Below are 42,490 nucleotides of genomic sequence, written 5' to 3'. Positions count from 1 at the left end.
TGACGGGCCCGGCGGCTCCGGCGGGCGCAGCCGCTCCGGCGGACCCGGCGCGCCCTACTCCGTCCTGAGACCGTCCGCCCGCATCAGCCGCCACAGCACCGGCAGGCTCAGCGCCGTCACCAGCGCGATCAGCGCCGCGCCGACCCCGGTGACCGGCAGGAAGACCCACCAGTCCTCGACCCGCTTGCCGATCATCCGCAGCAGGACCACGCCGAGCGCCAGCCCGCCGGTCACCGCCAGGGCCAGGCCCAGGACGATCGGCACGGCCGTCTGCCACAGCACCGACCAGACGAGCGTGGAGCGGCGGGTGCCGAAGGCGACCAGCGAGGACAGCAGCCGCCTGCGCTCGCGCAGTTGCTCCAGGGTGCCGACCAGGAGCGAGACCGCGACGAGCAGCATGGTGAGGGTGGCGCCGATCAGGATGCCGGTGCGGACGCTGGAGAACTGGGCGTCCCGCTCGAGGTCCTGCAGGGTCCGCACCCGGGTCAGCGGGTCGAGGGCGGCGACCGTGTTCCGCACGTGCTCGGCGGCGTCCGGCACCGCCGGGTCGACGCTGATCATGGCCTCGGCCTCCGGGGCGTCGAGCCGGGCGGCGTCGATCGCCCCCGGGGTGGCCACGACGCCGAACCGGATCCGCCCCATCGGGTCGAGGCGCGCCTCGACCGTGCGCGCCGACTCGGGGATGCGCCAGGTCGGCGGCGGCCCGCCCCTGTGGGTCTGCGGGTCGCGCAGGGCGACCGTCGCGCCGGGCCGTGCGGTCCGCGTGACCCAGGCGTCGTCCGGCGCGGACTCCTGGCCGTGCGGGAGGAGGACGAAGACGTCGCCGTCCGTGCACGAGGGCAGCCGGGCGAACTCCTTCAGGGAGGGGCAGTCGCCGACGAAGACCGAGGTGACGGGGGCGTAGTCCTCGCCCTTCCGCAGCGGTCCCGGTCGCCACACGTTCGACTCGATGGTGCCGGTGACCGACGTGACGCCCTTCGTCCTCGACAGCGCCTCGACGGCCCGGCGGGCGTCGTCGGCGCTCCCGGAGCCGGCCCTGGTCTCCAGCTGGGCGCGGGCGGTGTCCATGTTCGTGGGCCGCATGAAGTCGCCCTGCATCGCCTGGAACAGCATCTGCAGGGCGATCGCGCCGGCCGCGGCGACGACGATGCCGCTGACGGTGCGGGCGGCGGTGCCGCTGCTCAGCTGGAGCCTGCGGGTGGCGAGCTGCCAGGCGACCGGGCCGCCGCGCAGCCGCTTCACCAGGGCCTCCACCAGCCAGGGCAGCAGAGTGGTGAGCCCGACCAGGGCGAGCGTGGCGCCGACGGCGACGCCCGCCGTGTCGATCTCGGTGCCGGTGGCCTCGACGCCGCTGACGGACGGGACGAGCACGGCGGCGCCGGCGGCCACGAGGAGCAGCCGCCAGAGCAGCCGGCGCGGCTTCGGGGCGGCGGTGCGGACCACGCCGAGCGGTTCGACGGTCACGCCGCGCAGCGCGACGAGGCTGACCAGGACGGCCGAGACGGGCACGGCCACGACGATCACGGCGGCGAGCCAGGGCACCGGGGACACGTCGGACGGGAACGCGTTGACGTCCCAGATCCGCACCGTGCCGGAAAGCCGCCGGGCCACCGCGAAGAACCCGACGCCGACGGCGAGCCCGCCCAGCGCGCCGGCCAGCGACTCGCCGGCAGCGATCCGCCGCGTCATGGCCGCGTCCGCGCCGACGAGCCGCAGCGCGGCCAGCCGCCGGTCACGCTGCTCGCCGCCGAAGCGCACCGCGGTCGCGACGAACACCAGGACGGGCAGCAGCAGGACGACGCAGGCGATGACGACGAGCAGCAGGAGGAACGCGTTCATCGGCTCCGCGGGCACCGACCAGCCGTAACGCTCGCCGCGTCCGTCGTGGTCGTCCGTGGTGAGGAGGTCGGTGCCGGCGACGTAGCGCAGTTCGGCCGGGCCGATCAGCCCCGCCTCGCCGAGCGTGCCGGTGGCCTCGTACGGGAGGCGTTCGCGCAGGAGCGCGCCCTCGGGGGAGTCCAGCAGCTCGCGGAGGGCGGGGGAGACCAGCATCGTGCCGGGCGCGGGCACCCGCGCGGCTCCCGGCGGGACCGCGGGGCGGTCGCCCTCGGGCCGCAGCAGGAGTCCGGTGACCGTGTCGCCGCGGTAGAGGGTGGACCGGTCGGCGTAGAGAAAGGTCCCGGGACCGGGCCGCTCCACCTGCTCGCTCGCGTCGACGGAGCGGGCCGATTCGCGCACCTCGCGCTGGAACAGCATGTTCGGCAGGGAGGCGGCGACGAGCAGCAGGGCCACGCCGAGGCCGATGCCGGTCGCGGTCAGGGCCGTGCGGAGCCGGCCGCCGCGGCCGCCGGTGACGGCGAAGCGGGCACCGAGGGCCAGGTCGCGGGTCCAGGTCCGCAGGCTCATGCCGCCCACTCCGCGTCCCGGACGGAGCCGTCGCGGACCACGATCTCGCGGTCGGAGTAGGCGGCGACCCGGGCTTCGTGGGTGACCAGGACGACGGCGGCGCCGGTGTCGCGCGAGGCGTCGGTCAGCAGCGCCATGACGCGCTCGCCGTTGAGGGAGTCGAGGGCGCCGGTCGGCTCGTCGGCGAAGATCACCCGCGGTGCGGTGACGAGCGCGCGGGCGACGGCGACCCGCTGGCCCTGGCCGCCGGATATCTCGCCGGGGCGCTTCGCGGCCACGTCCTCGACCTCCAGGCGCTCCAGCCACGCGCGGGCCCGGCGCTCGGCCTCCTTGCGGCGCTCGCCGTCGAGCCGCAGCGGCAGGGCGACGTTCTCCACACAGGTCAGTTCGGGCACCAGCTGCCCGAACTGGAAGACGAAGCCGAAGTCGGAGCGGCGCAGGGCGCTGCGCTGCCCGTCGGTCATGGCGGTGAGCTCGCGCCCGTCGTAGTGGACGGTGCCGGCGTCGGGGCGGACGATGCCGGCCAGGCAGTGCAGCAGGGTGGACTTGCCGGACCCGGAGGGGCCCATCACGGCGACGACCTCGCCGGCCCGCAGGCCGAAGTCGGCGCCGGCGAGGGCGGGCGTCGGCCCGTACGCCTTGACGAGGCCGCTCGCCCTGAGCAGGGGTGCGGTGGTCATCGGCGGATCTCCTCGGCGAGCCGGTCCAGGCGGGCGGCGGTGAGCTCCAGCCAGCGCAGGTCGGCCTCCAGGTGGAACAGGGCGTGGTCGCAGATCAGCTGGTCGGCGAGGTCGCCGTCCTTCTTGCGCCGGGTGAGTTCGCGCATCAGCCGCAGGTGCTCCGAGCGCTGGGTGTCCAGGATCCCGTCCGCGCCCCGGCCGGTGAGCAGGGCCAGGACGACCTTGGTGTAGAGCGTGGACTGGAGGTAGGGCTCGGGTTTCTCGGGGGTGGCGAGCCAGTGTTCGACGTCGGTGACGCCGGCCTCGGTGATGGCGTAGCGCTTGCGCTCGGGACCGCCGCCGGCCTCGATGCCGTCGACCTCGACGAGGCCGTTCTTCAGGAGCCGGGACATGGTCGAGTAGACCTGCCCGTAGTGCAGGGGCCGATCGTGGCCGAAGCGCTCGTCGAAGGCCCGCTTGAGGTCGTAGCCGTGACGCGGGCCGGACTCCAGGAGTCCGAGGAGGGTGTGACCGATGGACATGCCGGACACTGTACACGTGGTGTATACGCACGATGTATAGCCCGTCCGGGAACCGCCCGCGCGAGTGAACGGGCAGGTGGCACCCCTCGAACGAAGGGCTGTGACCGGCGGCACACAACCATCCACGGCTCCTGAGCGTCGGTTCCGTCGGGAGTGGGTGCTGATTCTCACGCCCTGAAATGCCGGATCGATCGCCCTTTGTCACATGGGGCGGTGTTAGCTTTCCAAGCTGATTCGACGACGAGCGGAGCGAACGCGGACATGGGCCGGAACGGCAAGGGCCAGGCGAAGAAGGGCGGGCGGATACGCCGCCTGTTCACCTGGAGAAAGCTCCTGGGTACGTTCTTCGTGGGCTGCCTGCTCGTCATGGGCGCCTTCTACGTGCTCTACCTGATGGTCCCGGTGCCCACCGCCAACGCGGACGCCACCCTCCAGAGCAACGTCTACAAGTACGCGAACGGCAAGGTCCTCGCCCGCACCGGCAAGATCAACCGCGAGATCGTGGGCCTGGACAAGGTGCCGCTCGAGGTCCAGCACGCCTTCGTCGCCGCCGAGAACAAGACCTTCTACAAGGACAACGGCGTCGACATCAAGGGCACCGCCCGCGCCGCGTGGAACACCCTCACCGGCAAGGGCAAGCAGGGCGGTTCGACGATCACCCAGCAGTACGTCAAGAACTACTACCTGAGCCAGGACCAGACCGCGACGCGCAAGCTCAAGGAAATGGTCATCGCGCTCAAGGTCGACCGGAACATGACCAAGCCGGAGATCCTCGCCGGCTACATGAACACCAGCTACTACGGCCGCAACGCCTACGGCATCCAGGCCGCCGCCCAGGCCTACTACGGCGTCGACGCGACCAGGCTGACCGTCGACCAGGGCGCCTACCTCGCCTCCGTCCTCCAGGCCCCCAGCCAGTACGACTGGACCTCCGCCGGACCCGAGGGCCGCAAACTGGTCGAGGAGCGCTGGAGCTACGTCCTCGACAACATGGTCGAGGAAGGCTGGCTCGACGCCGGCAAGCGCGCCGGGATGAAGTTCCCCGCCCCGCAGAAGCCCAAGGCCCCCAAGGGCCTGAGCGGTCAGAGCGGTTACATCGTCGAGGCCGCCAACCAGGAGCTCATGCGCCAGGGCGTCAGCGAGGAGGACCTCAAGGCCGGCGGCTGGACGATCACCCTCAACATCGACGAGAAGAAGCAGAAGGCCCTGGTCAAGGCCGTCGACAAGCAGCTCGAGGACAAGATCGACCGCAAGGGCGACAAGAAGCAGGCCACCGTCCAGGCCGGCGCCACCTCCGTCGACCCGAAGACCGGCGCGGTCGTCGCCATGTACGGCGGCGTCGGCGCCACCGAGCACTGGACCAACAACGCCACCCGGCGCGACTACCAGCCCGCCTCGACCTTCAAGCCGCTCGTGCTCGCCTCCGCGATCGACAACCACGCGGTCACCCAGGACGGGCGGAAGATCGGCCTCGGCACCGTCTACGACGGCACCAGCCGGCGCCCGGTCGTCGGCAGCCCCATCGCCTTCGCCCCGGAGAACGAGGACGACCGCAGCTACGGCCCCGTCACCGTCCAGAGGGCCACCAACAGCTCCATCAACTCGGTCTACGCCCAGATGATCGTGGACGTCGGCTTCGCCAAGGCCAAGCAGACCGGCCTGGCCCTCGGACTCAAGGACGGCCCGGACTTCGGCGAGGGGCCGTCGATGTCCCTCGGCGTCATGACCGCCTCCACCATGGACATGGCCGGCGCCTACGCGACCCTCGACAACCACGGCGTCAAGGTCACCCCGACCCTGGTGAAGTCCGCCGAGCACAAGGACCGCAAGGCCGAGCCCGTGAAGTCGATCGGCGAGCGCGTCATCAGCCGCGAGGCCGCCGACACCACCACCAAGGCCATGCAGGGCGTCGTCCGCTCCGGCTCCGGCTTCCGCGCCGCCGGCGACTACCAGGCGGCCGGCAAGACCGGCACCTCCGAGAACAACCGCTCGGCCTGGTTCGTCGGCTACACGCCCGAGATCGTCACCGCCGTCGGCCTCTTCGGCGAGGACGCCAACGGCAACCAGGTCACCCTGACCAACACCATCAACCCGGGCCGCGCCAACGGCGGCCGCACGCCGGCACAGATCTGGGGCGCGTACACCACCGCCGCGCTCGGCGGCGGCTCCGACGCCACCTTCGACCTGGAGACCGACGGCACCTCGGGCGACACCGGCGCCCCGACGCCCACCGCGACCACCGGCTCGCCCTCGCCGACCGCGTCGTCCTCGGCGAGCGAGGGAAGCACCACCCCGACCCAGCCGACGACCCCGACCGGCACCACGCCGCCGCAGCCGCCCACGTCCACCGCGACGGCCCCGCCGCCGCCGACGACACCGCCGACGAAGCCGACCGAACCGACGATCGTGCCGACGCCGGACGGCGGCACCGGGATCGTGGACGGCGGCAGAGGCGGCCAGTGACGGCGGGCCGGTGACGGCGGGCCGGCTGACACCGGACCGGGTGACACCGGACCGGGTGACACCGGGCTCCTGACGTACGGCGACGGCCGGACCCCGAGCGGTGGGGTCCGGCCGTTGCCGTATGGAGGTACGGAGCGTGCGGCACGTACAGGGAACGCCGTACGGGTACGGGCTCGGCGTGCGGCCGGCTCGGCGGGTGGCGGGTACAGCGGCCGGCCGGCCCGGCGCGCGGCCGGCTCAGCGCGTCGCCAGCTCGAACCACACCACCTTGCCGCCCGACAGCCGCGTCGCGCCCCAGCGCCGGGCCAGCCGGTTCACCAGGAACAGCCCGCGCCCGCCCTCGTCGGTCTCCCGTGCCCGCCGCTGCCGGGGCAGCTGCGGGGAGTCGTCGCCCACCTCGCAGCGCAGCACGTCCGTCTTGAGCAGCCGCAGCGTCACCGGACGTTCCGCGTACCGCACCGCGTTGGTGACGACCTCGCTGATCAGCAGCTCCACCGAGTCCGTCAGGTCCTCCAGGTCCCAGCGCGCCAGCGCCCGCCGGGCGAGTCGGCGGGCCCGGCCCGGGGCCGCGTCCTCCGGCTCCAGGAACCAGTACGCCACGTCGCTCGGCGCGATCCCGTCGAAGCGGGCCGCGAGCAGCGCGATGTCGTCGTCCCGGTCGCCCGGACCGAGCATGTCGAGCACGTCGTCACACAGCGCCTCCAGCGGAGGCGAGTGGTCCGGGCCGGTCAACTGGGCCGTCGCCGCGAGCCGTTCGCGCAGCTGCTCGATGCCCGTCCAGACGTCCCGCAGCCGGGACTCCACCAGGCCGTCCGTGTACAGGAGCAGGGTGGCACCGGCCGGCGCGTCCAGCTCCACCGCCTCGAAGTCCACGCCGCCCACCCCGATCGGCGCGCCCGGCGGCACCCGGAGCACCTCGGCCCGGCCGCCCAGGTGCAGCAGTATCGGCGGCGGGTGGCCCGCGTTGGCGATGGTGATCCGGTGCGAGACCGGGTCGTACACCGCGTACATGCAGGTGGCCATGCGGTTCTCGCCGAGCCGCTGGGCCTGCTCGTCCAGGTGGTGCAGCACCTCCTGCGGCGGCAGGTCGAGCCCGGCCAGGGTCTGCGCGGTGGTGCGCAGCTGGCCCATGATCGCCGCCGAGGTCATGGAGTGGCCCATGACGTCGCCGACGACCAGGGCGACCCTGCTGCCCGGCAGCGGGATCGCGTCGTACCAGTCGCCGCCGACCCGGGCCGTCTCCGCCGCGGGCAGGTAGCGCGAGGCGAGCCGTACGCCGGTCGGCTGCGGCAGCGAGTCCGGCAGCATCGTGCGCTGCAGCTCGTCCGCGATGTACGCCTCGCGCCCGTACAGCACGGCCTTGTCGATGCCGAGCGCCGTGTGGGTGGCCAGCTGGGCCGCCACGAGCAGGTCGTTCGGCTCGAAGCCGGCCCGCTCGGGGCGGCGCAGGAACACCGCCGCTCCGATCACCCGGCGCCGCCCCCGCAGCGGCGCCAGTATCGCCCGCTGCCCGCCGGGCACCGGGTGGTCGGGGCCGAGCAGCTCGGGGAGCGCGGCGCGGGCGGCGGGCGAGTCGCCCGGCACCGGCCGCACCCCGCGCAGCACCTCGGCCAGCGCGCCGCCGGAGCGGACCTCGCACAGCTCGGCCGCGGGCGTAGGGTCGGGGTCCGGCACGAGGACCAGGTCCTCGCCCTCCACGTCCGCTAACCGCAGCCGGTCGGTGCGGCGCAGCCGCAGCACGAACGGCTCGGCCGGGCGCTCGTCGCCCACCGGCAGCGGGTCGCGCAGATAGACCAGGATCGCGTCGGAGAAGGTGGGGACGGTCGCCCGGCACAGGCCGAGGACGATCTCGTCGAGGTCGAGGCCCCGCGCGATCCGCCGGGTCGCGGCGCCCACGAACCGCAGCCGCTCGCCCTCGCGGCGCGCCGACGCCCCGTCAGGTGACGTCATGCCGCCGCCACCTGGCGCCGGTGCGGGCACGGCGACGGCGGCCGCGGGCGCCGTCGCCGCCTCCTGACGGGGGCGGGTGCGTTCCTGCGGCCGGTCGGCCATCGCCTTGCGGCCTTCGTGGGAGGTGGGATGCTCCGTCACGCCTGGGATTCCGTCCGTCCGGGCCGGTGGTGCGTTGCACGCGCTCTTCTCGCCGATGCCGCGCCTTCGGCGGGCCTAAACCACCGGCACGAGGTCGATGGGGAGGAGGGGGACGGGGTGCCCGCGCGCAGGTCCGGCACTGCTCTTCCCCCTCATGAAGCAATCTGGATGACGTGTGGTCAGTTCCTGCGCCGTGCCGGGTGTATGACGTGCCGTCGGATCGTCCGGGTGCGGTCGGGTCCGGTCGACCGACGTGCGGAGGACGATCCTACGTTTGCACCCGGGGGGCGCATCAAGAGTCTCATGGAGCCGTGTGCGCCGGAGTGCGATCCCAGTCGGCGGGCAGCTCGGGCACCGGCCACGCCGGGTCCGGGCGCCAGTCCTCCCAGCCGTCCGAGAACGGCGGGCCCCAGGCCCGGATCAGCTCGACGGCGGCACCGCCGGCCTCCTGGACCCGGGCGGCGAGTGCCGCGTCCATCAGACCGGCCCGCTGGGCCTGCGCGAACTCGTCCTCGTCCCGCCACAGCCAGCTGCGGTCGGGATAGACGGAGATGTCGAGGAAGTGGTCCTCGGAGTCGATCCCGCCGGACCAGCGGGTACGGGGCTCCTCCAGGTTCACGTACCAGCTGCGGAAGCGCCAGCCGCGCTCCCAGAACAGCCACACCGACCACGGGTCGGCGGGCCTGGCGAGCTTCAGCACGCCGGTGCCGTGCCACTGGGCGCGGACGGTGGTGCGCGGCGCCGTGTAGCGGGTCGCCAGGGGCTCCTCGTGGACGGGCGTGCCGTCGGCCAGGACCGGTTTCACGCATTCGGTGCCGGGTGCCATCCAGACCGCGAGCAGCTCAGGGGTGTCCTGGACCACGGTCACCGGGCGGCAGATGTGCACGTCGCCGGTGCCGTTGTCCCGATAGCGCCAGAGGATGTGGTCCCCTGGCGCCCAGTGCTGGGGGCGGCCGGATCCTGTCATGCGCAGATCTTAGGGGCGGGCCCCCGGCACCGCTGCGGCGAAGGTCACGGATGAGTCAGGGGCGCCCGGGTCAGGGCCGTGTCATGCGCAGGACGTCGAGGGCCTCGTCGAGCTGTTCGGCCGTGAGGTCGCCGCGCTCCACGTAGCCGGACTCCAGGACGACCTCGCGGATGGTCTTGCGCTCGGCCAGCGACTTCTTGGCCACCTTGGCGGCCTCCTCGTAGCCGATGTACTTGTTCAGCGGCGTGACGACGGAGGGCGAGGACTCCGCGTACTCGCGGGCCCGCTCGGCGTTGGCGGTGATTCCGTCGACGGTGCGGTCGGCGAGCAGCCGGGCCGCGCCGGCCAGAAGGCGGACGGATTCCAGCAGGTTCTTGGCCATGACCGGCAGCATGACGTTGAGCTCGAAGTTCCCGGCCGCGCCGGCGACCGCGACCGTGGTGTCGTTTCCGGTCACCTGGGCGGCGACCATGAGGACGGCCTCGGGGATCACCGGGTTGACCTTGCCCGGCATGATCGACGAGCCGGGCTGGAGGTCGGGAAGGTTGATCTCGGCGAGGCCGGTCCGCGGGCCGCTGGCCATCCAGCGCAGATCGTTGGCGATCTTCGTGAGCGATACGGCGATGGTCCTGAGCTGCCCGGACGTCTCGACGAGCCCGTCCCGGGCGCCCTGCGCCTCGAAGTGGTCGCGGGCCTCGGTGAACGGCAGGCCGGTGGCGCGGGCGACCTCGGCGATGACGGCGGCGGAGAAGCCGGGCGGCGTGTTGATGCCGGTGCCCACGGCCGTGCCGCCGAGGGGCAGTTCGGCGAGTCGGGGCAGCGCGGAGCGCAGTCGCTCGATCCCGTACCTGACCTGGGCCGCGTAGCCGCCGAACTCCTGGCCGAGGGTGACCGGGGTGGCGTCCATGAGGTGGGTGCGGCCGGACTTCACGACGCTCGCGAATTCGGCTGATTTCCGCTCCAGGGAGGCGGCCAGGTGATCGAGGGCCGGGATCAGGCCATGGGTGACGGCGGCGGTGGCCGCGATGTGGATGGAGGACGGGAAGACGTCGTTGGACGACTGCGAGGCGTTGACGTGGTCATTGGGGTGGACGTCCCGGCCCAGGCGCTCGCCGGCCAGGGTCGCGAGCACCTCGTTGGTGTTCATGTTCGAGGAGGTGCCGGAGCCGGTCTGGAAGACGTCGACCGGGAAGTGCTCGTCCCAGCGCCCCTCGGCGACCTCCTCGGCCGCCTCCTGGACCGCCCGCGCGATGTCCCCGTCCAGCACGCCGAGCTCGGCGTTCACCTTGGCGGCCGCGGCCTTGATCCGGGCGAGCGCCGCGATGTGGGCGCGCTCCAGGCGCTGGCCGCTGACGGGGAAGTTCTCCACGGCGCGCTGGGTCTGCGCACGCCACTTGGCACGGGCGGGGACCCGGACCTCGCCCATGGAGTCGTGCTCGACGCGGTAGCCGTCTTCGTTGCTCATGGTTCGTCAACTCCTAGCTGTGTCGTGCGCGGGGCGTGCCCCCGGACTCTCCGAACGCCCCGAAAAAGATGAGCACTTGTCTTGTTCGACGTATTCCCAAGTCGCTTACCGGCCAGTAAAAACCGTGGGTAACCCCACTTCCAGGAGGCGCAATGACGCGCACCAGGCACAGACTCCGCTGGCCGGTGGCGGCCCTCGCCGCCGCGGCGGCCGCCCTCGGCAGCATGACGGCCGCCACCCCCGCCGCGGCGGCCGACACGAGCACCACGGCCGGAATCACCTCCGTACCGCTCCCGCCCGCGCTGGAGGCGATCCGGGCCGCGGAGGCCACGAAGATCTACGGCAGCCCCGAGGAACGCCCGCTCGACCAGCGCAAAACCGGGCTGATCTCCCTCGGCGACAGCGAGATCTCCGGCGAGGGCGTCGGGAACTACGACCCGGCGACCAACACCTCGTCCAACCAGTGCCACCGCTCGCCCGACACCGCGATCCACCGCACCGGAATCCCCGCGGACCTCACCTTCAACGTGGCCTGCTCCGGCGCCTACTCCGGCAACATCCGCATCGGCGGCACCAAGCAGTACGCCGACGAGCTCGTCCAGAGCGACAGCCTGGCCGTCAAGGCCCGCAACACCCGCATCAAGATGATCGTCCTGGTCGCCGGCGCCAACGACGACCTCCAGTTCGGCCCCGTCATGACCGACTGCGTCACCCGCTGGATCCTCAGCCAGGGCGCCTGCGAGCCGAAGTACGCCCCGGGCTGGCAGGCGCGCGTCGACGGACTGCGCCCGAAGGTCGAGGCCACCATCGGCGACCTGCGCACGGTCATGCGCGACGCCGGCTACGCGGACGACGCGTACAAGCTCGTGGTCATGGGCTACCCCAGCCCCATCGGCCCCGACTTCTCCGACAACCCCGACTTCCCCGGAAAGCTCCCCGGCGGCTGCGCCGGCTACGACTCCGACGCGAAGTGGGGCCGCAACCACGCCGTCCCGGCCTTCGAGAAGGGCATGCGCGCCGCCGCCCGCAACACCGGGGCCGTCTACCTGGACAACTCGCGGCTCTTCCACGGCCACGAGGTCTGCATGGAGGACGCCTGGGCCCGCGGCCTCTACCTCGACCTCGGCGACCACTTCCCGTGGGACGAGAACACCGCCCGGCAGTCCTTCCACCCCAACTACCGCGGCCACGGCGCCTTCGCGTCCTGCCTCACCCAGCTCTACGGCTCCGGCCTGCGCGAGGCGAGCTGCGCGGACGTGAACTCCACCGGCCGCCCGACGCTGTTCCCGCTCGCCTGGGACGACGCGTACCGGCCGCTGAGGAACGCGGCCACCGGCAACTGCCTGGACCTGAACGCCTCGGCCTCCGCCAACGGCACCGCCGTCCTCGGCTGGGACTGCCACGGCGGCCGCAACCAGGGCTGGTGGTACGACTCCGCCCGCGGCACCCTGCATACCGAACTCACCCAGGACCGCTGCCTGGACGTCCCGGGAGCCGCCTACGAGCCCGGCAAGGCGCTCATCGTGTGGAACTGCAGCGGCGCGACCAACCAGAAGTTCGTCCGCGACGGCGCCACCGTCCGCCCGGCCGCGGCCACCGGACTCTGCCTGACCCAGGGCGCGGCCAGGCAGGCGATCCGGCTCCGCGCCTGCGACGGCTCGGCGAACCAGCGGTTCGCGTAGGGCCACGGGCCGTACGGCCGCGCAGCCCCGGCCGCACGAACGCCGCGGCCCCTCGTCCGGTGCGGGACGGGGGGCCACGGCTCGGGGCGGGGCGGGGTGGGGCGGGGTGGGGCCAGGCTTCCGGACCGCGGCCTCCGGCGGGGGCCACGGCTCCGGACCGGCCTGCCGGCGTCAGGACACCGCCGTGACGCCCGTCGCGACGCCCGTCACGACGCCTTCAGGGACGACTTCGCCAGCCGGTACGCCGGGAGCATCGCCCGGTGCTCCTCCGAGTCGAGCCCGCCGAGCTGGACGACGACCACGCCCTTCGGCGTCTCGACGGCGAAGGCGCGCTTGTCGCTCGTCTCCTCCATGACCTCGCTGTAGACGGCGTACGTCACCTCGACCGCGGGCAGCGCGCCCGCCTTCGTCTCCGTGTAGACCGCCTTGCGCGAGCCCTCCTCCGCCTTCACGAAGGACTCGAGCGTGCCCCGCACGGGGCCCTTGGGGGCCGTCCACACGCGCAGGAAGCCGATGCTGCCGGCCGGCTTGGCGTCCACCTCGCAGACCGCCGTGGCCGGTCCCTGACGGTAGAGCCCTTCCAGGAGGTCGGCGACCTCCGGGTCCGCGGGCGCGTCGATCGCCTTCGGCTTCCAGTCCTTGGCGAGCGAGAAGGTGACCGGCAGGGTGCATGCCGTCCCGGCTCCGCCCAGCGCACCGGCGGGCGCCGCGGCGGCCCCGTCCTCCGCGGGGGCGGCACCCGGCGCGCCGGACGCGGATGCGGTCGCGGTCGCGGAACCGCTCGCGCCGGCGGCGGGGGCCGCCGGGTCGGCCGTCTTCGCGCCGGTCCCGCAGCCGGTCAGCAGCAGCCCGGCGGCCGCCAGCAGGGTGGCGGGGACCGCCGTACGTATCGGTGCTCTCTCTGGCATGCGCCCATCATCCACGACGGGGTGCGGCCCCCCTCGGGCGGCCGGACAATGGGGGGCGGGCTCGGGGAACGCCATCCCACGGGAGGCAGGACATGATCCGCAGCTTCAGGAGGGCCGGCGCGCTCGGCGCTGCCGCGATCGCGGCCGTGACCTTCGCGTCCGCCGCCCCGGCGTCCGCCGCGGCGAGCAGCAACGGACTCGAGTTCACGCTCTACGCGAAGGAGGTCCCCGTCCAGGGCGCCGACGAGAGCGGTCCGGCACCCGAGGTCGGGGACTCCTTCGCCTTCGCCGACGACCTGTACAAGGCCAAGGGCGGCGACCAGGTCGGCCGCGACGGCGTGATCTGCACGGTCGTCCGCACGGGTGCCCCGGGCGACCTCGTGTGCGTCGGCACCTTCGCGCTCACCGGCGGTCCCGGCGGCCAGCTCACCGGCCAGACCCTGGTCTCGTTCGACCCCTCGGACGAGGCGCCCGCCGCGTTCGACATCGCCGTCACCGGCGGGACCGGCGACTTCAAGGACGCGCGCGGCTGGATCCGCTCGACACCCGACGGCGACTACTCACGGCTGGACTTCCACCTGAGCCGCTGACGGCGTTCCGGACTACGACAGCTTGCCGCCGTAGTCCGGCAGCTTGAAGGCGCGCTCGGCGTGGCCGCCGGACAGGTCGGTGGTGTTGTTGCCGATGTTCGCGATGATCGTGTAGCCCTTGGCCTCGATCTCCGCGCGCTTCGCCGTCTTGTACGCGCCCACGTCGGAGAACAGGTCGGGCAGCGAGCGCACGTACAGACCGTTCACGGGGTAGCCGGCCTGCTTCAGGTTCCAGTCCGTCAGGGAGTAGATGATCCCCGGGCGGGCGGTGACGAAGAAGACGGCCACGCCGCGGTCGTGGGCGTCGCGCACGAGCTCGCGGATCTCGGGGATCGCCGGGGTCGGCAGCTCCCAGAAGGGGTGGAAGTCGGTCTCCAGGGAGCTGTTGTCGATGTCGAGGACGATCGCCTGCTTCTCCCCGCCGGCGTCTTCGGCGCGCTCCTCGATGTACGGCCGGGCCTCGGCGACCACGGCCGCCACGTCCTTGCGCCAGGTCCGGTAGTCGATGTCGTGGAGGGCGGCCGAGGAGGTGTGGTGGCCGTCCGGGTCGGACGCGGACGCGGCGGGCGCGGGACCGACGACGAGGAGGGCCGTCAGACCGAGGACGGCGGTGGTCCCGGCGGCGGCGCGCCTGATGAGGGGGGTGGAGGGCATGGGGGGCTCCCGAGTGGTCGACCGACGTTGGTTGACATGCTCGCGTCTCATACTGACGAGTAGGTGGCCGATCGGCTACCGGTCGGTAGCGACTTTCTGGCGAAACTCGACGCCCGCCTGACACATCCTCAACTCCCGCCGCCACGACACCTCCTCGACTCCGCCGCCGCGACCCCTCTTCCAACCCCGCCGCCAGGAGGCTTTCTCCAGCCCCGCCGCCACGACACCCGCGAACGACGAACGCCCCCCGGTCCGGAGACCAGGGGGCGTTCGGGTGCCAGCCGTCAGCCGTCAGCCGTCAACCGTCAGGCGTCCGGCGTCAGGGCCGCAGCCGTCAGGGTCAGGCGAGACCGGGGCCGCGCACCGGGATGTGCGTGAACGTCGGCTCCGGGGCCGGGTTCTGGAAGAAGTCGTTGCCCTTGTCGTCCACGACGATGAACGCCGGGAAGTCCTCGACCTCGATCTTCCAGACCGCCTCCATGCCGAGCTCCTCGTACTCGACGACCTCGACCTTCTTGATGCAGTCCTGCGCCAGGCGGGCCGCCGGGCCGCCGATCGAGCCCAGGTAGAAGCCGCCGTGCGAGCCGCACGCGTTCGTCACCTGCGGGGATCGGTTGCCCTTGGCCAGCATGACCTTCGAGCCGCCCGCCGCCTGGAACTGCTCCACGTACGAGTCCATCCGGCCGGCCGTCGTCGGGCCGAAGGAGCCGGAGGCGTACCCCTCGGGGGTCTTCGCCGGGCCCGCGTAGTAGACCGGGTGGTCCTTCAGGTACTGCGGCATCTCCTCGCCCGCGTCCAGGCGCTCCTTGATCTTGGCGTGCGCGATGTCGCGCGCCACGACCAGCGGGCCGGTGAGCGAGAGCCGGGTCTTGACCGGGTACTTGGTCAGCTCGGCCAGGATCTCGTCCATCGGCTGGTTGAGGTCGATCTTCACGACGTCGCCCGACTCGTCGAGGTGCTCGTCGGTCGTCTCCGGGAGGAAGCGCGCCGGGTCGGTCTCCAGCTGCTCCAGGAAGACGCCCTCGGCGGTGATCTTCGCGACGGCCTGGCGGTCGGCCGAGCAGGACACGGCGATGGCGACGGGCAGCGAGGCGCCGTGGCGGGGCAGGCGCACCACGCGCACGTCGTGGCAGAAGTACTTGCCGCCGAACTGCGCGCCGATGCCGATCTTCTGCGTCAGCTCGAAGACCTTCTCCTCCAGCTCCTTGTCCCGGAAGCCGTGGCCGGTCGCGGCGTCGCCCTCGGTGGGCAGCTCGTCCAGGTAGTGCGCGGAGGCGTACTTGGCGGTCTTCAGGGCGAACTCGGCGCTGGTGCCGCCGACGACGATCGCCAGGTGGTACGGCGGGCAGGCCGCCGTGCCGAGCGAACGGATCTTCTCCTCCAGGAACTTCATCATGGAGGCCTCGTTCAGGACCGCCTTCGTCTCCTGGTAGAGGAAGGACTTGTTGGCGGAGCCGCCGCCCTTGGCCATGAAGAGGAACTTGTACGCGCCGCCGTCGGTCGCGTACAGCTCGATCTGCGCGGGCAGGTTCGAGCCGGTGTTCTTCTCCTCCCACATGGTCACCGGGGCCATCTGCGAGTAGCGCAGGTTCAGCTTGGTGTAGGCGTCGTAGATGCCCTTGCTCAGGGCCTCCTCGTCGCGGCCCTGCGTGAGCACGTTCTGGCCGCGCTTGCCCATGACGATCGCGGTGCCGGTGTCCTGGCACATGGGCAGGACGCCGGCGGCGGCGATGTTCGCGTTCTTGAGGAGGTCGAGCGCGACGAACTTGTCGTTGCTCGACGCCTCCGGGTCGTCGATGATCTTCCGCAGCTGCGCCAGGTGGGCCGGGCGCAGGTAGTGCTGGATGTCGTGGATCGCCTCGGCGGCCAGCTTGCGCAGCGCCTCCGGCTCGACCTTGAGGAACGTACGGCCGTCGGCCTCGAAGGTGGAGACGCCTTCGGAGGTCACCAGGCGGTAGGGCGTGGTGTCCTCTCCCAGGGGGAGCAGATCGGAGTACGCAAACTCTGGCATGACGGCGGCCATTCCTCACTCGGCAGACAGCGGCGCCGCCTCCGTTGGCGGCGCGCACTCCAGCGTAAGACGCGGGGACGGCGGCGATCCTGTGAGGTAAGGCTCACTAGCCGCCGGGGACCCTGCCGGAATGGCGCATGGCGCATGGCGCATGGCGCATGGCGCGTGGCGCATAGCGCGTGGTGTGTGGTGTGTGGTGCGGTGGCGGGGGTCCGAGGGGCCGGGGCGCGTTTCCCGTCCCCGGATGACGTGCACGTCGTCCACGGACACGAGCGCTTCCCCTGGTCGCGATCTATCGCGTTTCGCTAGGCTGAGGCTCGTGGACCTCGAAAAGCAGCCCCAGCAGCCGCCCGCCTCCGCGCCACGGCCGCCCGGCGTGGCCGACCCCGAGGGTTCGCTGCGCGCCTCGGACGCGGACCGGGACCGCATCGCGGACATCCTCGGGGACGCGCTGGCGGAGGGTCGGATCGACCCCGAGGAGCACGCGGAGCGGATCGACGCCGTGTACCGGGCGAAGACCATGGGCGAGCTGGAGCCGATCGTGCGGGACCTGCCCGCCGCCCGGCCCTCCCGGGCGCCGGCGGCCGCGCCGGTGTACGGGCCGGGGGAGGTCGAGGGCGCCGCGGACACCATGGTCGCGGTCCTGTCCGCCTCCACCCGGAAGGGACGCTGGCGGGTGGGGGAGCGGACCAACGCCATCTCGGTGCTGGGCAGCATCGAGATCGACCTGACCGAGGCGATCTTCGCCCAGCGGCTCACCGTCATCAACGTGACCTCGATCCTCGGCAACGTCGAGATCCGCGTTCCGGAGAACGTGACCCTGCGGGGCAACGGCACCGGGATCTTCGGCAACTTCGAGGTCGTCACACTGGAGGGCGCCGACCCGGAGGCCCCGGTCGTGGTGGTCAACGGCTACGCGCTGTTCGGCAACGTGGAGGCCCGGCCCAAGCGGGGCAAGTGGGTCACCAACCTGCAGAAGCAGGTTCAGGACAAGTTGCGGAAGCATCTCGGCCACTGACGGCCGTGTTCCACTTCTGCCGGTGACCGGAATTCGTCGCCCGCTGTCCGTCCTGCGGAACGGCACGGCACGCAGTGCATAGGCGCGCGCACAGCGGGTAGGGCTGGTGCATCGTCGCTCGCACGCCCACGGAAGCCGTCGTCAGGAGTAGACCGTGCTGCACTCGCCGCATCAGCCCCTCCGGGTCGCCGCCGCCGTGCCGCCCCAGCGCACCACCCCCGCTCGGGAGGACGAGGCCGGTCCCTGGCACACGGAGGCGGTGTGCAGGAGGGACGAAGCCGGGCTGTTCTTCGCCCCCTCCAAGGAACCCACCGCGGCCCGGCTCTCCCGCGAGGAGGCCGCGAAGCGGGTGTGTGCCCGCTGCCCCGTGATGGTCGAGTGCCGCGAGCACGCCCTGCTCCAGCCCGAGCCGTACGGGGTGTGGGGCGGGCTCACCGCCGCCGAGCGCCGCGTGGTGCTCGCCCGGCGCCGCCGCCGCGAGGTCGAACTGCGCAAGGCCGCCGCGGCCGAGCGGACCGAGCGGATCGCCTAGACACCCCCACGGCGCGGCGGCCCTCGTCGTCCGCCGCCGGCACCAGTGCCGTACGTACGGGAAGGGGCGCCCCACCGCACATGGGGGCGCCCCTTCCCGTACCGCGTCGGGCCCGGCTCGGTATCGCCGCCGGGGCCGGTTCCGTACCGCCGTCGGAAGTCCGGTCCCGTACCGCCGTCGGGTCCGGTTCCGTACCGCAGTCGGAAGTCCAGTTCCGTACCGCCGTCGGGTCCGGTTCCGTACCGCCGTCCGGCCCGGCGGGTGTTACTTCGCCCTGGCCTTGCCTTGCTTCGCCCTACTTCGCCCGGTCGAAGTCGATCTTGCTGTAGGCGCGCAGCTTCGCGAGCCGGTGCGTCGAGTCGATCTGGCGGATCGTGCCGGACTTCGAGCGCATCACCAGCGACTGGGTGGTCGCGGTCTCCGAGCGGTAGCGCACGCCGCGCAGCAGCTCGCCGTCGGTGATGCCGGTGGCGACGAAGAAGACGTTGTCGCCGGCGACCAGGTCGTTGGTGGACAGCACCCGGTCCAGGTCGTGGCCCGCGTCCAGGGCCTTCTGGCGTTCGGCGTCGTCCTTGGGCCACAGCTTGCCCTGGATCACACCGCCCAGGCACTTTATGGCGCAGGCCGAGATGATGCCCTCGGGCGTGCCGCCGATGCCCATGAGCAGGTCGACGCCGGTGCCCTCGCGGGCGGCCATGATGGAGCCGGCCACGTCGCCGTCGGAGATGAACTTGATCCGGGCGCCGGTCTCGCGGATCTCCTTGACGATGCCCTCGTGGCGCGGGCGGTCCAGGATGACGACGGTGACGTCCTCGGCGTTCATGCCCTTGGCCTTGGCGACCCGGCGGATGTTGACCGAGACGGGCGCGTTGATGTCGACGAAGTCGGCGGCCTCGGGGCCGGTGACCAGCTTGTCCATGTAGAAGACCGCGGACGGGTCGAACATGGAGCCGCGGTCGGCGGCGGCGAGGACGGCGATGGCGTTCGGCATTCCCTTGGCGTTCAGGGTGGTGCCGTCGATCGGGTCGACCGCGATGTCGACCTCGGCGCCGGTGCCGTCGCCCACGCGCTCCCCGTTGAAGAGCATCGGGGCCTCGTCCTTCTCGCCCTCGCCGATGACGACCACGCCGTTCATCGAGACGGTGGAGATCAGGGTCCGCATCGCGTTGACCGCGGCGCCGTCCGCGCCGATCTTGTCGCCGCGGCCGACCCAGCGGCCGGCGGCCATGGCGGCGGCCTCGGTCACCCGGACGAGTTCCAGGGCGAGGTTACGGTCGGGGGCCTCGGGGGAGACCTCGAGCTCGGGCGGCAAGTGGTGCTCGGTCATCGGAGCGCACCTTTCTGTACGGCGACGGCCGGAAGAAAAAGAGGGTGCTGCGACTCTATCGTCAGGTCGACAAATTGAGCAGAGGGCCCCACGTATGAGCACGAACCGTGGATGCGACCATATGGGGCGTGGCAGGTATGCGAGGCAGGCAGACGGTACGCGGGATGTTCCAGTCCCTCGGGGTGATCATGGTCGCCGCGGGCGTGATGTATCTCTTCATCCCGCACGACGAGAAGGCCGACCCGGTCCAGGTGAAGGACTACCGGGTCGAGCTCCTGACGGCACAGCGGGCCGCGCCGTACCCGGTGCTGGCCCCCGAGGGTCTGGGTGACGACTGGAGGGCCACGGTCGTCTCGTACCGGCGCGAGGAGCACGACGCCTGGAAGCTGGGCTTCCTCGACCCGGACACCCAGTACGTGTCCGTCCAGCAGTCCACCGAGGACCCGAAGAAGTACGTGCCCAAGGTCACGCTGGAGGCGAAGAACACGGGCAGGACGGAAACCGTGGCCGGCCGGGTCTGGCAGCGCTGGGAGGGCCGGAAGTACGACGCCCTGGTGCGCACAGAGGGCGGCGCGACGACCGTCGTGACGGGCACGGCCTCGTTCGACCGGCTCGCCCAGATGGCGGGCGCGCTGCAGTCGAAGAAGGTCTGACGGCAAAGGGAAGGGCCCCCGGTGCGATGCGCGCCGGGGGCCCTTCCGCATGCCCGTCAGACGGTGGTGATGACCTCGTCGAAGGCCAGGCGCGGGGAGCGCGGGAACCAGGCGTCCTCGCCCGGCTTGCCGATGTTCACGACCATCAGCGGGGTGTGGTCGTCGTCCAGGAACTCCTTCTGGACGCCGGCGAAGTCGAGGCCGGTCATCGGGCCGGCGGCCAGGCCGGCGGCGCGGACGCCGACGATGAAGTACGCGGCCTGGAGGGCGGCGTTCAGCACCGCGGACCGCTCGCGGACCGGGCGCTCGGCGAAGAACATGTCCTTGGCCTGCGGGAAGTGCGGGAGCAGGGCCGGCAGCTCCTCGTGGAACTCGTTGTCCGCGGCGAGGATCGCGACCAGCGGGGCGGCCTTGGTCTTGGCCTGGTTGCCCTCGGCCATGTGCTTGACCAGGCGCTCGCGGGCCTCGGGGGAGCGGACCAGGGTGATGCGCAGCGGGTTCTGGTTGAAAGCGGTGGGGCCGAACTTGACCAGCTCGTAGATCGCGCGCACCTGCTCGTCCGTCACCGGCTCGTCGGTGAACGTGTTGGCGGTACGGGCCTCGCGGAAGAGGAGGTCCTGGGCGGCGGGGTCAAGGGCGAGAGACATGCTGCGTACCTTCCGGACTGCAAGGGGTTCGCTCGCGGGGTTCGAGCGATGTCCCGACAGTACGCAGGCAGTAGGTGAAATTTCAACTACTCTAACCGGATAGTGATCCGCTTCACACGGGCTCGGCCTGACCTGCGACGTCACTCCCCGCCCGCGCCCTCCACCGCCTCGTCGGCGGCCCGCTCGGTCGCCAGGGAGGCGTCCAGCCGCGCCCGGGCCCCCTCGAGCCAACGCCGGCACACCTTGGCCAATTCCTCGCCGCGCTCCCACAGCGCCAGCGACTCCTCCAGGGTCGTCCCGCCCGCCTCGAGCCGCCGCACGACCTCGATCAGCTCGTCCCGCGCCTGCTCGTAGCCGAGCGCGGTCTCCGCGTTCCCGCCTGCCATGTACTCCACCTTTCCGATCAGGCCGGGTCGGCCGTGCGCCGCACCCGGAACTCGCCCGCGGCCACCCGGGCCCGCAGCTCCTCGTCCACAGCGACCTCCACCGGGTCCCGCACCACCGAGCCGTCCGCCCGCTGGAGCACCGCGTAACCCCGCTCCATCGTCGCCGCCGGGGACAGCGCCCGGACCCGGGCCCGGGTGTGCGAGAGCTCCGAGTCGGCCCGGTCGAGCAGATGCCCCAGGGTCCGCCGGCTGCGCGCCAGCAGCGCCGCCAGCTCCTCCTCGCGCACCTCCACCATCCGCTGCGGATGCTCCATCACCGGCCGCCCCAGCGCGTGCGCCAGCCCGCGCTCCTCGCGCTCCAGCAGACCCCGTACGCACCGCAGCGCCCGGTCCCGCAGCCCCCGCACCCGCTCCAGCTCCTCGCCCACGTCAGGGACCACCTTCTTGGCGGCGTCCGTCGGAGTGGAGGCCCGCAGGTCCGCGACCAGGTCGAGCAGCGGCGAGTCCGGCTCGTGCCCGATCGCCGACACCACGGGCGTACGGCAGTCCGCGACCGCCCGCACCAGCTGCTCGTCCGAGAACGGCAGCAGGTCCTCGACGCTGCCGCCGCCCCGCGCGACGACGATCACGTCCACGTCCTCGTGCGCGTCCAGCTCCTTCACGGCCTGGATCACCTGCGGCACGGCCCGCACGCCCTGCACCGCCACGTTCCGCACCTCGAACCGCACGGCCGGCCAGCGCCGCCGCGCGTTCTCCAGCACGTCCCGCTCGGCCGCCGAGGCCCGCCCGCAGACCAGCCCGATCAGCTGCGGCAGGAAGGGCAGCGGCTTCTTACGGTCCAGCGCGAACAGCCCCTCGGCGCCCAGCGCCCGCTTCAACTGCTCCAGCCGGGCGAGCAGCTCCCCGATCCCGACCGGCCGGATCTCCGCCGCCCGCAACGACAGCTGCCCGCGCGGCGCGTACCACTCCGGCTTCGCGTGCACGACCACCCGCGCACCCTCCGACACGACGTCGGCGACGGCGTCGAAGACCTGGCGGTAGCACGTGACGTTGATCGAGATGTCGTACGAGGGGTCCCGCAGCGTCAGGAACACCACCCCGGCGCCAGGCCGCCGCGACAGCTGCGTGATCTGCCCCTCGACCCACACCGCCCCCAGCCGGTCGATCCAGCCCCCGATCAGCCGCGACACCTCGCCGACGGGCAGCGGCGCTTCCACCGACGTGTTCAGACCCATGCGCCGAGCGTAACGGCCCCGTACGACAGCGGACCCCCGACGGCGGCGAAGCCCGTCACCGGCCTGCCCACCTCACCCGCGCGGCCGGGAAAGCCGACGACGGCGCCTCGGCCCCCGCACCACCCACGGGGTTCACGGCCCCCGGGGGCGAAGCCCCCGGAAATGATCAGCGCACCGACCGAACCCCCTGCATCGCCAGCACCACCAACCCCACCCCCAACCACACCACCGCCACCACCTGCGCCGACACCGCCGCCTCCACGATCACCGCCACCAGGATCGCCGCCCCCACCACCGGCACCACCACATGCGCCAGCCACCGCGGCGGACCCGCCATCCGGCGTACCGCGAACCAGCTCACCACGCTCGCGTGCAGCAGCACGAACGCCGTCAGGGCGCCGATGTCGACGACCGAGACGAGATGGTCGAGGCCGTCGTCCCGCCGGGCCGCCCACACCGCAGCGATCATCGTGACCGTCGCCGACACCAACAGCGCGACCCGCGGCACACCGGAGTCGGTGCGGGCCAGCGCGTGCGGCAGCCGCCGTTCGCGGCCCATGGCGAACAGCAGCCGTGCGCCGGCGGCCTGCCCGGCGAGCGCGGCGAACGCCGCGCCGATCGCCTTCGACACCGCCACCAGGTCGTGCAGCCAGCCGCCGACGGACGCGTCCACGGCGTCGTAGAACGCCGAGCCCTGGGTGGAGGGCTCGGCCGCGAGCTGCGCCGACGAGACGGGTTCGAGCAGTGCCACCAGCCAGGTCTGTGCGACGAACAGCACGCCGGCGAGCGCCAGGCAGAGGAGCACGGCCCGCGCGACCTTCTCCGAGCCGCCGGTCACCTCCTCGGCGAACGAGGCGATGGCGTCGAAGCCGAGGTACGACAGGACGGCCACCGACACCGCCCCGACGACGGCCGCCGCGGAGAACCCGGCGTCGCCGGTCAGCGGCGACCACCAGTCGCGGGAGGCCCCGTTCCGTACGAGCACGACGACGGCCGACACGACGAAGACGAGCAGGACCACGACCTCCATCGCGAGCACCGCGAAGCCGACGCGGGCGGCGGCCCGTACGCCCCAGAGGTTCAGCAGGGTCGTGACGACGACCGCGATGCCGGTCCACACCCAGCGGTGCACCTCGGGCACCAGGGCCTCCATGGCGATGCCGGCGAAGAGGTACGCGACGGACGGGATGAGGAGGTAGTCGAGCATGGCCATCCACCCGGCGACGAAGCCCGGACCCTCGCCGAGCGCCGTACGGGCGTACGTGAAGACCGAGCCGGCCCGCGGGGCGACCCGCACCATCTGCGCGTAGCTGAAGGCGGTGAAGCCCATGGCGACGGTGGCCACCACGTACACGAGTGCGACGGCCCCGTGCGACTTGGCGTCGAGGGTGCCGAAGACGCCGACGGGGGCCATCGGGGCGATGAAGAGCAGCCCGTAGACCACGAGGTCCCGGAACCCCAGGGTCCGCCGCAGACCTTCATGATCGGCCCCGCCGGACGCCCCGGGAGCCCCGGACGCCCCGGATCCTCCGGGCCCGCCAAGTCCTTTGGGCCCGCCGGGTCCCCCGGGCACCCCGGGCCCTCCTGACCCTCCAGGCTCCCCGGTCCCTCCGACCGCCCCGGTCTCCCCGGGCACTCCGGCCGCCCCAGTCTCCCCGGGCACTCCGGGCACTCCGGGCACCCCGGTCCCGCCGGTCCCTCCGACCGCCCCGGTCCCGCCGGTCCCTCCGACCGCCCCGGTCCCGCCGGTCCCTCCGACCGCCCCGGTCCCGCCGGTCCCTCCGACCGCTCCGGACCCCTTGGCGTCGCCGCCCGCCGCGAACCCCCCGCCCGCCCCGCCCGCCCCCCGTTCGTCCCGGCCTCCCGGCCCCGCCGCCCGCCTCTCCTCAGCCATGGCGTCAGTCTCGGCCACGCCGCCGCCCGAACCGCTGACCAAAACGCCGACCGGCACGGCCTTACGATGGGGACCATGACTGCGACGCCCGCCACCAACCGCCCGAAGCGTGTCCTGCTCGCCGCTCCCCGCGGCTACTGCGCGGGCGTGGACCGTGCCGTGATCGCCGTGGAGAAGGCCCTCGAGCAGTACGGCGCCCCGATCTACGTCCGGCACGAGATCGTCCACAACAAGTACGTCGTGCAGACCCTGGAGCGGAAGGGCGCGATCTTCGTCGACCAGGCGACCGAGGTGCCGCCGGGCAACATCGTGATGTTCTCCGCCCACGGCGTCGCGCCGACCGTCCACGAGGAGGCCCGCGTGGGCCGCCTCAAGACCATCGACGCCACCTGCCCGCTGGTCACCAAGGTCCACAAGGAGGCCGTGCGGTTCGCCAACGAGGACTTCGACATCCTCCTCATCGGCCACGAGGGCCACGAGGAGGTCATCGGCACCTCCGGCGAGGCCCCCGACCACATCCAGCTGGTCGACGGCCCCGCCGACGTCGCCAAGGTCGAGGTCCGCGACCCGTCCAAGGTCGTCTGGCTCTCCCAGACCACGCTCTCCGTCGACGAGACCATGGAGACGGTGGACGCGCTGAAGGAGAAGTTCCCGCAGCTGATCTCCCCGCCGTCCGACGACATCTGCTACGCGACGCAGAACCGCCAGACCGCCATCAAGGAGCTCGCCACGCAGGCCGAGCTCGTCATCGTGGTCGGCTCCAAGAACTCCTCGAACTCCCAGCGCATGGTCGACGTCGCCAAGCAGGCCGGCGCCCCGGCCGCGTACCTGGTCGACTTCGCCAGCGAGATCGACGAGGCCTGGCTGGAGGGCGTCGACAGCGTCGGCCTCTCCTCCGGCGCCTCCGTCCCGGACGTCCTCGTCCAGGAGGTCCTGGAGTGGCTGTCCCAGCGCGGCTACGTCGACGTCGAACTGGTCAAGACGGCCGACGAGTCGCTCACCTTCTCGCTCCCGAAGGAGCTCCGCGACCAGGACCTGCGGGCCAAGGCGGCGGCCCTCCTCGAAAACGAGTGAAGCGACGGGTCGCGGAGGGCTCCGGCCCGTAACGTGGGGTCCATGAACGTCTTCGGAGTGGACATCGGCGGATCGGGCATCAAAGGAGCCCCCGTGGACCTGGAGCGCGGCGACCTGGCGGAGCCGCGCCACAAGGTGCTCACCCCGCAGCCCGCGACACCCGACGGTGTCGCGGGCTGTGTCGTGGAGGTCGTCCGTCACTTCGGCTGGACCGGGCCGGTCGGCGTCACCTTCCCCGGCGTGGTGACCGGCTCCACGATCCGCACGGCGGCGAACGTCGACAAGGGCTGGATCGGCGTCGACGCGGGCCGGATGCTGAGCGAACGCCTCGGCGGACTGCCGGTGACGGTCCTGAACGACGCCGACGCGGCCGGTGTCGCCGAGATGACCTTCGGGGCGGGGCGGGGCCGCAAGGGCACCGTAATCCTGCTGACGCTCGGCACCGGCATCGGCTCCGCCGTCTTCGTCGACGGAAAGCTGCTGCCCAACACCGAGCTGGGCCACCTGGAGCTCAAGGGCCACGACGCGGAGAAGCGGGCGTCGTCGAAGGCGCGCGAGGACGAGGACCTGAGCTGGGAGCACTGGGCGACCAAGCGGGTTCAGAAGTACCTGGCGCACGTGGAGATGCTGTTCTCGCCGGAGCTGTTCATCATCGGCGGCGGGGTCAGCCGCAAGGCGGACAGGTTCCTGCCGCTGATCAAGGGGATCAGGGCGGAGATCGTGCCGGCGGAGCTGCAGAACAACGCGGGGATCGTGGGGGCGGCGATGGCGGCGACGGCGGAGAAGGCGGGGGCTCCGAGGCGCTGAGCCCCACTGTCCGGGGCCTTGCCCCGGCCCCTTCCGCACTGTCGTCGGCTGCCCCTGACGGGCGAGAGAGGCGGGAGAGGGGAAGGGCGAGAAGGGCCGGGGCAAGGCCCCGGGGCCGGGCTCTGGGCCGGGCCCGGGCTCGGGTGGTCAGCCGCGCTCGGGGGCCGGGCGGCGGACCGGGCGTACGGGCTTTCCGGCGCCGAGGGGGGTGCGTTGGCGGCGGCCCATGTCGCGCACCTTGCGGACGCTGGAGATGAGGCCGGCGACGAGGGTGCCGCCGTACAGCCAGCCGGCGTGGACGGCGAGGGCGGTGACGAGGGCCATGGCCTGGCCGCCGATGCCGCCGGTGCCGCCGGAGATGGGGACGACGCCGACGGCGAAGGCGATGGGCACGGAGATGGGCGCCGTGACCAGGTCGGCGGTCCGGACCCAGAGGGCGGTGAGGGCGCTGACGGGCAGGAACAGGATCCCGAAGACGACGGGGGAGCCGTCGAACAGGAGCCAGTCGAGGAAGCCGATCACGAGCATGACGGCGGAGGCGAAGAGGCCGGCGCCGAGGCCGGTGAGGCGGGGATGGGGGAGTCGGCGCAGGGCGGCGACCACGGGGGGCGCGGCGCGCTCGACGCGGGGCCGGCCGGGCCGGGGCCGGGCGGCGACGCGGTAGACCGCGGCGCCCTCGACCAGCGCGCCGGGCGGCGTCAGAGGTCCCTGAGGCCGGCCCGCGGCGGGGCGGCGGGGCTGCGGCTTGCGTGTCCTGTGCTGCTCCACACCACCAACGTAGGTCGGAAGGGCACGGTAACCCCTCGCGGGACACGCCCTTTGGGTGACCTTGGCGCGAAGAGGGCCGTTCCGGCCGGGTCAGGGCGTAGGGCCGTACCACGTACGGTGGCCCGTAAACTGGGGGATCGCCCCACCTCCACTCCTCCTAGGGAAGTCGCCACCGTGTCGCTCACGATCGGAATCGTCGGCCTGCCGAACGTCGGCAAGTCGACCCTGTTCAACGCCCTGACCAAGAACGACGTGCTGGCGGCCAACTACCCGTTCGCCACGATCGAGCCGAACGTCGGTGTCGTCGGTGTCCCCGACGCGCGTCTGACGAAGCTCGCGGAGATCTTCGGCTCGCAGCGCATCCTTCCGGCGACGGTCGACTTCGTCGACATCGCCGGCATCGTGCGCGGCGCGAGCGAGGGCGAGGGCCTGGGCAACAAGTTCCTCGCGAACATCCGCGAGTCGGACGCGATCTGCCAGGTCATCCGTGCGTTCAAGGACGAGAACGTCGTGCACGTGGACGGCAAGGTCTCGCCGAAGGACGACATCGAGACGATCAACACCGAGCTGATCCTCGCCGACCTGCAGACCATCGAGAAGGTCCTTCCGCGTCTGGCGAAGGAGGCGCGGATCAAGAAGGACGTGGCGCCGAAGGTCGCGGCGGTCGAGGCGGCGAAGGAGATCCTGGAGCGCGGTGACACCCTGTTCTCCCAGGGCATCGTCCAGGGCTCGGAGAAGGCGGAGCTCCTGCACGACCTCCACCTGCTGACCACGAAGCCGTTCCTCTACGTCTTCAACGTGGACGAGGACGAGCTGACGGACGACGCGTTCAAGGACGAGCAGCGCGCCCTGGTCGCCCCGGCGGAGGCGATCTTCCTGAACGCCAAGCTGGAGGCGGACCTGGCGGAGCTCGACGAGGAGGACGCGATGGAGCTCCTCGAGTCCGTCGGCGCGGAGGAGCCCGGCCTGGCCACCCTGGCCCGCGTCGGCTTCGACACCCTGGGCCTCCAGACCTACCTGACGGCCGGCCCGAAGGAAGCCCGCGCCTGGACCATCAAGAAGGGCGCGACGGCCCCCGAGGCCGCCGGTGTGATCCACACCGACTTCCAGAAGGGCTTCATCAAGGCCGAGGTCATCTCCTTCGCCGACCTGGTGGCCACCGGCTCGGTGGCCGAGGCCCGCGCGGCGGGCAAGGCCCGCATGGAGGGCAAGGAGTACGTCATGCAGGACGGCGACGTGGTGGAGTTCCGCTTCAACGTGTAGTCATTTCGTTACTATGTGCTAGGTGATTCGTCAAGCGCGCAGGTCAGAAGGGGTCGGCTCCTCCCGGGGTCGGCCCCTTCCCCGTCACCGTGCTGGATGGGTGCTGGATATTCTGACGCCGGATCAGCCAGCGTCAGGTGTCGTAAACGGTGGAGCGATGCCCGACGTGCACGACCCACACCACGAGCTCCCCGTTGTCGATCGTGTAGACGACGCGGTAGTCGCCGACTCGCAGTCGACGGCGTTCCGGCTGCGACACGAGCGCGGTGGTGTTGAAGCCGAGGGGGTCGCTCTCCAACTCGGTCAGTTTGGCCAGGATGCGCAGCGCCATGTCGCGTGGGATCTTCCGAAGCTCGGCCTGCGCCTCTGGCCGGAAGACGGTTCGGTACTCACTCACCGCGCGCCAGCGTCTCCCTCATGATGTCCTCGATCGGGATGCCGCGAGCCGGGTTGGCCATGCGCTCGTCGATGATCCGGTTGATCTCGCGCTCTTCCCACTCCTGGTACTTGCGCAGCACCTCGATGGAGACGACGGCGGCGACTTCCTTGCCTCGGCGCGTGATCACTGTGGGTACGTCGTCGCGATCCGCGCGCTCCACGACCTCAGCCAGGTGTGCGCGCACGTCGCGGATGGACTCTATGGGCAGTGGCTGTGTCATGCGCTCAAGCGTACAGAGTGTGCCATGTGTACACAACCTTTCGGGCCGCATGGTGCTGGATGGGCTGGATGAAGTCGCACCGTGCTGGATTGGTGCTGGATAACCACTTCCGGAACCGTGTTTGCGCAGGTCGGAGCACTGCGCTGAACGTTCCGCTTCAACGTGTGACGTTTCGTCAAGTTCTGTGCCTGACCCCCGTTTGTGCCTGACCCGCTCGTTGGTGGGTCAGGCACAGAACTTTTGTCCGCAGGGAGTCCTCGCCCCCGTGATGAGGGGTAGCGGCAGGTCTGGGCGGCGTGAGGCCGCCTCAGACCTTGACGACCTCGACGGAAGGGCCGCACAGGAGTGTCAGATCCTCGGGGTCGGACGTGAGCACCGTGACCGGCCGGGGTGCGTTGCGGGCGATGACGGCGAAGGCGGCATCGATGGCGTACTTGTGGCCGTGGAGGTGATGGGCGCGCAGAAGCGCGGCGGCCTGGTCGGTGATCTCCTTGGTGACGTCGTGAACGTCGACGCGGGAGAGGACCCACTTGACGCGGGCCGGGTGGATGCGCTCGTAGTCGGCCTCAAGCGTGGTCATGGCGCTGGTGGCGACGCGGATGCCCTCTTCCGAGGCCGCTTGGACCAGGGCCACGACGGTACGGTCCTTGAGGTAGAGCTTCGAGAGCCCTTCGCTGTCGAGCAGGAGGGTGCCGGGCATCAGGTGGCGGCCCCGCCGGCCTGCCGGTGGTCGTGGCGCAGCAGCGCCCGGGCGGCCTCGACCTCCTCGCGGGTGAGGGCTTCGTTGTCGGTCTCGAAGTCGGCGACGATCTCCCGCAGCTTGTCCATGGCGACCCTCTGTTCGAGGGCCTCGGCGACGTAGGCGGAAAAACCGCCAGGGCCGACGTGGGCGCGTACGGCCTCGGCGAGGTCCTCGGGCAGACTGATCGAGTACTTCCTGCTACCGCTCATGGTGCCGATCCTACCCATGGTGGTAAGTCTTCGTGAGATGAACGGCCCCATGGACAGGCTGGTCGCAGGGGAGTCGGCGGGGAGATGCGATCAACGTTCCACGGTGGGGCTGGTCCGTGGCGAAGTCCAACCCGCCGGTGAGAAGCCATCCCCTTCAGGGTCGGAGGAGTCGCCGGGGTTCGCAGGCGCCGCCGAGTCGGGCGGCGCACACTGAAGTGAGTGCGGTCCGCTCCGCGAGGTGATCCGATGCGCCGCGTCCTCTCTGCCGGCTGCGCCTCTCTCCTGGCCCTGGCACTCGCAGGGGTGAGTGGCTGTGGCTCCTCCGGTGAGGAGGAGAAGGTGGAAACGGGTCCGACAGTCACGAGGACCCGGACGGTCACAGTGGAGCCCACGCCCACTCCCACGCCGCCTTCCACCCCGCCGAGACCGACCGCAACTCCCACCGCTGACGCGGCCTCCACTGTCGAGGCGTACTTCGCTGCCATCAATGCTCGCGACTACCGACGAGCGTGGGACCTCGGGGGCAAGAATCTTGGCGGCTCTTACGAGTCCTTCCGGGCAGGCTTTGCCGACACCGTCCAGGACACCGTCCGCATCGTCGATGTCCAGGATGGCGCGGTCACGGTCACGCTCGACGCCCTGCGGACGGATGGGACCGTGCGTTCCTTCGAGGGCACGTACGAGGTAAGGAACGGGGTGATTGTCGAGGCCGACGTACGGCCAGTAGTGAGCCCGACGCCGGAAAGCGCAGCACCGACAGTGCCGGAGGACACCAACCGCTCCTATCCTCCGGGTCCTCCTGCGGGCGTTCCCGACGTCGACTGCTCAGTCCTTCCTGGTCCCGTGTGGGTCGGCCCCTCCGACCCCCACCGCCTCGACCGCGACGGTGACGGCATCGGCTGCGAACTCGACTGAAGCCCGGACGCTGGGTGGCGTCCGGCGCAGTGGTATCTCACGACCCAGTGCCTCGAGCTACGGACGCGACCAGCTGTCGGCGAAGGCGCACTGGAGGTCGGTCCAGCGGTGCTTTCTCGGCCTCGGGACATCAGCGTCATGGCCACGTTGGTGTGGCCGGAGCGTGCAGACCGTCTTCACGGACTCGCCGTGCTGATCAGCAGGCTGGTGTGGGGGTGCCCGGAGGCCGAGCGCAAGGGGGCGCCCGAGCCGGAGGAGGGCGCAGCCGAGGCCTGCTGCCCGCCCACGCCCGACTCCCGCGCCCGACTCCCTCGCCCCGCGTGTGCTCGCGTACTCGTCGGAGTGGCTCTGGCAAGATTTTCGTAGCCGGAGATCATCTCTGATCAAGGCTTGAAACCTGACTCCGCTGAGTCACAGTGACCACCAGCAATACAGACCCATGCGACTCGCCTGAGCACGCGAGGCCAGGCTGGCCAGGGCTTCCAGAACACCGGCCGCGGTCTCGGTATCGACCTGGCTCTGCCGCAGTTCGTCCGTCCTGGACCATGGCTCGGCGAACCGGTCTCAGGCGGTCGCCCTGTGGACGGAGCGTTGCGAGCGCACCCTCTTCATGACCGGAACCCCGATGGAGAACCGCGTCGTGGAGTTCCGCAACCTGGTGCAGATGCTCGATCGAGGGGTCGCGGACTCCCTCGGCGAGCGGGATGCGCTGGCAGGATCCGTCGCCTTCCGCAAGGCCGTCGCCCCCGTCTACCTTCGGCGCAACCAGGAAGACGTACTGACGGAACTGCCCAGTCTCCAGCAGACCGACGAATGGGAGGAGCTGAGCGCGGCGGACGAGGACGCCTACCGTGAAGCCGTCCGCGCCGGCAACTTCATGGCGATGCGCAGGGCCGCGTACATGCGCCCGGAGAAGTCGGCCAAGCTGAACCGGCTCCGCGAGATCGTCCGGGAGGCCGGCGAGAGCGGGCAGAAGACGGTGATCTTCTCCAACTTCAAGGACGTGCTGAGCGTGGTGAAGGAAGCGCTCGTGGTGGGACCCACGGACGGCACGAAGCCGTTCGGTCCGCTCACCGGCGGCGTTCCGGCAGGGCGACGGCAGCAGATCGTCGACGACTTCGCCGACGCCTCGGGGCCGGCGGTGCTCCTCGCACAGATCCAGGCCGCCGGTGTCGGGCTCAACATGCAGGCTGCTTCGGTCGTCATCATCTGCGAACCGCAGATCAAGCCCACCATCGAGCATCAGGCAGTGGCCCGGGCCCACCGCATGGGCCAGGTCAGGCCGGTTCGTGTGCACCGCCTCCTCGCCACCGGGGGAGTGGACGAACGCATGGTGAAGATGCTGGAGGACAAGACCCGCCTCTTCGATGCCTACGCCCGCCGCAGCGCCGTGGCCGAAGCCACCCCGGACGCGGTCGACGTCTCGGACATGGAGCTTGCTCGCCGGATCGTCGAGGAGGAGCAGGCCCGCCTGGGCATGACGGACGGGGTGCCCACGGCGCCCGAGTGAGGAGTGCTCGGGTCCGGTCTCCCTCATGACGTCCTCTACGGGACGCCGGGTGCCGGTCGGCCACGGAGCGAAGCCGCCCAGGGCCGGGCCGCCGTCGACGGCGGGAGGGCGGGGTGGACGGTGTGGGCCGGGTGGGCCGGATGGGCCGGATCGGCTGTGTGGGCCGGGTGGGTGGGGTGGACGGTGTGGGCCGGGTGGACGGTGTGGGCGGGGGCGGGGGTCAGGTCCAGAAGGTGCCGTTGTGGGGGAGGGCGGCGAAGTGGGTGGGGTCGTGGGAGAGGTACGTTCGGATGCCTGCGCGGATCAGTGCGCGGAGTCGGCCGTAGGTCAGCAGTTTCTCCTGGACGTTCCAGTCGCTGACCATCGGCACGTTTCCGTCCAGGCCTTCTTGCAGGTGGGCGGCGTCGCCCATGAAGGCGATGCGTTCCTGGTGCGTGAGGTCGAGGATGACGCCCTGGTGGCCGGGCGTATGGCCGGGCGTGCGGATCACCTTCACGGTGCCGTCCAGGAACAGGTCGGCGTCGCCGGTGAGTTCGAGGAAGTCGTACGACCGCGTGTCCCGGTAGTCGTTGAACGCGTAGCCCCGTGCCGTCCAGCGGTCCGGCCACCAGGCGTGGCGCAGTTCGTCGTGCTGGACCACGTGCACGGCGTCCGGGAAGTAGCTCATTCCGCCGGCGTGGTCGAGGTGGAGGTGTGAGTAGATCACGTACCTCACGTCGGACAGGCGGTATCCGAGGCGGTCCAGCTGGGCGTCGATCGCGTGCTCCCGGGTGAACCCCTGCGCGCCGTACTCCTCCCGGAGACCCGCGCCCCAGTAGTCGTCCGCTGTCCCGGGGTCGGCCACGCGATGGTTGATGCCCGTGTCGAACAGGATCACCCCGTGCCCCGGGTGCTCGATCACCGCCACGGTCGACGGCACGGTGATCATGCCGCTCGCCCCGTACAGGAGGCCTTCCTTCGGCATGGTGAAGGGCCCCGCGTCCACGGCTGTCACCCGCAGTCCCACCACCACCAGGGCACTCCTTTCCTTCCCTTTCCTCTTCCTTCCCTTTCCTTTCGCTGCGTGCCGCGGGTGGTCGTCCCGACGCACTTTCCGCGCGGTCAGCCGTGGGGGACCGCCGTGGCCATGACGACGGCGAACTCCTCCAGGCTCCTCGTCGTCGCGCGGGCCTTCGTCTCCGACTCGCCGCGGATCGCCGCGATCGTGCCGCGCGAGGACGCCAGGGCATCGGCGTCCCTGTAGAGGGCGCCGACGGCCGCCCTGCCGTGGGCGCGGTCGACGAGGAGCGAGATGCCGGCCAGGTCCGGGACCTTCTCCGCCTTGGGGAGGGACGTGTCGCGGAACGTGTCCACCAGGAGGTCCACGTCCGTCGGGTCGACGTCCATGCGGACCAGGCGGAAGCACGCCTCCGGGCCAAGGCCCTCCGCGCGGCGGGCGACCGGGGCCTCCCAGTTGTCGATCGTCATCGTCTGCGCGAACGGCGCCATCATCTCGGACCGGCGGCTGCTCAGCGCCTCGTCGCTGGCCTGGCGCGAGGCCTCGTCCTCCCACCACGAGCCCACCAAGAGCTTGCCGAGCTCGCGGTCCGCGAACACGCCCATCCCCCGGAAGCCCGGTTGCGGCGACAGCATCTCGAAGCCCTTGGTCCGGACCGTCTCGGCGAAGCCGTCGACCTTGGCCGGATCACCTGTCATGTAGAGGCTGCGAACGTACATGGCGCCTTTCCTGCCTTCCGGTGGTCCCGCCCGTCCGGGCCCCTGCCGCTCCCTTCATGCGATGGCCCCGGCGCAGGCGCGGCAACGCGGCAGGGCCATTCGGGTGACCTGTGGCTGTGGCTGTGGCTGTGGCTGTGACCGTGATCATGCCCCGTTGCCCGTTGCCCGTTGCCCGTTGCCCGTTGCCCGTTGCCCGTTGCCCGTTGCCCACGGCCCACGGCCCACGGCCCATAGCCCGTGACCCGTGCCCCGTGGATCCGTGCCCCCGTGAGCCGTCACCCGTCACCCGTGACCGGTGGCCAGGGCCCCTCCACCACGGCCGGAGCTTCCGGCTCCGCCGTGCTTCGGCGGCCTCCGTTTCCTCCGTTTCCTCCGCTTCCTCCGCTTCCTCCGTTCCCTCTGCTTCCGCAGGAAGGCGTCGTCATAGACCCGGCCTGCGGACCGCCCGGCCCCCGACGAGGCCGCCGTCGACACCGGTTACCGGACTCTGGAACTCCGCAACGGTGTCGACGAGTTCTGATTTCGGCCAGGACGGACCGAACCGCCGGCCGGACGGCCGGCGTCCTTCCTCGTGTGATGAAGGACGGAATCGGCTTCCTGGCCGTGCTCGGCGGGTTCGGTGTCGCGCTCGTTGTGTGGGGCATCGGCGCGACTCCCGCCCTGACCGGCGGGTTCGAGGGTGAGGGACGGGACTTCAGCGTGGTCTGGCTGGAGCTGCCGGTGATGCTGCTCGGCACCCCGGCCCTCGCCCTCGGAGTCTGGGCGCTGTTCCGCCGCCGGTCCCCGGCCGTCCTCGCCCTCGCCGTCCTCGCGACCCTGCTCACAGCGGGGTGGGCGGGTGCGGAGTGGCTGGAGACGCGGGTGCCGGAGTTCCGGTACGAACAGGGTGCGGCCGGACCGGTCGCCTGACGAACGGAGCCCACCCATGTCGTACCCCGAGCCCCGCTACCACGGCGAGACCGGCGAGATCACGGCCGCCTTCCGGCCCGCCGGTACGCCCCCGGAGTTCGTGTCCCCGGGCGGGACGCGGACCCACTACCTCGCCACCACCGCGTCCACCGGCGGGGAGTTCGGCCTCTACCGGATCGACATGCAGGCCAGGGCCGGCGGGCCGTCGACCCACTTCCACCGCACCATCTCCGAGACCTTCTTCATCCTCGACGGGACGGTCCGGCTGTACGACGGTGAGCGCTGGGTCGACGCCGAGAAGGGCGACTTCCTCTACGTGCCGACCGGCGGCCTGCACGCCTTCCGCAACGACTCCCACGAACCCGCCTCCATGCTGCTGCTGTTCGCGCCGGGCGCGCCCCGCGAGGAGTACTTCGAGAAGGTGTCGACGGTCGCCGGGATGACGGACGAGGAACGCACGGAGTTCTTCGTCAAGCACGACACCTACTGGACGGACTGACCGCCACCGCCTCCGGCTGATCCGCCGTCGGCTTCGGACGATCTGCCACCGCCTCCGGCCGATCCGCCACCGCCTCCGCCCCCCCCGCCGAGCCGTCACCCCTCCCCGGACTCCGTCGCCAGGCCCGTCTTCGCTCCCGCGCCGCACAGCGGGACGACCGTCGTTCCCGGGCGCTCCGGTGCCGCTCGTACGGCCGCCCAGCAGGCGACTCCCGTCGGCTCCACGTACAGGCCCCGCCGCGCCAGGTCGAGCTGGGCGGCGCGGATCTGGTCCTCCGTCACGGTGCGGAACGTTCCGCCGGAGGCCCGTACCGCGTGCAGGATCTGTGCCGCGCGGGGCGGCGCGGGGATCGCGATGCCCTCGGCGAGGGTGCGGCGGACCTCCGCGGGACCCGGCAGCTCCTCCGCGCCCGCGTGGAAGGCCGCCGCCAGCGGGGCGACCGCCTCGGCCTGGACGGCGACGAGGACGGGGCGGCGGTCGACGAGCCCGTGGCCGTACAGCTCCTCGACGGCGAGGGCCACGCCGAGCAGCAGTGTCCCGTTGCCGACCGGCAGGACCAGGGTGTCGGGGAGCCGGCCGCCGAGCTCCTCCCACAGTTCGTACGCGTAGGTCTTCGTGCCGTGCAGGAAGTGCGGGTTGTACACGTGCGAGGCGTAGAAGACGCCCGGCTCGTCGGCCGCCGCGCGCGCCGCCCGCGCGGTGGCCTCGCGGTCGCCGGGGACGAGGACCGTACGGGCGCCGTGGGCGCGGATCTGCTCCAGCTTCTTCGGGGAGGTCCCCTCCGGTACGTACACGGAGCAGTCGAGTCCGGCCCGTGCGCAGTACGCGGCGACGGCGGTGCCCGCGTTGCCGCTGCTGTCGGCGATCACGGTGCGCGGCCCGAGCCGGCGGGCCAGCTCGGCGAGCATCACGGCGCCCCGGTCCTTGAACGACAACGTGGGCATGAGGAAGTCGAGTTTGGCCGAAACGGTGTCGGTGAGCGGGACCAGTGGCGTACGGCCCTCGCCGAGGGACAGCGGCGGCGGGCCGGACCGGTCGGCCCGGCGGGTGGTACCGCCTGACGCCTCGGTCGTCTCCTCCGCCGACGGCAATGCTTCCGCGGGCGGCAATGCTTCCGCCGGCGGTTGTGCCTTCGCGGGCGGTTGTGCCTCCGCCGATGGCGCCGCCTCCGTCGACGGCTGTGCCTCCGCCAGCGGCAAGGCCTCCGCGTAACGCCACAAGGAATTCACACGTGGCGGAAGTGACGCGAGTGACCGGAGTGAGACCGGGGCCGCGGCGAACGCCAGGTCCCAGGGGCCGCGGCAGCGGGGACAACACCAGGTGAGGGCCGTGTCGGGTGCCGTCGTACGGCACCGGGGGCACACGTAGTCGGTCATGATCCCCAGCATGACAGTCCTGTGGCGGTCGCGTTACGGGGCGCCCGGCGCTCTTGTGGGATTCCTATGGATCCGTCAACCTTTCGCTCGGTGGCCGGACATGACGGCGGCGGGGATTCCCTGTCGCATTGTCATGTCCCTGCCGAGCGAGGTCGTGCTCGACGTACATCGCTCAACGTTCCTCGCGCTCAACGTTCCTCGCGCTCGACGACCACCGCGCTCGACGACCACCGTGCTCGACAACCCCCACAGCAACGCACCACCTATGAGGAGGACCCCTCACATGTCCGTGATGCGTGATTCGCGGCGCCGACTCGCCGCTGCCGGCGCCATAGCCGTAGCGGCCCTGGCGCTCGGCTCCCTCTCCGCCCTCCCGGCCAACGCCGCCGGGACCGCCGCCGAAGGCGTCATCCTGAACGCCGGCGCCGAAGGGACCGTCGCCAACAGCTACATCGTCACCCTGCGCGAGTCCGCCGCCCAGGCGGAGACCGCGCAGGGCCGGGCGATCGCGACCAAGTTCGGAGCCAAGATCAAGCGGACGTACACCGCCGCGCTCAACGGTTACTCCATCGAGCTGTCCGAGGCCCAGGCCAAGAAGCTCGCCGCCGACCCGGCCGTCGCGTCCGTCAGCCAGAACCGCGTCTTCCACGTGGACGGCACGCAGCCCTCGCCCCCGTCCTGGGGCCTCGACCGGCTCGACCAGAAGGCCCTCCCGCTCAACCAGAGCTACACCTACCCGGACAGCGCGGGCCAGGGCGTCACGGCGTACATCATCGACACCGGCGTCCGCATCAGCCACAGCGACTTCGGCGGCCGGGCCTTCAACGGCTACGACGCCATCGACAACGACAACACCGCCCAGGACGGCCACGGCCACGGCACCCACGTCGCCGGCACCGTCGCGGGCAGCAAGTACGGCGTCGCCAAAAAGGCGAAGATCGTCGGCGTCCGCGTCCTCGACAACAGCGGCTCGGGCACCACCGAGCAGGTCGTCGCCGGCATCGACTGGGTCACGCAGAACGCCGTGAAGCCGGCCGTCGCCAACATGAGCCTCGGCGGAGGCGCCGACTCGGTCCTCGACGAGGCCGTGCGCCGGTCCATCGCCTCCGGCGTCACCTACGGCGTCGCCGCCGGCAACGAGAGCTCCAACGCCTCCGGCTACTCGCCCGCCCGCGTCAGCGAGGCCATCACGGTCGGCGCCACCACGTCCAGCGACGCCCGCGCCAGCTACTCGAACTATGGCAGCGTCCTCGACATCTTCGCGCCGGGCTCCTCCATCACCTCGGCCTGGAACAGCAGCGACACGGCCACCAACACCATCTCCGGCACGTCGATGGCCACCCCGCACGTCGTCGGCGCGGCCGCCCTCTACCTGGGCGCCAACCCGACCGCGACCCCGGCGGCCGTCGCCACCGCGCTCGTCAACGCCGCCACCCCGAACGTGGTCGGAAACCCCGGCTCCGGCTCGCCGAACCGGCTGCTGTACGTCGGTGACGGCGGCACCACCCCGCCGCCCACCGGCGACCGCTTCGAGAACACCACGGACTACGCGATCAGGGACAACGCGACCGTCGAGTCCCCGATCACCGTCAGCGGAGTCTCCGGCAACGCCCCGTCCGCCCTCCAGGTGCCGGTGAACATCGTCCACACCTACATCGGCGACCTCCGGATCCAGCTGATCGCGCCCGACGGCACCGTGTACACGCTGAAGTCCTTCGGTTCGGGCGGCAGCGCGGACAACATCAACACCACCTACACCGTCGACGCCTCCTCGGAGGTCGCGAACGGCACGTGGAAGCTGCGGGTCACGGACAACTACTCCTGGGACACCGGCAGGATCGACTCCTGGGCGCTGCAGTTCTGACGCCCGCGGGGAGCGGTCCCCGTACGCGCGTGACGCCTGCGTGACGGCGCGTACGTGAGGGAGCCGAGGAACGCGTGAGGGGCGGTCGCCGATCGGGCGGCCGCCCTTCTGGTTTGTCGCCTGGTTTGTCGCCTGGTTTGTCGCCGATCGGGCGGCCGCCCCTCTGGCTTGGGCGCAGCGGGCGTCCCGCCGAGAGGCAGCAGCGTTTGTCGGTCACCGCCGAGAACGGTCCGTTGGCGACAGGAAGCGTGTTGCTGACTTCTGGTAGCGCGCCGGTGCTTGCTTGCTTCCTTCCGTCTCGCGTGCCTATTGCCCGGGGCAGGTGCTTACGGCGTGGGCCAGGTGCCGAGTGCCCGGGCCAACCGGTCGCTGTGCTCGCGGGTGATGCCTTGGGCGAGCCGGACTCCGCACCGCGGGCTGTGGGGCTCGTCGCAGTGCAGGATGCCGGGAAAGTGCTGGGTGGTACCTGAGAGCGGGGAGGGCGAGGGCAGGGCCCATTCCGCCGGCTCCCACAAGGGGTGGTCGCGGAGGAGGGCATCTGCCACCTCAGGCGCCTGGTCCTCGGCGACGCCCACCCGGAGGAGCGCGTCGCCGATCAGCGCGGCCGCGGCAGTGGGCAGGTCGCTGTCTCCGAGTGCCGGAAGCAGAAGCAGCAGGCGGGCTGCGGTGCGTGGACGCCGGGCGCCTTGACGTCGGGAGTGCCGGCGATGTGCGTGAGCTCGCGCCAGGACAGTCCAGGGCCGGCCTGGTGCCCGTCGACGGTGGCCAGGTGTCCGTGCCGGTCCCACTCGGGGTGGGAGACGAAGTACTCCGTGCCCAGGTCGTCGGCGAAGTTGCGGCCCACGATGAGCGCGCTGTGGTCGTCGGCGAACGGGATGCGGAAGACCGGCCAGCGCTCCTCATCGGTCAGCGCCTCGTACGCGGCGTCCGTGTCGGCCTCGTCAGCGCCGAACCACAGCGGGTCCGGTTCGTTCTCCTCGGTCTGGCACATCCACAGCAGGTAGGCGGCCCAGAACCCCGGCAGAGCCAGCAGATCCTCCGCCGCAACGAGAGGGGCGTCCTCGTATCCATCGATCAGCACGCGCCCAGGGTGTCACCTGGCTCTGACAGGCTCTGCGCCATCCAGCGCCCGGTGCGCAGTCGCAGTTCCTCGTCCTCGTCTCGGTCCTCGTCCCAGTCCTCGTCCCAGTCCTCGTCCCGGCGGGCGAAGGGGACCGGCTCCTGTACCCAGCCGGCCGTGAGGACCAGGCGCGAGGTGCGGTGCACGGTCAGGAAGCCGAACGGCCTGTCGACGGTGAGATCGATCCCCCGGACCACGTACGGCAGCCGGACCTCGGCCGCGCCGCCCGCGACGGCGAAGGCCGTCACGGCGGCCGACTCGAAGCCCTTCGCCCCGAACCGCGCCATCGCCGCCTGCCGGGCGCCCCGCACGCACAGCGGGGGACGCTCGGCGACGCCCGGGAAGTGGCCGCGGGTCGCGTCCCGCGCCGTGGTGAGGCCGAACAGCCCGTGCAGGGCGAGGAGGTCGTGGTCCGCCTCGAGCGAGAACGGCGAGGTCGTCACGGTGAGGTACGGGTCCCGCGAAGTGCTGCGGACGTTGCGGACCGTCAGGCCCGGGCCGGGCTCGCCCGTCGGCAGCAGCGTGCCCGGCACGGCGCGGAAGGTGCCCGCCAGGACGTCCAGGCCGGCCTTCAGGACCGCGCCGCTGCCGGCCTCCTCCGGGCCGAGCAGCAGATGGACGTCGACGCCCGTGTCGCCGAGCACCTGCAGGACCGTCAACGGGCCCGCGCCCGTCTCCGCCACGCCCACCCGGTCGAGCAGCGTGGTCGTGCGGCTCAGCGCCTCCAGCCGGCGCCCGGCGGCCCATGGACCCAGCTCGGGCCGCATCACGTCCTCGTCGAACGGGCGCAGCCAGCCCGTCCGTACCGCCTGCGCGGACGCCAGGACCAGCTCCGTGTCCTTGTCGACCGAGAGGGGCATGCGCGGTATCAGGCCACCGGTGTGCTTGTCCGCCCAGGCGTCGAGGAGCCGCTCGTCGTCCTCGTCGTCCTCGCCCAGCCGTTCCAGCGTCGCCTCGGGCAGGCCGGCGGTCCAGTCCTCGCGCAGCGCCACGCTCGGCCGGGTCCACAGGCCGATCGCCGAGCCGACCCCGCGCATCCGCCCGAGCCCGGCGAGCAGCTCGCGGGCCGCCTCCGCCGCCGGTCCGGCCGGCAGGCCGAGGGCCTCTTCCAGCTCGCCGCGGGCGGGACCGTCGGCGGCGTCCGCCAGGAAGGCGAGAAGCGGCCAGACGCCCGTCGCCGACAGGACGGTGTCCGTGCCGCCCGGCAGGGCCCCGGCCCAGCGGGCCGTGAGCCGGTTGACCGCTCGCACCGTCGTGCCCCGCATGTCGCCCCCACTTCCCGACCGCGTACGATGCGCGCGGCCGTTCGAATGCTTGAATCCGGAACCGGAAATCCGCTGGTCCGCATGCGCCCGTCCACGGCTGAATGTCTCCAGCACAGTGGACGGCCTGCGACCCGACGGTCTGCAACCCGACGGTCTGCAACCCGACGGTCTGCGACCGGAAGGCCCACGGCCGGCCGGCCGTGCGCCGGTCACCACAGCCGATCGCTGGGGGGGCCGGTCACCGCAGCCGATCGCTGGGGGCCGGTTCCGTGGCCGGTCGTCCGTGGCCGGTCGTCCGTGGCCGGTCCCCGGACCGTGAACGCCGAACCAGATCCCCGCCCCAACAGGAGCACCGTACTCGTGGACCCCGTCCAGCCGCCTCAGGATTCTCCGAGCCCGGAGCAGCCCCCGCCGCCGCCCCGGCAGGGTCAGCCCCTGCCTGGTCAGGGGCAGCCCGTGCCCGGCCCGTACGCGGCCGGCGCGGGACCGTACGCGGTCGGCCCCGGGCCGTACACCTCTCCGCCGCCCGGTCCGTACGGGCCCTACGGGCCGGGTGGTCCTGGTGTTCCGGGCATGTCCGGGGCCGGTCCCTACGGGATGCCGCAGCAGACCACGAACGGTCTCGCCGTCGCCTCGCTCGTCTCCGGCATCGTCTGCTGCCTGCCGCCGCTCGGGCTCGTCCTCGGCCTGATCGCGCTGCCGCAGGCACGGAAGAAGCAGCAGAAGGGCGCGGGCATGGCCATCGCCGGCATCGTGCTCTCCGCCCTCTCCTCCCTGCTGCTGGTGATCGGTCTCGTGACCGGCGGGATCGGCGACGTCTGGCGGGAGTTCGAGAAGGGCATGGACGAGGCCGCATCGGCCCAGTCGCCGTTCTCGCTGCGCACGGGCGACTGCTTCCGCGTCAAGGGCAAGCTGGAGAGCTACACCACCGACGTCGACACCGTGCCCTGCGACACCCCGCACGAGGGTGAGGTCACGGGCGGCTTCAAGCTCACCGGCTTCACCCGGTGGCCGGGCGAGTCCGCGATCGACCGGGTGGCCGAGGAGCGCTGCGACCGGACGAACAGCGCCTACGCCATGGACACCTGGGCGGTGCCGGAGGACGCGCTCGTCTACTACTACATGCCCACCAAGGAGAGTTGGCGCGTCGGCGACCGCACGGTGACCTGCGCCTTCGCGACGGAGAAGGAGCCCTTCACCGTCTCGCTGCGCAGTGACCAGTCCACCCTCGACGCGCACCAGGTGCACTACCTGCGGAACGTGAACCCGATCGACGACGCCCTCTTCGCGGAGCCCGAGGAGGACGTGGACACCGATCTCGCGGTCAACACGGCGTGGGCCGCCCGGGTCCACAAGGCCGTCACCTCGGCGAGCAGCGCCCTGCGCGGGCACGCGTGGCCCGACGCGTCGGCCAAGCCGGTGTCGGAGCTGACACGGAAGCTGGACGCCGCGGCCGTCAAGTGGAAGAAGCTCGCCACGGCCGAGGACGCGGAGGCCTTCTGGGACGTCTACGAAGAGGCGTACGACGCGCTGTCGACGGACTTCGAGCGCGAGTCGCGCGCCTCGCTCAAACTGACGGAGACCCTCGAGGGGGACGGCGCGAGGGTCTGAGGTTGTGCGGGCCCCGGGTTGTGCACGCCCGGGGCCGGGCGCCCGGGGCCGGG

General features: G+C 71.8%; 38 protein-coding genes and 1 pseudogene. 15 read left to right on the top strand and 24 right to left on the bottom strand.

The window, feature by feature from the left end; all coding sequences use genetic code 11:
- Positions 1–54: 54 nt before the first annotated feature.
- Genes ESG85_RS06915 through ESG85_RS06905 form a run of 3 tightly spaced genes read right to left on the bottom strand, consistent with a single transcriptional unit; the run spans position 55 to position 3,607 of the window.
- Positions 55–2,406, bottom strand: a complete 2,352-nt coding sequence (locus ESG85_RS06915) for an FtsX-like permease family protein (RefSeq protein WP_128977146.1) — start codon at positions 2,404–2,406, stop codon at positions 55–57.
- The gene (locus tag ESG85_RS06910; protein WP_128977145.1) at positions 2,403–3,086 is read right to left on the bottom strand and encodes an ABC transporter ATP-binding protein; all 684 of its coding nucleotides are present in this window, start codon (positions 3,084–3,086) and stop codon (positions 2,403–2,405) included. The genes ESG85_RS06915 and ESG85_RS06910 overlap by 4 nt, the downstream gene beginning before the upstream one ends.
- Positions 3,083–3,607 (bottom strand): PadR family transcriptional regulator, encoded by a 525-nt coding sequence (locus tag ESG85_RS06905; RefSeq protein WP_128977144.1) that lies wholly within the window; start codon positions 3,605–3,607, stop codon positions 3,083–3,085. The genes ESG85_RS06910 and ESG85_RS06905 overlap by 4 nt, the downstream gene beginning before the upstream one ends.
- A 261-nt stretch (positions 3,608–3,868) precedes the next feature.
- On the opposite strand from ESG85_RS06905, the gene ESG85_RS06900 reads away from it, so the two are divergent.
- The gene (locus ESG85_RS06900) at positions 3,869–6,070 is read left to right on the top strand and encodes a transglycosylase domain-containing protein (protein ID WP_128977143.1); all 2,202 of its coding nucleotides are present in this window, start codon (positions 3,869–3,871) and stop codon (positions 6,068–6,070) included.
- Between the two features lie 237 nt (positions 6,071–6,307).
- On the opposite strand, the gene ESG85_RS06895 is transcribed toward ESG85_RS06900, so the two are convergent.
- The 3 genes from ESG85_RS06895 to ESG85_RS06885 all read right to left on the bottom strand — a co-directional run bounded on the left by ESG85_RS06895 (position 6,308) and on the right by ESG85_RS06885 (position 10,593).
- Complete coding sequence (locus tag ESG85_RS06895; RefSeq protein WP_128977142.1) at positions 6,308–8,161, bottom strand: ATP-binding SpoIIE family protein phosphatase; 1,854 nt, start codon at positions 8,159–8,161, stop codon at positions 6,308–6,310.
- A gap of 301 nt (positions 8,162–8,462) precedes the next feature.
- Positions 8,463–9,128, bottom strand: coding sequence for a cytidylyl-2-hydroxypropylphosphonate hydrolase (gene fomD / locus ESG85_RS06890; protein WP_128977141.1), 666 nt, complete (start codon positions 9,126–9,128; stop codon positions 8,463–8,465).
- Positions 9,129–9,198: 70 nt separating this feature from the next.
- Positions 9,199–10,593, bottom strand: a complete 1,395-nt coding sequence (locus ESG85_RS06885) for a class II fumarate hydratase (protein WP_128977140.1) — start codon at positions 10,591–10,593, stop codon at positions 9,199–9,201.
- Between the two features lie 152 nt (positions 10,594–10,745).
- On the opposite strand from ESG85_RS06885, the gene ESG85_RS06880 reads away from it, so the two are divergent.
- Entirely contained in the window at positions 10,746–12,275 is a 1,530-nt protein-coding gene (locus tag ESG85_RS06880; RefSeq protein ID WP_128977139.1) for a ricin-type beta-trefoil lectin domain protein, read from the top strand.
- A gap of 206 nt (positions 12,276–12,481) precedes the next feature.
- Here ESG85_RS06880 and ESG85_RS06875 read toward each other — a convergent pair whose 3' ends face one another.
- Positions 12,482–13,183 (bottom strand): lipoprotein, encoded by a 702-nt coding sequence (locus ESG85_RS06875; protein WP_128977138.1) that lies wholly within the window; start codon positions 13,181–13,183, stop codon positions 12,482–12,484.
- A 92-nt stretch (positions 13,184–13,275) separates the two neighbouring features.
- On the opposite strand from ESG85_RS06875, the gene ESG85_RS06870 reads away from it, so the two are divergent.
- The gene (locus ESG85_RS06870; RefSeq protein ID WP_128977137.1) at positions 13,276–13,773 is read left to right on the top strand and encodes a hypothetical protein; all 498 of its coding nucleotides are present in this window, start codon (positions 13,276–13,278) and stop codon (positions 13,771–13,773) included.
- Between the two features lie 12 nt (positions 13,774–13,785).
- Here ESG85_RS06870 and ESG85_RS06865 read toward each other — a convergent pair whose 3' ends face one another.
- Both ESG85_RS06865 and ESG85_RS06860 read right to left on the bottom strand, forming a co-directional pair.
- A complete protein-coding gene (locus ESG85_RS06865; protein WP_128977136.1) occupies positions 13,786–14,427 on the bottom strand; it encodes an HAD family acid phosphatase in 642 nt (213 codons plus the stop codon).
- Positions 14,428–14,767: 340 nt separating this feature from the next.
- The gene (locus ESG85_RS06860; RefSeq protein ID WP_128977135.1) at positions 14,768–16,438 is read right to left on the bottom strand and encodes a fumarate hydratase; all 1,671 of its coding nucleotides are present in this window, start codon (positions 16,436–16,438) and stop codon (positions 14,768–14,770) included.
- Between the two features lie 319 nt (positions 16,439–16,757).
- Here ESG85_RS06860 and ESG85_RS06855 point away from each other — a divergent pair, with 319 nt between their 5' ends.
- Positions 16,758–17,456, top strand: coding sequence for a DUF1707 SHOCT-like domain-containing protein (locus ESG85_RS06855; protein WP_128977134.1), 699 nt, complete (start codon positions 16,758–16,760; stop codon positions 17,454–17,456).
- 154 nt (positions 17,457–17,610) lie between these two features.
- The gene (locus ESG85_RS06850) at positions 17,611–17,988 is read left to right on the top strand and encodes a WhiB family transcriptional regulator (protein ID WP_128977133.1); all 378 of its coding nucleotides are present in this window, start codon (positions 17,611–17,613) and stop codon (positions 17,986–17,988) included.
- 295 nt (positions 17,989–18,283) lie between these two features.
- Here the strand turns inward: ESG85_RS06850 and glpX are convergent, their stop codons facing one another.
- On the bottom strand, positions 18,284–19,315 hold the full coding sequence (gene glpX, locus ESG85_RS06845; RefSeq protein WP_128977132.1) for a class II fructose-bisphosphatase: 1,032 nt from the start codon (positions 19,313–19,315) through the stop codon (positions 18,284–18,286).
- Positions 19,316–19,443: 128 nt separating this feature from the next.
- Here glpX and ESG85_RS06840 point away from each other — a divergent pair, with 128 nt between their 5' ends.
- Entirely contained in the window at positions 19,444–19,968 is a 525-nt protein-coding gene (locus ESG85_RS06840) for a DUF4245 domain-containing protein (RefSeq protein WP_128977131.1), read from the top strand.
- 56 nt (positions 19,969–20,024) lie between these two features.
- Here ESG85_RS06840 and ESG85_RS06835 read toward each other — a convergent pair whose 3' ends face one another.
- The 4 genes from ESG85_RS06835 to ESG85_RS06820 all read right to left on the bottom strand — a co-directional run bounded on the left by ESG85_RS06835 (position 20,025) and on the right by ESG85_RS06820 (position 23,710).
- Entirely contained in the window at positions 20,025–20,615 is a 591-nt protein-coding gene (locus ESG85_RS06835) for a malonic semialdehyde reductase (protein ID WP_128977130.1), read from the bottom strand.
- Between the two features lie 140 nt (positions 20,616–20,755).
- The gene (locus ESG85_RS06830; protein ID WP_128977129.1) at positions 20,756–21,001 is read right to left on the bottom strand and encodes an exodeoxyribonuclease VII small subunit; all 246 of its coding nucleotides are present in this window, start codon (positions 20,999–21,001) and stop codon (positions 20,756–20,758) included.
- A gap of 17 nt (positions 21,002–21,018) precedes the next feature.
- On the bottom strand, positions 21,019–22,236 hold the full coding sequence (gene xseA / locus ESG85_RS06825; protein WP_128977128.1) for an exodeoxyribonuclease VII large subunit: 1,218 nt from the start codon (positions 22,234–22,236) through the stop codon (positions 21,019–21,021).
- Between the two features lie 166 nt (positions 22,237–22,402).
- Entirely contained in the window at positions 22,403–23,710 is a 1,308-nt protein-coding gene (locus tag ESG85_RS06820; RefSeq protein WP_181018979.1) for an APC family permease, read from the bottom strand.
- Positions 23,711–24,196: 486 nt separating this feature from the next.
- Here ESG85_RS06820 and ESG85_RS06815 point away from each other — a divergent pair, with 486 nt between their 5' ends.
- Both ESG85_RS06815 and ppgK read left to right on the top strand, forming a co-directional pair.
- The gene (locus tag ESG85_RS06815; RefSeq protein WP_128977127.1) at positions 24,197–25,204 is read left to right on the top strand and encodes a 4-hydroxy-3-methylbut-2-enyl diphosphate reductase; all 1,008 of its coding nucleotides are present in this window, start codon (positions 24,197–24,199) and stop codon (positions 25,202–25,204) included.
- 42 nt (positions 25,205–25,246) lie between these two features.
- Entirely contained in the window at positions 25,247–26,011 is a 765-nt protein-coding gene (gene ppgK, locus ESG85_RS06810) for a polyphosphate--glucose phosphotransferase (RefSeq protein ID WP_128977126.1), read from the top strand.
- Between the two features lie 147 nt (positions 26,012–26,158).
- Here ppgK and ESG85_RS06805 read toward each other — a convergent pair whose 3' ends face one another.
- Positions 26,159–26,779 (bottom strand): DUF6542 domain-containing protein, encoded by a 621-nt coding sequence (locus ESG85_RS06805; RefSeq protein ID WP_128977125.1) that lies wholly within the window; start codon positions 26,777–26,779, stop codon positions 26,159–26,161.
- 174 nt (positions 26,780–26,953) lie between these two features.
- Between ESG85_RS06805 and ychF the strand changes: the two genes are divergently transcribed.
- Positions 26,954–28,042 carry a redox-regulated ATPase YchF gene (gene ychF / locus ESG85_RS06800; protein WP_128977124.1) on the top strand — a complete coding sequence of 363 codons (1,089 nt, stop codon included), beginning with the start codon at positions 26,954–26,956 and terminating at the stop codon, positions 28,040–28,042.
- A 133-nt stretch (positions 28,043–28,175) separates the two neighbouring features.
- On the opposite strand, the gene ESG85_RS06795 is transcribed toward ychF, so the two are convergent.
- From ESG85_RS06795 to ESG85_RS06780, 4 genes are all read right to left on the bottom strand, one after another.
- On the bottom strand, positions 28,176–28,439 hold the full coding sequence (locus ESG85_RS06795) for a type II toxin-antitoxin system RelE family toxin (RefSeq protein WP_093677539.1): 264 nt from the start codon (positions 28,437–28,439) through the stop codon (positions 28,176–28,178).
- Positions 28,432–28,701, bottom strand: coding sequence for a type II toxin-antitoxin system Phd/YefM family antitoxin (locus ESG85_RS06790; RefSeq protein WP_128977123.1), 270 nt, complete (start codon positions 28,699–28,701; stop codon positions 28,432–28,434). The genes ESG85_RS06795 and ESG85_RS06790 overlap by 8 nt, the downstream gene beginning before the upstream one ends.
- Before the next feature lie 307 nt (positions 28,702–29,008).
- On the bottom strand, positions 29,009–29,401 hold the full coding sequence (locus ESG85_RS06785) for a DNA-binding protein (protein ID WP_128977122.1): 393 nt from the start codon (positions 29,399–29,401) through the stop codon (positions 29,009–29,011).
- Complete coding sequence (locus ESG85_RS06780; RefSeq protein ID WP_128977121.1) at positions 29,401–29,652, bottom strand: hypothetical protein; 252 nt, start codon at positions 29,650–29,652, stop codon at positions 29,401–29,403. Before ESG85_RS06780 ends, ESG85_RS06785 begins: the two co-directional genes overlap by 1 nt.
- A gap of 246 nt (positions 29,653–29,898) precedes the next feature.
- Here ESG85_RS06780 and ESG85_RS35760 point away from each other — a divergent pair, with 246 nt between their 5' ends.
- Together ESG85_RS35760 and ESG85_RS06770 are read left to right on the top strand one after the other, a co-directional pair.
- Entirely contained in the window at positions 29,899–30,567 is a 669-nt protein-coding gene (locus ESG85_RS35760; protein ID WP_246094851.1) for an excalibur calcium-binding domain-containing protein, read from the top strand.
- A gap of 553 nt (positions 30,568–31,120) precedes the next feature.
- Positions 31,121–32,077, top strand: a pseudogene (locus tag ESG85_RS06770) (DEAD/DEAH box helicase); the annotation flags it as partial.
- A 220-nt stretch (positions 32,078–32,297) separates the two neighbouring features.
- Here ESG85_RS06770 and ESG85_RS06765 read toward each other — a convergent pair.
- Both ESG85_RS06765 and ESG85_RS06760 read right to left on the bottom strand, forming a co-directional pair.
- Positions 32,298–33,089: an N-acyl homoserine lactonase family protein gene (locus ESG85_RS06765; protein ID WP_164986182.1), complete on the bottom strand. Its 792-nt coding sequence runs from the start codon at positions 33,087–33,089 to the stop codon at positions 32,298–32,300.
- 89 nt (positions 33,090–33,178) lie between these two features.
- On the bottom strand, positions 33,179–33,793 hold the full coding sequence (locus ESG85_RS06760; RefSeq protein ID WP_128977120.1) for an antibiotic biosynthesis monooxygenase: 615 nt from the start codon (positions 33,791–33,793) through the stop codon (positions 33,179–33,181).
- Positions 33,794–34,369: 576 nt separating this feature from the next.
- Between ESG85_RS06760 and ESG85_RS06755 the strand changes: the two genes are divergently transcribed.
- On the top strand, positions 34,370–34,702 hold the full coding sequence (locus ESG85_RS06755) for a hypothetical protein (RefSeq protein ID WP_128977119.1): 333 nt from the start codon (positions 34,370–34,372) through the stop codon (positions 34,700–34,702).
- A 16-nt stretch (positions 34,703–34,718) separates the two neighbouring features.
- Positions 34,719–35,201, top strand: coding sequence for a cupin domain-containing protein (locus ESG85_RS06750; protein ID WP_128977118.1), 483 nt, complete (start codon positions 34,719–34,721; stop codon positions 35,199–35,201).
- A 95-nt stretch (positions 35,202–35,296) separates the two neighbouring features.
- On the opposite strand, the gene ESG85_RS06745 is transcribed toward ESG85_RS06750, so the two are convergent.
- On the bottom strand, positions 35,297–36,589 hold the full coding sequence (locus ESG85_RS06745; RefSeq protein ID WP_425471173.1) for a threonine synthase: 1,293 nt from the start codon (positions 36,587–36,589) through the stop codon (positions 35,297–35,299).
- 271 nt (positions 36,590–36,860) lie between these two features.
- Between ESG85_RS06745 and ESG85_RS06735 the strand changes: the two genes are divergently transcribed.
- Complete coding sequence (locus ESG85_RS06735; RefSeq protein ID WP_128977117.1) at positions 36,861–38,441, top strand: S8 family peptidase; 1,581 nt, start codon at positions 36,861–36,863, stop codon at positions 38,439–38,441.
- Positions 38,442–39,036: 595 nt separating this feature from the next.
- Here the strand turns inward: ESG85_RS06735 and ESG85_RS35750 are convergent.
- Positions 39,037–39,522: a hypothetical protein gene (locus ESG85_RS35750; protein WP_246094850.1), complete on the bottom strand. Its 486-nt coding sequence runs from the start codon at positions 39,520–39,522 to the stop codon at positions 39,037–39,039.
- Positions 39,516–40,826, bottom strand: coding sequence for a serpin family protein (locus tag ESG85_RS06725; protein WP_128977116.1), 1,311 nt, complete (start codon positions 40,824–40,826; stop codon positions 39,516–39,518). Before ESG85_RS06725 ends, ESG85_RS35750 begins: the two co-directional genes overlap by 7 nt.
- 573 nt (positions 40,827–41,399) lie before the next feature.
- Here ESG85_RS06725 and ESG85_RS06720 point away from each other — a divergent pair.
- On the top strand, positions 41,400–42,437 hold the full coding sequence (locus ESG85_RS06720) for a DUF4190 domain-containing protein (RefSeq protein WP_128977115.1): 1,038 nt from the start codon (positions 41,400–41,402) through the stop codon (positions 42,435–42,437).
- Positions 42,438–42,490 lie beyond the last annotated feature (53 nt).

The organism is Streptomyces roseicoloratus (assembly GCF_004117935.1).
Taxonomy (GTDB): Bacteria; Actinomycetota; Actinomycetes; order Streptomycetales; family Streptomycetaceae; genus Streptomyces; species Streptomyces roseicoloratus.
This window is presented reverse-complemented; position numbering and strand designations above follow the sequence as displayed.

Coding starts and splice junctions, on each gene's coding strand:
- ESG85_RS06875 (WP_128977138.1), bottom strand. CDS start 13,183: ATGCCAGAGAGAGCACCGATACGTACGGCGGTCCCCGCCACCCTGCTG.
- ESG85_RS06915 (WP_128977146.1), bottom strand. CDS start 2,406: ATGAGCCTGCGGACCTGGACCCGCGACCTGGCCCTCGGTGCCCGCTTC.
- ESG85_RS06745 (WP_425471173.1), bottom strand. CDS start 36,589: ATGCTGGGGATCATGACCGACTACGTGTGCCCCCGGTGCCGTACGACG.
- ESG85_RS06865 (WP_128977136.1), bottom strand. CDS start 14,427: ATGCCCTCCACCCCCCTCATCAGGCGCGCCGCCGCCGGGACCACCGCC.
- ESG85_RS06790 (WP_128977123.1), bottom strand. CDS start 28,701: ATGACACAGCCACTGCCCATAGAGTCCATCCGCGACGTGCGCGCACAC.
- ESG85_RS06860 (WP_128977135.1), bottom strand. CDS start 16,438: ATGCCAGAGTTTGCGTACTCCGATCTGCTCCCCCTGGGAGAGGACACC.
- ESG85_RS06900 (WP_128977143.1), top strand. CDS start 3,869: ATGGGCCGGAACGGCAAGGGCCAGGCGAAGAAGGGCGGGCGGATACGC.
- xseA (WP_128977128.1), bottom strand. CDS start 22,236: ATGGGTCTGAACACGTCGGTGGAAGCGCCGCTGCCCGTCGGCGAGGTG.
- ESG85_RS06835 (WP_128977130.1), bottom strand. CDS start 20,615: ATGTCTCTCGCCCTTGACCCCGCCGCCCAGGACCTCCTCTTCCGCGAG.
- ESG85_RS06750 (WP_128977118.1), top strand. CDS start 34,719: ATGTCGTACCCCGAGCCCCGCTACCACGGCGAGACCGGCGAGATCACG.
- ESG85_RS06720 (WP_128977115.1), top strand. CDS start 41,400: ATGTCCGGGGCCGGTCCCTACGGGATGCCGCAGCAGACCACGAACGGT.
- ESG85_RS35760 (WP_246094851.1), top strand. CDS start 29,899: ATGCGCCGCGTCCTCTCTGCCGGCTGCGCCTCTCTCCTGGCCCTGGCA.
- ppgK (WP_128977126.1), top strand. CDS start 25,247: ATGAACGTCTTCGGAGTGGACATCGGCGGATCGGGCATCAAAGGAGCC.
- ESG85_RS06910 (WP_128977145.1), bottom strand. CDS start 3,086: ATGACCACCGCACCCCTGCTCAGGGCGAGCGGCCTCGTCAAGGCGTAC.
- fomD (WP_128977141.1), bottom strand. CDS start 9,128: ATGACAGGATCCGGCCGCCCCCAGCACTGGGCGCCAGGGGACCACATC.
- ESG85_RS06885 (WP_128977140.1), bottom strand. CDS start 10,593: ATGAGCAACGAAGACGGCTACCGCGTCGAGCACGACTCCATGGGCGAG.
- glpX (WP_128977132.1), bottom strand. CDS start 19,315: ATGACCGAGCACCACTTGCCGCCCGAGCTCGAGGTCTCCCCCGAGGCC.
- ESG85_RS06725 (WP_128977116.1), bottom strand. CDS start 40,826: ATGCGGGGCACGACGGTGCGAGCGGTCAACCGGCTCACGGCCCGCTGG.
- ESG85_RS06760 (WP_128977120.1), bottom strand. CDS start 33,793: ATGTACGTTCGCAGCCTCTACATGACAGGTGATCCGGCCAAGGTCGAC.
- ESG85_RS06785 (WP_128977122.1), bottom strand. CDS start 29,401: ATGCCCGGCACCCTCCTGCTCGACAGCGAAGGGCTCTCGAAGCTCTAC.
- ESG85_RS06755 (WP_128977119.1), top strand. CDS start 34,370: ATGAAGGACGGAATCGGCTTCCTGGCCGTGCTCGGCGGGTTCGGTGTC.
- ESG85_RS06880 (WP_128977139.1), top strand. CDS start 10,746: ATGACGCGCACCAGGCACAGACTCCGCTGGCCGGTGGCGGCCCTCGCC.
- ESG85_RS06870 (WP_128977137.1), top strand. CDS start 13,276: ATGATCCGCAGCTTCAGGAGGGCCGGCGCGCTCGGCGCTGCCGCGATC.
- ESG85_RS06735 (WP_128977117.1), top strand. CDS start 36,861: ATGTCCGTGATGCGTGATTCGCGGCGCCGACTCGCCGCTGCCGGCGCC.
- ESG85_RS06780 (WP_128977121.1), bottom strand. CDS start 29,652: ATGAGCGGTAGCAGGAAGTACTCGATCAGTCTGCCCGAGGACCTCGCC.
- ESG85_RS06830 (WP_128977129.1), bottom strand. CDS start 21,001: ATGGCAGGCGGGAACGCGGAGACCGCGCTCGGCTACGAGCAGGCGCGG.
- ESG85_RS06905 (WP_128977144.1), bottom strand. CDS start 3,607: ATGTCCATCGGTCACACCCTCCTCGGACTCCTGGAGTCCGGCCCGCGT.
- ESG85_RS06815 (WP_128977127.1), top strand. CDS start 24,197: ATGGGGACCATGACTGCGACGCCCGCCACCAACCGCCCGAAGCGTGTC.